The organism is Streptomyces albiflavescens (genome assembly GCF_014645835.1).
Taxonomy (GTDB): Bacteria; Actinomycetota; Actinomycetes; order Streptomycetales; family Streptomycetaceae; genus Streptomyces; species Streptomyces albiflavescens.
In genome coordinates this window covers 56,243-113,913 of record NZ_BMMM01000028.1, presented here as the reverse complement: position 1 = coordinate 113,913, position 57,671 = coordinate 56,243, and the positions used below count along the sequence as shown (strand labels likewise).

Sequence of the window (57,671 nt, the reverse complement as noted above, 5' to 3'; positions counted from 1 at the left end):
GCGTACGGGAAACCCGTGTGCCGACAGGGCGCACGTGGGGTCGGAGAAACGGCGCGCGGACGAGCGCGAGGTGCTCAGTTGTCCGGCGAGCGCAGCACCCGCAGATGGCCGCGGCGCGCGACCTCCATCGGGTCCGCCGAGCGAGCGCCGCCGCCACCGGCCTCCGCGGTGCGCTGCTGCGGCCGGGCCGCCTCACGCACCGCGTTGGCGAGCGCTTCCAGATCGTCACCGCTGGGGCGGGAGGGAGCCGAGGCGTCGGCGAGCCGGACGACCTCCCAGCCGCGCGGCGCGGTGAGGCGCTCGGAGTGCTCCGCGCACAGGTCGTAGCAGTGGGGTTCGGCGTAGGTGGCGAGCGGGCCGAGGACCGCGGTCGAGTCGGCGTAGACGTACGTCAGCGTCGCGACAGCGGGACGGCCGCAAGCGGTGCGCGAACAGCGACGTACAGGGCTCACGACGTTGGACGGTACCGCACTCTTGAGCGGGCCGCGACGACTCTCCCCCAGGTCACCCCACCGTGTCGTGCTGCGAGACCGCCCACACAGGGTTCCGAACATACCGCCCTGACCTGGGGCGACATCACGTTCCGAGATCCCGAACAGACCTGAATCCGGTCACCACTTGGCGCAAACCACGTCAATTGCCATGTGAGAGGCGGTCTTGGAGGGATACGAAATCGAGCCCAACCTTGGCCGGAATGGTCATCGAGCGACATCGCGCGTGATCACCGGACTTCGTATCGCAGGCGTGATCACGGGGGACTTCCCGCTGCCGACGTGACCACCGCACCGTGTGCCGTCGGCATGATCACCGCAACGTGTTCCGTCTGTGCGCGGGCGGACGCGTGGGGGCCGGGCACCCGGACCTCGCGGGGACTACTCTTCGTCAGTGATGGACAACCCCGTACAGCCCCGCGCCGCCGCACCCGGGCCCCGCCGTCGTGACCGTCATGGCAGGGGCATGCGCGGCCCCGTCGCGCCACCCCAGGTGCCGCTCTCCGCGAGCCGCGCCGAGGTGTTCGCGGACCTGGTCCAAGACTCCGTGGAACGGCTGGAGCGGCGCTGGCCACAGCTCGCCGACATCGACTTCCTGGTGCTCGAAGTGCCCCGCCTGAAGCGCTCGGGCGAGAGCTGGAGCGACGAGGCGGTGCCCCTGGGCGGCACGATCCCCGCGCGAGAGGGCCACCCCGCGCGCGTGGTCGTCTACCGCCGCCCGGTCGAGATTCGCACCAAGGGCCGTGACGAGCGCGCCGCCCTGGTGCACGAGGTCGTCGTGGAGCAGGTCGCGGAGCTGCTGGGGCTGACACCGGAGACGGTGGATCCCCGGTACGGCGAGGACTGAACCACCGGGTCCTCGTGAAGAACCCGGCGGATCACCGGCCGGCGGTCCTCGTCATACACCTGGCGGATCACCACCAGGGAATCCTCGTCCAGGACCTGGTGAACCACCACCGGTGGCTCGCTATTTCAGCAGCACCGAGAGATCCTGCTTCGCCTCCGGCACCGCCACCGTTCCGCGGTCGTCCGGGAGGGTCTGGATCGTGAAGCCGGGCACGCCCTCTTCGGTGGCCGCGAGCATCCGGGAGGCGTAGACGGGGCCCCCGGAGACGGGCTCGACGGTGAGCGCGTACGTCCCCTTGAGGCCGCTCGGGACCGGTGCCTCGACGTTCTGCGTCGTCCCGCCCTTGATCGTGAACGTCTTCGTCACAGCCGTACCGCCCTCGCTGCCCGCGGACGCGGTGACCTTGACCTGGGCGGTGCGGCCGGGGGTGGTCAGGGCGAGCGTGGAGCCCTTGGAGCTGTTGTCCGCGACCGTCGCGCGCGCGCCGACCGGGCTGGTGGCGGGGATGAACGCGGTCTCCTGCTTGTCGCCCTTGCCGCGCACGACGCGCAGGGCGGCGACGACCGGCACCGGCGTGCCGGTGGGCGTGAGCACCACAGAGCCCGCTTCGCCCCGGGTGACGTCGCCGAGGTCGATCGCCGACGTCATGCCGGACTTCACGTGCAGGGTCTCGTTCCCCGCGGGAGTGATCGGCCCGGAGGGCGAGGCGAGGCGCACCTTCAGGTCGGCGTCGGTGTCGCCGGGCACGAAGGCGACCAGACGCACGGACGTGGCGTCCTTCGGGACGCCCGGCAGGACGAGGCTGCCCGCGGGGTCGGCGGAGGCGGCCAGCCAGTCGCCGCCGAGCTTGTCGTCCAGTGCCTGCACGGCGGCTCCGACGCGGCCGCTGCGGACCGTCACATGCACGGTGAGGTTGGTCTGCGGGTCGTCCGTGAGGGTGTTCAGCAGGATCGGCTCGCTGGAGTGCGGCTGGACCGTGATCCCGTCGCCCACCGTCGACTTGAGGGTGCCGTCCTTGCCGTACAGCTCGATGTCGACGACCGCGGCGGAGTCGTCGGGGTTGGTCAGGTGCACGTAGTCGGTGCGCTCGGCGGCGGTGCTGGCGCCCGGGAACCAGAACTCGGTGTCCGGGGCGGTGCAGTTGACGCCGAGCAGACCGCGCCCGGTGCCCGCGGCGACCTCGGTGGTCTCCTGGACGGTCCAGCCGGGCGCGAACTTGCCCTCGGCGGTGCCGACGAGGGCGGGCGCCTCGGCGCCCGCGCTGTCGCCGGTGGCCGGCTTGCCGGGCTCCTTGGGTTCCACGACGGGCTGGGCGGCCTTCTTGCCGCTCTTCTGGTCGGCCGCCCCGTCCCCCGACTCCTCGGTCGCCGCCTGCAGTTCGGCCTTGCCGTCGGCGCTCGTGCCCTCCGAGACGGGCGTGAACGACGTGTACGCGGTGTCCGCGATGTCGGAGGTGCTCGGCTGCGGGCAGAGCAGGCTGGTGCGCTCCACGGGCAGCTGTGCGGCCGCCTTGGCGCTGTGCCCGTCGGAGGCGGACGGCGTGGAGAGCGTGGCGAATCCCGTGACGGCGGCGAGCGCGGTCGCGCCGGCGATCAGGGACAGGGTGGTGCGGTTCACTGCTGGCTCCCGTCGGGGCGCTCATTGTCGGTGCCGTGCGGCGGCTGCTCGGGCATCTGGGGCTGCGCCGGGTCGTAGCCCTGGCCGGTCGGGTCGTAGCCCTGGCCGTACGTCTGGTCGTACGGGGTCGTGCCCCCGTACGCGTACGGGTCGTACTGGCCGCCCTGGTAGGGGTCCGCCTGGTACGGCTGCTCGTAGGTGCCCGCCGGGTACTGCTGCCGGCCCTGGTACTGCTCGCCGTCGTAGGTGCCGTACTCGGCGCCCGCGTAGCTGGACGTGTCCCACTCGCCGTACGCCTGCTGCTGCGGGACGGCGACGGGGACGGCCGGGACTTCCTCCTCCTCAGGAGCAAAGGTGTCCGCGTCCTCGGCGGTCTGCTCGGCCTCGGCCTCGGCCTGGGCGCGCAGGCGGCGGGCCCGGCGGCCCTCGCCCGTGACGTCCTGGGCGGGCACGGCCTGCTCCTCGGGGAGGTCGTCGTCGACGTCCCGGCGCCGCCCGGGCAGGGCGAGCACCACGAGGACTACGGCGAGCGCGCCCTGTGCCCACAGCCAGGCGGTGTGGCTCACCGGCGCCTCGAAGGTGACGTCCAACTTGCCGCCGGTGCTGGGCAGTTCGAAGCCCTGTGCCCAGCCGTCGACCGTGGTGCGGGTGAGCGGCTTGCCGTCCAGGGTCGCCGTCCATCCCTCGTTGGCCGTGTCGGCGAGGCGCAGGACGCGGCCTTCGGCTCCGGTGGGGATGGTGGTGTGCACCTCGACGGGTCCGGCGGCGATGGACAGCGAGTCGCCGGACTTGGGGACGATCGCGGCGCGCGAGACCTGCTGGTCCACACGCCACAGGGCGCTGCCGTCCTGCTGGCTGAGCCGGGTCAGGCCCGGCGTGGCGTCCAGGACGCGGCTCACCTCGCGCGGCGCGCCCTTGCGGACGAGGACGTAGCGCACGGCGAAGCCGCCGAGTTCGTCGGCCTGGTCGGCGCCGGAGCCTGCCACGAGATTGGCGACGACCTTGTCGAGCTTCTTGTTCGCTCCGTCCGCCGCCGCGAGTTCGGCGTCGCCGAGGCGGGCGCCGGAGCCGCGGACGAGGGTGTAGCCGACCGTGGCGGCCGAGCGGCTGTCGAGCACGAGGGTGCGGGCCTGGTCGCGGGTACCGCTCTCCTCGGCGACGAACGCGGGCACCTGCACCGGGTCGCGGCGCTCCACCGGCCCGTCGGCGCCCCGGATCATCCATCCGGCGGCGACGAGCAGCGGTCCGGCCGCGCAGGCGAAGGCGATGAGTGCGGCCACCGGCTGGCGCCAGCCGAAGCTCTGCTCGGCCACGCGCGCACGTGCCCCGTCGGCGCCCATCGCGGCGGCGGCGAGCAGTCCGAGGCCGTAGACGAGGGTGGCGGGGCCGGCCCACGTCGAGCTGTTCGACAGGACGGCGAAGACGAGTGCCACGAGGGCGACCGCCCAGGCCGTCCAGATCCCCGCCTGGCGCTGCGTGCGCATCAGGGCGGCCAGCGCGGCCAGCACGATGCCGAACAGCATCAGCCCGCTGACGGTCCCGGGGCCGCCGGGGCTGGCGCCGAGCAGATCGAGCGCCGAGGCCGCGCTGTCGCCGTACTCCAGACCGGCTTCCTTGAAGAAGCCGAACGGGAGCAGCGTCAGCGACCAGGGCGCGAGGATCAGCAGCGGGGTGCCCAACTGGGCCAGGAAACGCAGCCCATAGGCGGTGATCTCGTTCCGGCGCACTGCGAGGAGTGCGATCCCGAGGACCAGGGCGATGGGCCACACGATCGGGGTGAACGCCGTAATGAACGCGAGCAGCAGGGCGTACGCCCAGGTGGCGCGCCAGCTGCCGCGCGCTCCGGAGGAGTGGGTCAGGCCGCTCGCGGCGATGCCCGCGCGCGCGAGGAGCGGCAGCAGGATCGCGAGGACGGCGGTGCCGATGCGGCCGCCCGCGAGCGCGCCGGTGGCGGCGGGCAGGAAGGCATACGCGACCGACGCCCAGGCGCGCAGCAGGCGCGACTCGACGAGGGGCCGCGAGGCGAAGTACGCGGCGAAGCCGGCCAGCGGCACGGAGGCCACCAGGAGCACGGTGACCGCGAGCCCGGTGGAGCCGAGGAGCAGCGAGGCCAGCAGCGCGACGAGCGCGAGGTAGGGCGGCGCGGCCTGGGTGCCGCCCGCGCCCACCGGATGCCAGCCGTCGAGGTAGTGCGACCACAGCTCGGAGGAGTCCGCGGGCGCGGGCAGCAGCGCGCCGCCCGCGAGCGCCCCGCCGCCGAGCAGCTCACGGCAGGCGAGCAGCGAGACGAACAGCAGCACCAGGAAGAGCATCGGACCGGGGTTGCGGGCGAGCCGCTTGAGCCGCGCGAACTGCTCGATCTCCAGGAACTCGGCGTCGTCGCCGCCCGGTCCGGACTCGACCGCGCTGCCGTGTCGTCCGGCACCGGCGGCGACCTCGGGGTCGGAGCGGCCCACCAGGTTGCTCGCGACCTGTTCGACCGTGGCCCGCACGGTCGCGCCGCGCGGCGGGAACAGCGCGCGCAGCTCGCCCTTGTCGACCTGTGGTCGGCCGCGTCTGCGCCGGCCCGCGATGATCCGCTCGGGGCGCAGCAGGGTGCCCAGGAGGCCGCGGATCTCGTCGACGGCCTGTCCGGGGACCTTGCCGACGAGATACGCGACCGTGCGCAGCAGGGTGCCGAGCACCAGTCGGATCAGGATCCAAGGCAGCTGCGCCGTCCGGGCGTTGACGAGGAGGGTGTAGACGGCGCCCGCCTTGTCGACCTTGTGCGGGGACGCGGAGGTGCGGCCCACGCAGTCGACGGTGCGGCGCTCGCGGGAGGCCGCCTCGGCGTGCCGTACGACCGCTTCGGGGGCGACGAGGACGCGGTGGCCGGCGGCCTGGGCACGCCAGCACAGGTCGACGTCGTCGCGCATCAGGGGCAGTCTGCGGTCGAATCCGCCGAGCTGCTCGAAGACGTCGCGCCGGATCAGCATGCCGGCGGTGGAGACGGACAGCACGGGGTGGACGTGGTCGTGCTGGCCCTGGTCCTGCTCTCGCCGGTCCAGGCCCGTCCAGCGGCGGCCGGAGTTGGCGATGGTGACGCCGACTTCGAGGAGCTGACGGCGGTCGTACCAGCCGCGGAGCTTGGGGCCCACGACGGCGACTTCCCTGCCGAGCTCCAGCTCGTTCTCCACGACCCGCAGCAGCTGGGCCAGGGCGTCCGGCTCGGGGGCGCTGTCGTCGTGCAGCAGCCACAGCCACTGCTCGGGCTCGCCGTGCGGGAGGTCCGGCATGTCGTACGCGTCGTCGCGCCAGGTGCGGGTGGCGGGGTCCCAGCCACTGGGGCGCTTCAGGTAGGGCAGGTCGTCCGGAGTGAGCACGGCGGCGCTGCGGGTGGCCTCCTCGACGGCCTGGCCGAAGCCGGTGCGCCGGGCGAGGTGCAGCACGCGATCGGCGCTGAGCGCGTCGGTCAGCAGCTGGGCGGAGTCGTCCGCGCTGCCGGTGTCGGCCGCCACCGCGTTCTGCACGCGGCGCTCCTGGCCGAGCAGCCCGGCGAGCGCCTTGGGCAGCCAGCGGGCGCCGTCGTGGGAGACGAGCACCGCGGTCACCACATGGCGCGGAAACTCGGGCGGGTGGGCCGGGTCGAACGGCGCGGTGGCAGCGGCGTCGTGATGGGCTGCCGAATGACTGTGCACGGACATCGAGGTACGGGCCCCGGTTCGATGGACTGCGGTGGACGTCTGTGTCCGGCGGGGACAGCGGGACGTCTCGGACGAGGGCCCACACTAACGGCTGGGCAACACAGCGGCCCGCCGCCTGTGGATAACCCACCTGCGACGGGCCGTTCGTTACGTATCGGTACGGAGGGGTGTGCGCCGTTCGGTCGGACGGCGGCCTTCTTCGGGCAGCGGCGGTCACGCTCAGACGGCGGCCTTCTTCAGCCTTCGTCGCTCACGCTCGGACAGACCGCCCCAGATGCCGAACCGCTCGTCGTTGGCGAGTGCGTATTCGAGGCACTCGGAGCGGACCTCACAGGCGAGGCAGACCTTCTTGGCCTCGCGGGTGGAGCCGCCCTTCTCGGGGAAGAAGGACTCGGGGTCGGTCTGGGCGCACAGCGCGCGCTCCTGCCAGCCGAGTTCCTCGTCCGCGTCGTCGACCAGCAGTTGCTGCACCAGCTCGGTCATGTGCGCCCCTCGTCTGTCTTTCGCGTCCCCGTGATGCTGCCGTTACCGATTTCGGCTGAACGACACGAGTGAAATTACAAGTGTGCCGATCCGGGCCAGTCAAGCCGAGATCTGCTATTGGGCCCCTTATTCACTCTGCGGAACCAAGGCTATGCGGAAAGTGTTCAAATCGGCATAAACCCTGACAGCCCAAGGGGTCCAGGTCAGGCGCCCGACCCTTCACAAGGAAGGACGCCCGAGAGTTCGATCTCGTTCCGAACGTTTCGAACACGAACATCGAAGCGAGCCGGATCACAGTTGGATCACGGGATCGCATCGAGGTTTGTGCGCCCGGTTGTGCGCCATGTGTCCGGGGCGACTCCTGCACAAACCTTTCGCCTGCCAGATGAACCGGATGAGGTGAAACATTGCCCACATACCGGACATGAAGTTGACAGCCGGGGTGTGAACCGATGTCCTTGTGGGCATGCTCGCGAACTTGGCACTCACCTCGACCCGCACCGCCGGGTCCCACGGTGCTGCCCGCGCTCGCTGTAGCTGTTGTTGCTGTTCCAGCTGTTGAGCCGTACCGCGCTCCGGCTGCCCTCCGCCCGCTGAGGCACCACTGAGGCACCCCACCGCCCCTATCCGGGCGGCTCCTCCCGCTCGTGACCCGGGCGGAACGACCTGCGACACCCCAGCACTCTCCCGCCGAGGAACCACCGCACCCCATGAACAGCGACAGCGACCTCCAGATCGCCGGCGACATCCTCGAAGTACCGCACCTCCTCCAGCCGCCGCGCGAGCACCCCGCCACCGTGGCCGAGTTCGTCGGCCTCGCCCGCTCCATCGCCGCCGACCGCTCCCAGTGGGAGCACCTCGTCCAGTACGACGCGACCTCGCGCTGGTACCACCGGCTGCGCACCGGGCCCGGCTACGAGGTGTGGCTCCTTTCCTGGGTGCCCGGACAGGGCAGCGGGCTGCACGACCACGGCCCCTCGTCCGGCGTACTGACGGTCCTCGGGGGCGAGTTGACGGAGCGGACCGAACGCGGCACGCGCGCGTTGGGCGCGGGTTCTCAGCGGGTCTTCGCGCCGGGCTACGTCCACGAAGTCGTCAACGACTCGCTCGAACCGGCCGTGAGCCTGCACGTCTACTACCCGGGTCTCACCGAGATGCCGATGCACGCGGCCCAGTGCGCCACGGCCGCCGTCACCGCCTGAGAACCGCCCGAGGTCTCGTAACCGCCTGACGCTTTGTCGTACCCGCCTGCAAGACTGAACCCCATGCGCATTGTGGTTCTGGCAGGCGGTATCGGTGGTGCCCGGTTCCTGCGTGGTCTCCAGCGGGCCGTGCCGAACGCGGACATCACGGTCATCGGCAACACCGGCGACGACATCCATCTCTTCGGGCTGAAGGTCTGCCCGGACCTCGACACGGTGATGTACACGCTCGGCGGCGGCATCAACGAGGAGCAGGGCTGGGGTCGGGCCGACGAGACCTTCCACCTCAAGGAGGAACTCGCGGCGTACGGGGTCGGACCCGAGTGGTTCGGGCTCGGCGACCGCGACTTCGCGACGCACATCGTGCGGACGCAGATGCTCGGCGCGGGCTATCCGCTCAGCGCCGTCACCGAGGCCCTGTGCGACCGGTGGAAGCCGGGCGTGCGCCTCATCCCCATGTCCGACGACCGCGTGGAGACCCATGTCGCCGTCGAGGTGGACGGCGAGCGCAAGGCCGTCCACTTCCAGGAGTACTGGGTGCGGCTGCGGGCCTCCGTGCCGGCCGAGGCCGTCGTGCCGGTCGGCGCCGAGCAGGCCAAGCCCGCGCCCGGGGTGCTCGAAGCCATCGCCGAGGCGGACGTCATCCTCTTCCCGCCGTCCAACCCCGTCGTGTCCGTCGGCACGATCCTCGCCGTGCCCGGCATTCGGGAGGCCATCGCCGACGCGGGGGTTCCCGTGGTCGGGCTCTCCCCCATCGTCGGGGACGCGCCCGTGCGCGGCATGGCCGACAAGGTGCTGGCCGCGGTGGGCGTCGAGTCCACGGCCGCGGCGGTCGCCGAGCACTACGGCTCCGGGCTCCTCGACGGCTGGCTTGTCGACACGGTGGACGCGTCCGCCGCGGAGCGCGTGGAGGCGGCCGGCATCCGGTGCCGGGCGGTGCCGCTGATGATGTCCGACCTCGAGGCGACGGCGCAGATGGCGCGTGAAGCGCTGAAGCTGGCGGAGGAGGTACGGACGTCTTGAGCAGAGCGCAGCCTCCGCAGGAGGGGCTTGGGAACGGCGGAGAGTCGACCGGCTATCGGGTCTGGGCTCTGGACGGGCTTCCCGAGGTCCGTCAGGGGGACGACCTCGCGAAGCTGATCGCCGCGGTCGAGCCCGGGCTCGTCGACGGGGACGTGCTCCTCGTCACCTCCAAGATCGTGTCCAAGGCGGAGGGGCGGATCGTCGAGGCCGTCGACCGTGAGTCCGCCATCGACGCCGAGACCGTACGGGTCGTGGCGCGGCGCGGGGCCCTGCGGATCGTCGAGAACCGGCAGGGGCTCGTGATGGCCGCCGCCGGGGTCGACGCCTCCAACACCCCCGCCGGGACCGTCCTCCTGCTCCCCGAGGACCCCGACGCCTCGGCGCGGGCCATCCGGGACGGGCTGCGCGACACTCTCGGCGTGACCGTCGGTGTCGTCGTCACCGACACCTTCGGGCGACCGTGGCGCACCGGGCTCACCGATGTCGCCATCGGCGTCGCGGGCGTACGCGTGCTCGACGATCTGCGGGGCGGCACGGACGCGTACGGCAATCCGCTGAGCGCGACCGTCGTCGCCACCGCCGACGAGCTCGCCTCCGCCGGCGACCTGGTCAAGGGCAAGGCCTCCGGGCTGCCCGTCGCCGTCGTGCGCGGACTGCCGCACATGGTGGCCGAGGACGACGGCGAGGGGGCGCGGGCGATGGTGCGCGGCGCGCGCGACGACATGTTCCGCCTCGGCACGTCGGAGGCCGTACGGGAGGCGGTGACCCAGCGACGTACCGTACGGGCCTTCACCAACGAGCCCGTCGACCCCGGTGCCGTACGGCGCGCGGTCGCCGCGGCCGTGACCGCTCCGGCGCCGCATCACACCACTCCCTGGCGGTTCGTCCTCCTGGAGTCCGAGGAGTCCCGGACACGGCTGCTCGACGCCATGCGGGACGCTTGGATCGCCGATCTGCGGGGCGACGGGAAGAGCGAGGAGTCCATCGCCAAGCGAGTACGACGGGGAGACGTGCTGCGCAACGCGCCGTACCTCGTGGTGCCGTGCCTCGTGATGGACGGGTCCCACACGTACGGGGACGCACGACGGGACGGCGCCGAGCGCGAGATGTTCGTGGTCGCCGCCGGGGCGGGTGTGCAGAACTTCCTGGTCGCGCTGGCCGGGGAGCGGCTCGGGTCCGCGTGGGTGTCGTCGACGATGTTCTGCCGCGATGTCGTACGGGAGGTGCTGGGGCTGCCGGAGGAGTGGGATCCGATGGGGGCCGTGGCCGTGGGGCACGCGGCCGAGGAGCCGAGGGCTCGGCCGGAGCGGGATGCGGGAGCGTTCATCGAGGTGCGTTGAGGCGGCGCCGCGCGGGAGGGCGGCTGAGGTGGGAACCCTTGCGGAGCGCCTCGCGGGGCGCTGCTGTCTTGTGCGGGGCGCCGCACAGTGCGTTGTGCGCTGCCTTGTGTGTGGCGACTCGTGCGTGTCGGGTGAGTGGAGTGCCTACTCTCGTAGGGCATCCCTGGCGCCTCTAGGAGCTCATTCATGGCTGGACGTTTCGCTCCTCGGCCGACGCGTACGACCGTGCGCGGCGGGCATGTCGTCGTGCCTGGTGGTGGGGTGCCCCGGCAGGCGCCCGTGGCCGGGCGCACTCGTACATGGACGCCCTCGGGGCCGCTCGACCTCGGGCTCGTGCTCGGGCCGCTACGGCGCGGGCCCGGCGATCCGACGTTCCGCGCGACGCCGGACGGCGCCGTGTGGCGGACCAGCCGTACGCCCGCCGGGCCCGGGATCCTGCGGGTCGTGCTGCGGGCCGGGGTGGCTCGGGGCGAGGCGTGGGGGCCGGGGGCCGAGTGGCTACTCCATCAGCTTCCCGAACTGCTCGGGGCGTCCGACGATCCCGACGCCTTCGAACCGCGGCACCGACTTGTCGCTCACACCCGGCATCGGCGGCCGGGGTTGCGGCTGACCCGGACCGGGCTCGTGCTGGAGTCGCTGATTCCGTCGGTGCTGGAGCAGAAGGTCACCACGGATGAGGCGTATCGGGCGTGGCGGTTGCTCGTACGGAAGTACGGGGAACCGGCGCCTGGACCCGCTCCGGATCGGATGTACGTCATGCCGGCGCCGCGGACGTGGGCGTTGATCCCGTCCTGGGAGTGGCATCGGGCCGGGGTCGACAACAAGCGGGCTTCGACGATTCTTCGGGCCGTGCGGGTTGCCGCGCGGCTCGAGGAGGCGGTGGGGCTCGATCCCGTGCGGGCACAGGCTCGGCTCGAGGTGGTGTCCGGGATCGGGCCCTGGACCTCTGCGGAGGTTGTGCAGCGCAGTCATGGGGCGGCGGATTCGGTGACCGTGGGGGATCTTCATCTGCCCGGCATCGTGGGGTACGCCCTGGCCGGGGACCGGGATGCGGATGACGCGGTGATGCTTTCGCTGCTGGAGCCGTATGCGGGGCAGCGGCATCGGGCGGCTCGGTTGATTCTGCTGTCCGGGCGCACGCCACCGCGGCGGGTGCCGAAGATGCCTCGGGGGGATATCGGGCGGCTGTAGCCGGGCTGTTGCGTCGGGCCGAGGCCCGAGCGGTTTTCGCCCCCTCCGCCCCTGCCCTCCCCCAAGACTGCCGGCCGGGGCTGACTTCTCAGCCCCGGCGACAGTCGCCGCGCAGCCTCACCTACTGGTCCGAAGAGAAGCGGATCGCGCCGCCGGGGATGCGGGCGTCGCACCACACACGTACACCGGCGCGGAGTTCGTTGTCGGGGCCGATCGTCGCGCCGTCTCCGATGACCGCGCCGGTGAGGATGGAACGCTCGCCGATGCGGGCACGGGCGCCGACGAGGGAGTCGGTGACGACGGCGCCGGGTTCGACGACGGCGCCCTTGAGGATCGTGCTGCCCGAGATGCGGGCGCCCTCGCCCACGAAGGCGCCCTCGCCGACCACCGTGCCGCCGGTGAGTTTGGCGTCCGGGGCGACCGTGGCGGTGGGCAGGATCAGGCGGTCGCCGCAGCGGCCGGGGACGGCCGGGGAGGGGACACGGCCGAGGACGAGGTCCGCGGAGCCGCGCACGAAGGCCTGAGGGGTGCCCAGGTCCAGCCAGTAGGTGGAGTCCACCATGCCCTGAAGATGGGCGCCGGTGGCGAGCAGGTCGGGGAAGGTCTCGCGTTCCACCGAGACCGGGCGGCCCTCGGGGATCGTGTCGATGACCGCGCGGCGGAAGACGTACGCGCCCGCGTTGATCTGGTCGGTGACGATCTCCTCGGGGGTCTGGGGCTTCTCCAGGAAGGCCGTGACGCGGCCGGTCGCGTCCGTGGGGACCAGGCCGAACGCGCGCGGGTCCTCGACACGCGTGAGGTGGAGGGAGACGTCCGCGCCCGTCGTCTCGTGGGTCGCCACCAGCGCCCGGATGTCCAGGCCGGTGAGAATGTCGCCGTTGAAGATCAGTACCGGATCGTCCGCGCCCGAGTGGAGTCGCGACGCCACATTGCGGATCGCGCCGCCCGTGCCGAGGGGTTCCTCCTCGGTGACGTATTCGATGTGGAGGCCCAGCGAGGAGCCGTCGCCGAAGTAGGGCTCGAAGACCTCGGCCAGGTAGGAGGTCGCCAGGACGATGTGCTCTACGCCCGCCGCCCTCGCTCGCGCCAGCTGGTGGGTGAGGAACGGGACCCCGGCCGCCGGGACCATGGGCTTGGGAGTGTGCACCGTGAGGGGGCGCAGCCGGGTGCCTCTGCCGCCGACCAGGAGGATCGCTTCTGTCACCTGTCGTCTCTGCTTCCTGCCGGGACCGGCCGAACTGTGTTTCGGCCGGCCAGTGTATGCAGACCGTTCGATGGCGCCTTCGATGGCCGTGCGATGTCCCTCGATGGCCCTCGGTCGACTTCAGGTGATCTCTGCTGTCCCCGGTCGGATCCACCCGCCCCTACCTGCCCTGGTAGCGGGCCGCCTCCCGACGGGCCGTGCCGAGCTTGCCGTACAGGCGCTTTCCTGGGCACTCCGTGGAGTACCCGTCCCGATGACCGGAGATCACATTCAGTCGTACGTTCTTTCCTTTTCGGTAGAGATTGCCACCGGCGGACTTCAGGTATGTCTTGCCACGCGGATTGGCTCCGTAGAGGCCGAGTTTCCATGCGGTGAGCCGCGCGATGGCTGTGAGTGCGGCGCCGGACGGCTTCGTCTTGCCGAAGCTGCCGAGGACGGCGATCCCCATGCTGTTGCTGTTGAAACCGAGGGTGTGGGCGCCCTTGACGGGCTTCGCCACACCACCGGCGCGGCCTTCGTAGATGTTTCCGCACTTGTCGACGAGGAAGTTGTAGCCGATGTCGCGCCAGCCGCTGCTCACCACGTGGTAGCGGTAGATACTGCGGATGACCGAAGGGGCTTGCGAGCAGCTGTATTTGTTGCCCGACGCCGTGTGGTGCACGAAGGCCGCCTTGACCTTCTTCGTGTAGACGAAGCCGTGTTCGCGCAGGCTCTCGTTCGCGCCCCAACCGTGGCGCGTGATGATGCGTGGACGTGGGCCGATGTACGGCTTCGCGCGCTCGTCGCCCCCGTGCGCGGTGACGAATTCGCGTTCCGTCTCCTGCTGGGAGAGCGCGGGGATCTCCCTCGCACCGAGGGGCGCGAGATCGGCGTTGGCGGAGGACGCGGCGGTGTCCTCGGCGGACAGTGCGCCGGCGTGCGGTTCGTCCTCGGGAGCGTCCCTGTCGTCCCTGGGCGCGTTCGCGAGCGGGTCGTCTACGGAAGTCTCCGCGATCGGGGTTTCCACGGTCGGGGTGCCCGCGGTCGAGGTGCCCGCGGTCGGGGTACCCGCGGTCGAGGTGCCCGCGGTCGAGGTGCCCGCAAAGACGTCCGTGATCAGGGAGCCCGCGGCAGCGACCGCGGACGACACGGCCATGGAAGCAACCGCGGGCAGATCGCCCACGGGCGTGACCGGGCTCGGATCCGCCGGCGGCACACCCGCGCGTGCGCTGCCCGTCGGTGCGCTCCCGCGTACGCCGCTCATCCGCACGCCCTCACGCGGGGAATCCGCGCCGGGATCGACGAGTTCGAGGTGGAGCCCCCTGGGGAGCGGCGAGTCGCCGGGGGCCGTCGCCCGTGCGTCGCCCTCGGCCTTGACGCGCACCTCGACGCCGTCCGAGTTCCCCACCCACAGCGGCGCCGTGGAGCCGTGCACCCGGCCCGATTCGCCCTCGGCTGTGTCCGGGTCGGCCGCGTGCTCGCGATTGTGCGTCTCGACGTCCTGCCAGTGGGACCAGTGGCCGGTCCCGACCGCACGGGTGCGGACCTGGACACGGCCGTGCAGCTCTCTGCTCGGGTTGTCCCAGATGACACCGACGAGCGAGAACGGCCGTACGTCGCGTGGGGTGAGCCCCTGTTCGGGCGCGTCGGGGCCGAGGGCGCGCTCGTCGCCGAGCGGGGCGAGCAGCAGGGACTGGGTACTGCCCGGGACGGCCGGTTCGGACATCGTCGCCAATGGCTCGGCCTGAGCCGGTGTGGGCAGGGCCAACGGAAGGGCGAGTGCGGCCGCGCAGGTGACGCCGACCGAGGAAGCGAGAAATCCATGCATGCCCCCGATCGTGGACATATCCATACATATATGTCTATCGGGGATTTGACGGGCTGTCGGGCACGCTCGTCCGAACCGGTGGCGCGGGCAGACCGCCCCGCACGGCGCCCACGCGTACGCTTGCGCGCGTGAATGCCACCGACCGCACCCCTGCCGACCTGCTGCGATCCGCGCTCGCCGCGGACCCCGCGCGCCCCCTGGTGACCTTCTACGACGACGCCACGGGCGAGCGGGTCGAATTGTCCGTGGCCACCTTCGCCAATTGGGTGGCCAAGACCGCCAATCTGCTCCAGGGCGAGCTGTCCGCCGAGCCCGGCGAACGGGTCGCGTTGCTGCTGCCCGCTCACTGGCAGACGGCGGTGTGGCTGCTCGCGTGTTCCTCGGTCGGCGTCGTCGCGGATGTCGGGGGCGACCCGGGCGCGGCGGACCACGTCGTCGCCGGGCCCGGTCAGTTCGAGGCCGGGCTCGCCTGCTCCGGGGAGCGCGTCGCCCTCTCGCTCGCGCCGCTGGGGCGTCGCTTCCCGACGCCGCCCGCCGGGTACGCCGACTACGCCGTCGAGGTGCCGTCCCAGGGAGACCACTTCATGCCGTACGGGCCGGTGGACCCGGAGGCGCCCGCGCTGATCGTCGCCGGGGCCGAATACACGAGCGCGGAGGTCGTCGAAATGGCCCGCTCGGAGGCGCCCGCGCTCGACCTGACCGGGCCGGGCTCACGGATTCTGTCGGCGCTTCCGTACGACACGTGGGAAGGGCTCAGCGCCGGGTTGTACGCACCGCTCGCGACCGGAGGGTCCGTGGTGCTGTGCCGCCATCTGGAGCAGCTCGGCGAGGACGCGGTCGCCAAGCGGATCGAGAGTGAGCGGGTGACGGCTACGGCTCGCTGACGCTCGCGGGAGCGTTGGCGAGCAGGTCCCCTGCGCCGGGGGCGCCGTCGAGGTGGGGCGCCGTCGAGATGGGGCACCCTCGAGGTGGGTGTTGCCGGCGCTCACGGGGGCTGCCCCTTGGGCAGGGCCCCCTTGGAGGGGAGCCGCCCCAACGGCTCGATGGTCCGCAGCCGTGCACAGCTACCCCGTGGCAGCCCTACGCCCGCAACCGTGCACAGCTACGCCGTGGCGGCCGTATGCCCGCAGCTGCAGCGGCGACTCCCGCGGCATCCCCCATTCGGCCCATCACCGCCCGCCCCCCTCCCCCGCCCCGAGCCATGGTCGTAAGAGCACCGCAGCGCGACATGTTCGTACGCCATGAGGGGTGGATCCACTCGTGACCGACACCGCAGGCACGCCCCCCGGAGGCCCGGCGGGGCCGAGGCTGGGAGCGTCGCCCACCGGGGCCGGTCTCATACGCCGGCGACGGCGCTGGCTGCGCTACACGGCGGCAGGCGTCGCGGGCGTGGTGCTCGGCGTCGTGGGGGTGGGCTGGGCGGCGTACGAGAAGCTGAGCGGGAACATCACGTCGGACGAGCGCGCCGCCGCCGAGCTGGCCGAGTACGAGAAGGAGCGGCCCACCTCGCTGGTGCGCGACGCGCAGAACATCCTGCTGATCGGATCGGACTCGCGCGCGGGGGACGGGAACCGGAAATACGGGCGGGACTCCGGGACCGAGCGGTCCGACACCACGATCCTGCTGCACCTCGCGGCGGACCGGCGCAGCGCGACCGCTGTCTCGCTGCCCCGCGACCTGATGGTGAACGTGCCGAGCTGCCGGCGCCCGGACGGCACACGCACCCGGCCGACGTTCGCGATGCTCAACTCCGCCTTCGAGACGGGCGGTTCGGCCTGCACGATCCGGACCGTCGAGAAGCTCACGAACATCCGCGTCGACCACCACATGGTCGTCGACTTCCATGGCTTCAAGGGCATGGTCGATGCCGTGGACGGCGTCGAGGTGTGCCTGAAGGAACCCATCAACGACAAGGCCGCCAAGCTGAAGCTGCCCGCGGGCAGGGTCATGCTCAACGGCGAGCAGGCCCTCGGCTACGTGCGCGCCCGCAAGAGCATCGGCAACGGCAGCGACACCGACCGGATGGACCGTCAGCAACGGTTTCTCGGCGCGCTTGTCAACAAGGTGCAGAGCAACAACGTCCTGCTCAACCCGACGAAGCTCTATCCCGTGCTCGACGCGGCCACCTCGTCGCTCACCACGGACCCGGATCTGGCGAGCCTGCACGGGCTGTACGACCTGGTGCGCGGCATGCGCGACATCCCCACGGAAGATGTGCAGTTCCTGACGGTGCCCCGGACGTCGTACGCCCACAACGCCAATCGCGACCAGCTCGTGGAGCCCGCGGCGACACAACTCTTCGCGCGGCTGCGTTCGGACGAGCCGGTGGCGGTCTCGAAGGACCTTCCCGAGGATTCCACTGCAAAACCGAAGGATTCCACCGTTAAGGGCACCTCCGAGTCCCCTTCGTACGGCTACGGAGAGGAGTCGCCCAGGGACGGAAAGTCGAGCGGAATACGGCTCGATCTCCTGGCTGACACCCCCGATCCGGCACCGACTTTCCGAGGGAGCACAGCGGCCGAGGACGCCTGCGAGTAAAGCGCACACCAAGGCGGGGAACTGCTGCGCTAAGAAGTCTCTGAGAAATGGGGCGGATTGCCCAGTTGTAGGGACGTTGAATTTGTCACGGCCGTCGCTCGACGCTGAACTGGGCGGATAGTGTGAGCGATCCGGTGCACCCGGCCACGAGGTCCGTCCTGGGGGTCGCGCACTGCTTGACCGAGACCCGAGCGCCTTTTGAGGGGGAAAGGCGCCGCGTGGCCCCGACGGAGGATTCAGACAACCGTGGACGCGCAAGGCCGTGGGCGGGCGGACAACATCGACCCCGCAGACCAGTGGGTGCTCAACCCGAACACCGGCGAATACGAACTGCGACTGACCCCTTCCGCACCGCAGTCGGGGGTGCCCAGGCCGCGAAGAGGCTCCGGTGCTTCCGCGGGAGCGCGTGCCCGCACCGCGCCGGGCCGGGACCGTGAGGCACCCGGCACCACCGGTGTGCCGGGACCGCGCCGGCGCCGCCCGGAACCGCCGGAGCCCGTTCCCGGGCGGCGGCGGGGGCGTACGAAGCCGAAGAAGTCGAAGGCGAAGAAGATACTGCTGTGGACCGGCGGCACCATGGCCTTCCTGCTGGTGGCCGTCTCGGCCGCCGGGTACGCCTACCTCAAGCACCTCGAGGGCAACGTCAATACGACGGACATCGGCAGCTCGGGCAAGAACGGCTTCAGCAAGGACGATGCCTTCAACATCCTGATCATCGGTACGGACAAGCGCACCGGTAAGGGCAACGAGGGCTACGGCGACAAGAACAGCGTCGGGCACGCCGACACCAACATCCTGCTGCACGTCTCCAAGGACCGGACGAACGCGACCGCGATGAGCATTCCGCGCGACCTGATCGTGAACGTCCCGAACTGCAAAGGGACGAAGCGGTCCGACGGCACCTACGACACCATCAAGGGCACGGAGAACGTCCGTTTCAACACCAGCCTCGGCCAGGCCGGGCGCAACCCGGGCTGCACGATGGACACGGTCAAGGCCGTCACCGGCATCACGGTCGACCACTTCATGATGGCCGACTTCAACGCGGTGAAGACACTGACCAGCGCGGTGGGCGGAGTCAATGTCTGTCTCGCCAAGGACGTCAACGACCCCGACTCGCACCTCAAGCTCTCGAAGGGCAAGCACACGATCGAGGGCGAGCAGGCGCTGGCCTTCGTGCGCACCCGGCACAGCTTCGGCAACCAGGGCGACCTGGACCGCATCAAGGTGCAGCAGCAGTTCATGGGCTCCCTGATGCGCAAGATGAGCTCCAGCGACACCCTCACCAGCCCCAGGAAGCTGATCAAGCTGGCCGAGGCCGCCACCAAGGCGCTGACCGTGGACACCGGCATCGGCAACGTCAGCACGCTCAAGGACATCGCCCTGGAGCTGAAGAAGGTGCCGCCGAAGAACATCACCTTCACCACGGTGCCGGTCATCGACAACCCCGCCGAGAAGGTCCACGCGACGGTCGTCGTCAACCCGACGACGTCCCAGGCGGTCTTCGACGCGATCAAGAACGACGTCTCCTTCACCGCGGTGAAGCAGAAGGAGAAGAAGGAGAAGGCCGCGGTGGCCGCCCGGCTCAAGGGCTCGCGTTCCGCCGCCTCCGAGATCCGCGTCGACATCTACAACGGCGGCGCCGCCGCCGGCTCCGCACAGGAAACTCTTAACTGGCTGCAGAATGATGAGGGCGTGCTCAAATCCAGCCAGCTCGGAAACGCTGACGAAACACTCAGCAAGACGACCCTGGAGTACTCTCCCGACCAGGCCGATCAGGCACGCAAACTGGCGGACCTCATGGGGCTGTCCGCTTCCGCGATGAAGCCTGGCACGAGCGAGAAGAACTCACAGGGTCTGCCCGCGATCGTGCTGACCCTGGGCAAGGACTTCAAGGGCGCCGGGGTGCCGATGAGCACTCCGACGAAGGCGCCGGACGTCGACAAGTCCACGGCGGACAAGACGGTGTGCGCCAGCTGATGACCTAACGGGTCCGTCAGACGTCTAACAGGGCGTGAGGTGCGTGCGGTTCGGACGCGCGAAGCGTCCGGTTCGGACGCGCGACGGACCCGTTTGTCAGGCGCAGGGTGGGGAGGGGCAGGGAGATGACGCAAAGCAGTGTGCGTGGGGAGGGAGCACGACCACGCGTCCGGCGGGCCGGCGATGCCGGTGGAGCCGGTGAACCGGGCTGGGACAACAGTCTGTACGACGAGAACGGCGATCCTGTTCACCGGATCGACGACGGTTCCGTTCGTACGGCCGGCGACGGCGTGCGTACGGCCGACGACACGATGCCGATCAAGCCGCAGGGCCAGGGCCGGCACGGCGGCGGCGGTGGGCGCCGGCACGGGGGCGGGGGGCGCCCGCGTCGCAGACGCCGCATACTGCGCTGGTCGGCGACGGTCCTGGCGGTCCTGATACTCGGCACCGCCGGTGCCGGTTATCTCTACTACCAGCACCTGAACGGCAACCTCAAAAAGAAGGACCTGAACATCGGCGACGAGAAGGACCGCGCCGCCGAGTCCAAGCCGAACGCGGCGGGTCAGACCCCGCTGAACATCCTGCTGATCGGTTCGGACGCCCGCGACTCCGAGGAGAACCAGAAACTCGGCGGCGCCAAGGACACGTTCAACACCGCGCCCCGCGCGGACGTCCAGATGCTGCTGCACGTCTCGGCGGACCGCAGCAACATGTCGGTGGTCAGCATGCCGCGCGACACGCTGCTGCAGATACCCAAGTGCACGGACCCGGACACGGGGAAGACGTACGCGGCGAGCACCTCGCTCACGATCACCAACGACTCGCTGGGCCGCGGCGGCCCCGGCTGCACGGTCGCCACCTGGGAGAAGCTCACCGACATCCACATCGACCACTTCATCATGGTCGACTTCGCGGGCGTGGTGTCCATGGCGGACGCCATCGGCGGCGTCCCGGTCTGCGTGGACGCCAACATCTACTCGCACACCTCCTCCGGCCACGGCTCCGGGCTGAAGCTCGAGGAGGGCACGACGTCCATCAAGGGCAAGCAGGCCCTGCAGTGGCTGCGGACGCGGTACGGCTTCGAGGACGACACCGACATCGCCCGGACCAAGGCCCAGCACCAGTACATGAACTCGATGGTCCGCCAGTTGCGGGAGAACGCCACGCTCAGCAGCCCCAACAAGCTGCGCAAGCTCGCCGAGACGGCCACCAGCGCGCTGACCGTCGACGACGGCCTCGGGTCGGTGACGAAGCTGTACGACCTGAGCAACGAGCTGAAGAAGGTCCCGAGCAAGCGGATCACCATGACGACGATGCCGTGGCAGTACTCGTCCACCAGCAGCGGCCGGGTGGTGCCCAAGCCCGGTGACGCGGCGAAGCTCTTCCGGCTGGTCCGCGAGGACATCGCGCTGGACGGCAAGGACAAGAAGAAGACCACCGCGGAGAAGACGTCGTCCGATCCGGCCGCCGCCGACGACAAGATCGGCGTGATCGTGCAGAACGGCACACGGACATCCACGCTGGCCCCGGTCGGCGGGCGCGCGAGCGAGGTGACCCAGCTGCTGGTCGGCAAGGGCTTCACCCGGACGACGGCCGATCAGACGACGGCGACCACCGAGGCCACGACGGTGATCCGCTACCCCAGCGCCGATCTGGAGGGCGACGCCCAGCGGGTCGCCAAGGCCCTCGGGATTCCGACGAGTGCGGTGGAGAAGTCGACGGACGTCTCCGGGGTCACGCTGGTCGTCGGCGCCGACTGGCGTCAGGGAACGACGTACAAGGCGCCCGCGAAGGACGACAAGACGCCGGAGTCGGCGGACGCCCTCAACGGCTCGGACACCTCGGCGTGCATGCACGTGGACCCGGACTACACCTGGTAGTCCGTCCGGACGAGTCCCTGTCGGACGAGTGGGGCCCCTCTCGAAGTCGAGAGGGGCCCCACTCATGTGCGTGGAGGCTCAGTCGGCGCTGAGCACCGCGGGACGCCGGGACGCGATGACCTTCTTGGCCAGCGCCTTCGGGCTGGTGAGGAAGCCGAAGCCCCACGACATGTGCATCGTGGCGAGGGCGACGGGGATCTGGAGGCGCGCCTTCAGCGGCAGCCCCTTGCCGGCGGGCAGTGAGCCGAGTGCGATGGCCGCGAGGTAGCCGCCGGGGATCAGGAATCCCCAGGGCGTCAGCGCCGCGCCCACGACCACGCCCGCCGCGATCGCGCAGACCGCGGTCGGGGGTGCGAGGTAGCGCAGGTTGATGGAGCCCTCGTGGTAGCGGGCGACGACGTGCCGCCAGCGCCCGTAGTTCTTGTACTGCTTGGCGAGCGCCTTGACGGAGGGCCGCGGCCGGTACGACACCCGCAGCTCGGGCGAGAACCAGATGAGCCCGCCGGCCTCCCGGATCCGGAAGTTCAGCTCCCAGTCCTGGGCGCGGATGAACTCCTCGTTGTAGCCGCCCTGCCGCTCCAGTGCTTCGCGCCGGAAGACACCGAGGTAGACGGTCTCGGCGGGCCCGGCCTCGCCGCCCGTGTGGAACGCGGCGTTCCCGACCCCGATCTTCGAGGTCATGGCGGCCGCGACCGCGTGCTCCCAGTCGTTCTCGCCCTCGGCGTGCATGATGCCGCCGACGTTCTGCGCGCCGGTCTCCTCCAGGAGGCGTACGGCGGTCGCGATGTAGTTCGGCGACAGCATGCCGTGCCCGTCGACGCGTACGACGACGGGGTGCCGGGACGCCTTGATCGCGGCGTTCAGCGCGGCGGGGGTGCGGCCTGTCGGGTTCGGGACGGTGTGCACGCGCGGGTCTTCGCGGACGAGCTCGGCGGCGATCTCGTCCGTACGGTCCGTGGAGGGACCGATGGCGATCACGACCTCCATCTCGCCGTCGTACTGCTGCGCCAGGATCGCTTGGACGGCCCCGCGCAGATGCCGCTCCTCGTCGAGGACGGGCATGATCACAGAAACGGCGGGGGGCTGCACGTCAGACTTCTCGCTCATCGGACGTCACGTTACCGCGAATGGGGGACACGGGCGCGCGCCGCCCGGCCTACGGCTCGGGCCGCAGATCGTATCGGCCTACGGTGCTCACGGATCCCCACGCCCGGCCTACGCGGAGGTGTCCCCTTGCCCAGCCCGCCCCGCTCCCCGGCGCGCCCTCAGCGCCACCCGCAGCCGTCCCGCTCGCGGCGGCCCCCCGTACGGCCGCCGGTACGGCGCAAGAAGCCGCGCTGGGCCATGCGGATGGTGACGACCATCTCCGTGGTGGTCCTCGCCTCGGCGGGCATCGGGCACGCGGTCGTCACCAGCCTGGACGCGGACATCGCCCGGGTCGACCCCTTCAAGGACATGAAGAACCGTCCCGAGGCCGGCCACGGCATGAACGTACTGCTGGTCGGCACCGACGGCCGGGACAAGATCACGGAGGCGGAGCGGCAGAAGTTCCGGCTGGGTGGCGCGCCCTGCCACTGCACCGACACGATCATGATCGTGCACATCTCGGAGAACCGGGAACGGGCCAGCATCGTCAGCCTGCCGCGCGACTCGTACGCGGAGACGCCCGCGCACACCGACGAGACCACCGGCACGCGGCACGGCGCCCACCCGATCAAGCTCAACGCGGCATACGCGGAGGGCGGCCCGAACCTGACCGTGCGCACCGTCGAGAACATGACCCACGTCAAGATCGACCACTATCTGGAGGTCGACTTCACCAGCTTCATGAAGACGGTGGACGTGCTCGGCGGCGTGGAGATCTGCACCACAACGCCCCTGAAGGACTCGTACAGCGGTCTCGATCTGGCGGCGGGCTCGCACCTGCTGGGCGGTGGGCAGGCGCTCCAGTACGTACGTGCCCGGCACGTCGACGGGGCCTCCGACCTCGGCCGGATGCAGCGCCAGCAGCGCTTCCTGGCGGCACTGGTCGAGCGGGCCACCTCGTCCGGGGTGCTGATGAACCCGCTGAAGTTCCGCGACGTGACCCGGGCCGTGCTCGGCTCGGTCCGCGCGGACCAGGGGTTCGGCACGGACGAGCTGCTGGACCTGGGGCGGGCCATGCGGAACTTCTCACCCTCCTCGTCCGAGTTCGCGACCGTGCCGATCGGGCAGATGGGATACGTCGTGAAGGGCATCGGTTCGACGCTGAAGTGGGACCCTGCCAAGTCGGCGAAGCTCTTCCAGGCCCTGCGCGACGACAAGCCGATCGCGGTACACGCGGTACACAAGGCGCGGCCCAGGTCCGTGAGCGTCGACGTGGCCCCGCAGCAGATCAAGGTCCAGGTCGAGAACGGGACGGGCACGGCAGGCCTCGGCAAGCGCATCGACGGTGCACTGGCCGCTGCCGGATTCCGTACGACGCGCCAACCCACCAGTGCGCCGGCCACGACCGTCCGGCGCACCGTCATCTCGTACGACCCCCGCTGGGACCGCTCGGCGAAGTCCCTCGCGGCCGCGCTGCCCGGCGCGGAGCTGCGCGAGGCCAAGGGCCGGGGCCCGCTGCTGAAGGTGACCGCCGGGGCGGACTTCAAGCAGGTCGAGCGAGTGCGGGTGGAGGATCCGCATCAGGGGGAGTTCGGGGCGGTGACGGGGGACCAGGTGGTGTGTCCGTAGGGCACCAAGCCTTGGCCCCGAGCGCTCCGAATGGTCAGTCGTCGAGACCTTCCGCCGCGCGCTTCTCGCGCAGGTCCATGATCGCGCGGCGGCGGGCCAGCCGGTGGGTGCGGCGGATCTGGGCCTCCTGGTAGCGGCGCTTGTCACGCTCGGTCTCCGGTATGACCGGCGGGACGCGACGGGGCTTGCCGTCGGCGTCGACGGCGGCGAAGACGAGATAGGCCGAGCCGACCTGCTGGGGTGGTGTGGACTCGTTCCAACGCTCGGCGAGGACGCGGACGCCGACTTCCATGGAGGTACGTCCGGTCCAGTTGACCTGAGACTTCACATGGACGAGGTCGCCTACGCGGACGGGTTCCAGGAAGACCATCTCGTCCATCGAGGCGGTGACGGCGGGCCCGCCGGAGTGGCGCCCGGCCACCGCGCCCGCCGCGTCGTCGACGAGCTTCATGATCACTCCACCGTGCACCGTTCCCAGAAGGTTGGTGTCGTTGTGGGTCATGATGTGGCTGAGGGTGGTCCGGGACGCGGAGGTCGGCTTGCCCGGAATATCGGATTCCGGGTTGGGGGCCTGGTCTGTCATGGCGTCCACCATATGCCGGGCCGCGCAAGGCCCGCTTTGCATCAGCTCTGCAACAGGCGTGACCCAGATCTCCCGACTCTCTTGTAAGACACACGGTGGGGCCCTGCACACTGGTCCGCATGAACGATTGGCCCGACGCGTGGTCCGACGACAACCGCAACAACGGCGGCAACCGCTACGGACGCGGCAGCGCAGGCGCACAGCCTGAGAGTGCCCGCGTGATGCGGCAGGTGCGGCGCGGGCCGACGACGCCCGGCCCGGGCGCGCCGCCGTACCGCGGGGTGCCCCGGCAGCCGACGTACGACGACGGTCGGGGGTACGACGACGGCTACGGCCCGGGCCAGGACTACGACAGCGGGTACAACACCGGCCAGGTCTACGGCGGTGGCGGCCGGGACGGCTTCGTACCGAACGACAACGACCCGGACCCGGACTACCAGGGCTACCGTCCGCGCCCGAACTGGCGCCGCCGGATCAAGTGGACCGCGATAACCCTGGTCACACTGCTGGTCGTGGTCTCCGTCGGCACGTACTTCTGGGCCGACTCCAAGCTCCACCGTGACGTGGATCTCTCCAAGGTCATCGACCGCCCCGAGACGGGCGAAGGCACGAACTACCTGATCGTCGGTTCCGACAGCCGCGCCGGCATGTCCGCCGAGGAGAAGAAGAAGCTGCACACCGGGTCCGCCGAGGGCAAGCGCACGGACTCGATGATGATCCTGCACACCGGGGACAACGGCCCCACGCTGATATCACTGCCGCGTGACTCGAACGTCACCATTCCCACGTTCCGCGGGTCCGAGTCCGGCAAGATCAAGGGCCCTCTGGGCACGAACAAGCTGAACGCGGCCTACGCGTTCGACGGCCCAACGCTTCTCGTGCGCACCATCGAGTACAACACCGGCCTCCACATCGACCACTACGTGGAGATAGGTTTCGGGGGCTTCGCGAAGATCGTCGACTCGGTCGGCGGGGTCGAGATGACCCTCGACCAGGGCTTCAAGGACAAGTACTCCGGCGCGGACTTCAAGAAGGGCAAGCAGACCCTCAACGGCGAGCAGGCCCTCGCGTTCGTCCGCACGCGGCACGCCTTCGCGGCCTCGGACCTCCAGCGCACCAAGAACCAGCAGAAGTTCCTGTCGGCGCTGGCTCACCAGGTCGCGACCCCCTCGACCGTCCTGAACCCCTTCAAGTTCTACCCGACCATGGGCGCGGGCCTCGACAGTCTCGTCGTCGACAAGGACATGAGCCTGTGGGACCTTGCCCAGATGTTCTGGGCGATGAAGGGCGTCACCGGCGGCGACGGCAAGTCCATGAACATGCCGATCTCCGGTTCATCGGGCGGCAACCTCGTCTGGGACAAGGCGAAGGTCAAGACGCTGGTGGACGAGCTGAAGAACGACGAGACGGTGACGGTGAGCGGCAACTGACGCCTGTCGCCTCCTGGAACACGACAACAGCCCCCGGAACTCTTCCGGGGGCTGTTGTCGTGCTGACCGCTCGACGGGGTCGGCCGGGTCGGGCAGAGTCACATCCTTGCGGCCGCCATCGTGCGACACATGTCCGCACAGCGGCGACAGGACTCGGCGCAGCGCATCATCTGGGGGTCGTCCGGCATGGACATGCACGCCTCGGCGCACATGTCGCACGCCTTGGCGCACAGAGCGCACATCTCGGCCGACATGGGTGACCTGCGCATCATCATGTCAGCGCACATGCGGGTCACCTCGGCGCAGTCCATGAGCGTGCGCATGATCTGCATCTGAGCCTGGCCGCCCATGTGCATGCACGAGCTCATGGTCTCCTCGCACATGGTGTGGCACGACATGCACGCCTCGACGCAGTCCTGCATCTCCTTGCTCATCGCGGTCATGGTTCCGGCCTGGGTCATGGCTCCTCCTCGGGGTGGTGGGGCCCGGGACGGGCCCCGTGTACGTGTCCTTCCGTGGTACGCCCCTCGGCCGCGCCGCGCCATCGAGCGGAGGTGAGCAATCCGCTCCCTCTGCCTCGCCGCCGAGGCGACAAAAGGACCCGAATCCCTCCGGGGGTCCGTGTCGCCGATACTCCGATCGGTGAGCCCCTGCCCGATGACCCGGTGCGGGCGGGTGTCAGGGTGTTCCCCATGACGCTCTCCCCGCAGCCGGCATCCGGCAGACCGCCCTTCGACGCGGTGCTCTGCGACATCGACAACGTGATCCGGATCTACGACCCGACCCCCGTGACCGCGCTGGAACGCGCCGCCGGACTGGCCGAGGGCACCGTCATGAAGGTGGCGTTCGCGCCGGAGACGGTTCTGCCGCTGCTGGTCGGCCGGATCACGCCGAGCGAATGGGCGGAGTCGGTCGCGGGCGGCCTGACCGGGCTCGTACCCGAGGTCACGGCCTTCGAGCTGGCCAACGCTCTTGTCGACTCCCCCTTCCACGCCGACGAGACGGTCGTGGCCCTGTTGCGCGGGGCCCGCGCCCGGAACATCCGCCTGATCCTCGTCTCCAACGCGTCCGTCCAACTGGAGGCGGACTTGGAGGTGTTGGGACTGACCGACCTCGCCGACGCCGTCGTCAGCAGCGCACGGGTCGGAATCGCCAAGCCCGACCCGCGCATCTTCGGCATCGCCGTCGAAGCGGCCGGCGTCCCCGCCGAACGGTGTCTGTTCGTGGACGACACCCTGGAGAACGTGGAGGCGGCGACCGCGCTCGGCATACGAGCGATCCACTTCCGCGAACCGGAGGACCTGCGGCGCGCGCTGGGCGGCGTGTGACCACGCCGGGCGCCGCGACCGGTGATCCGCGTCGTCATCCCGCCGTCAGGGGTGTGCAAGGGAAAGGGGCACTCCGGAGAGTGCCCCTCAAGTGCCCCGCCCGGGTGGTGAGTTACGGGAGGTTGCGGGCCATCACTATGCGCTGGACCTGGTTCGTGCCCTCGTAGATCTGGGTGATCTTGGCGTCGCGCATCATGCGCTCGACCGGGTAGTCGCGGGTGTAGCCGTAGCCGCCGAGGAGCTGGACCGCGTCCGTCGTGACCTCCATGGCCACGTCCGAGGCGAAGCACTTGGCCGCCGCGCCCTGGAAGGTGAGGTCGGCGTCACCGCGCTCGGACTTGGCCGCCGCCGCGTACGTCAGCTGGCGGGCCGCCTCGATCTTCATCGCCATGTCGGCGAGCATGAACTGGATGCCCTGGAAGTCGGCGATCGGCTTGCCGAACTGCTTGCGCTCCTGGACGTAGCCCTTGGCGTAGTCGAGGGCGCCCTGCGCGATGCCGAGGGCCTGGGCGGCGATCGTGATGCGGGTGTGGTCCAGGGTCTTCATCGCGGTGGCGAAGCCCGTGCCCTCCTCGCCGATCATGCGGTCCGCGGGGATGCGGACGTTGTCCAGGTAGACCTCGCGCGTCGGGCTGCCCTTGATGCCGAGCTTCTTCTCCGGGGCGCCGAAGGAGACACCCTCGTCCGACTTCTCGACGACGAACGCCGAGATGCCCTTCGAACGCTTCGTCGGGTCCGTCACGGCCATGACGGTGTAGTAATCGGAGACGCCCGCGTTCGTGATCCAGCGCTTCACGCCGTTCAGGACGTAGGAGTCGCCGTCGCGGACCGCCTTCGTCTTCATGCCCGCCGCGTCGGAGCCCGCGTCCGGCTCGGAGAGGCAGTACGAGAACATCCCGTCGCCCTTGGCCAGGGGCGTCATGTACTTCTTCTTCAGGTCCTCGGAGCCCGAGAGGATCACGGGGAGCGAACCCAGCTTGTTCACCGCGGGGATCAGGGAGGAGGACGCGCAGACCCGCGCCACCTCCTCGATCACGATCACCGTGGCCAGCGCGTCGGCGCCGGCGCCGCCGTACGTCTCCGGTACGTGCACCGCGTGCAGGTCGGAGGAGACCAGGGCGTCCAGGGCCTCCTGGGGGAAACGGGCTTCCTCGTCCACCTCAGCGGCGTACGGCGCGATTTTCGCCTCGGCCAGCGAGCGGATCGCGTCCCGGAGCATGTCGTGCTCCTCGGACGGGCGGTACAGGTCGAAATCAGCCGATCCGGCCAAGGTCTCTCACGCTCCAAGGATGCTGTGATGGTGGCGCTAACTACCGTTAAGTAACCCAAATTTTAGGGGTCCCCCCACCCCGAGTGATACGTGAGTTTGGCGACAGCGGGAAAAGCACGGGAAGGACACGGCGGGATCTGCCCCCTGAGGGGGCCCGGCAGGCCCCGACTATGCTCGGGCACCGCACCCACGGCCGTAAACCCCAGGAGCACCCCATGGCCCTCAAGATCACCGTGATCGGCACCGGCTACCTCGGCGCCACGCACGCCGCCGCCATGGCCGAGCTCGGTTTCGAGGTGCTGGGGCTCGATGTCGTCCCCGAAAAGATCGAGATGCTCCAGCGGGGCGAGGTTCCGATGTACGAGCCAGGGCTCGAGGAGCTGCTGAGCAGACATGTCGCGGGGATCGAGGGGTCCACCGGACGGCTTCGGTTCACCATGGACTGGGCCGAGGTCGGGGAATTCGGCGACGTCCACTTCGTCTGCGTGAATACGCCGCAGAAGCACGGCGAGTACGCCTGCGACATGTCGTACGTCGATGCGGCCTTCGAGTCGCTCGCGCCGCATCTGAAGGGGCCCGCCCTCGTCGTCGGCAAGTCCACCGTGCCCGTCGGCTCGGCGGACCGGCTGGCCAGGACGCTCGTCGAGCTGTCGCCCGCCGGCGAGGACGCCGAGCTGGCCTGGAACCCCGAGTTCCTGCGTGAGGGCTTCGCCGTGAACGACACGCTGCACCCCGACCGGATCGTCGTGGGCGTGCGCAGCGAGCGCGCCGAGAAGCTGCTGCGCGAGGTGTACACGACGCCGGTCGCCGAGGGCTCGCCCTTCGTGGTGACCGACTTCCCGACCGCCGAGTTGGTGAAGACCTCCGCGAACTCCTTCCTCGCCACCAAGATCTCCTTCATCAATGCCATGGCCGAGGTCTGCGAGGCAGCCGACGGCGATGTGGCCAAGCTGGCCGAGGCGATCGGGCACGACGAGCGGATCGGGAAGAAGTTCCTGCGGGCCGGGATCGGGTTCGGTGGCGGGTGTCTGCCCAAGGACATCCGTGCGTTCATGGCCCGTGCCGGTGAGCTCGGTGCCGACCAGGCGCTCACCTTCCTGCGGGAGATCGACTCCATCAACATGCGGCGCCGCGGCCAGATGGTGGAGATGGCGCGCGAGGCGCTCGGCGGCGGTTCCTTCCTCGGCAAGCGGGTCGCCGTGCTCGGCGCGACCTTCAAGCCGGACTCGGACGACGTACGGGACTCGCCGGCGCTGAACGTCGCCGGACAGATCCACCTCCAGGGCGGCCAGGTCACCGTCTACGACCCGAAGGGCATGGCGAACGCGCGGCGCCTGTTCCCGACGCTCGGGTACGCCGACTCCGCCGTCGAGGCCGTGCGCGGCGCCGACGTCGTACTGCACCTGACGGAGTGGCGCGAGTTCCGTGAACTGGACCCGGCGGTGCTCGGCGAGGCGGCCTCGTCCCGGGTGCTCCTGGACGGACGCAACGCCCTCGACCCCGAAGCGTGGCGCCGGGCCGGGTGGACCTACCGGGCGATGGGGCGACCCACCGCGTAGGCGCCGGCTTCACCAGACGCCGGCCCCACTACGCAGTCACCGGCCCCAGCGGCTCATCGGGCCGGTGACCGTCCCGCAACCCCGCGCTCCCACCGTCCCCGTCTCCGTCTCCGTCGCCGATCGGCGTCCCGTCACCGATCGGCCGACTCCAGGGGGCCGGATGGCGTACGGCCGGGCGTCCCCGGCTCGCCCGACTCCTCGTACCGCCCCACGCTGTCCCTGACGCCCCTTGTGTTCGAAGGTGCCCCTTCGGGAACGCGTAGCAGCGTGGTCCCGCCGACGGGAGGCGGTGACACACAGGTGAGCGACGGATCGCGTCGTTCGCGCCGAAGGCCGGACTCGCCCGGCGCGGGTTCCGGCGCGGGTCCTGTCGCGGGTTCCGGCGCGGGTCCCCGCGCGGATGCAGGCTCCGGTCGCGGCGGACGGCGGATGCGGTTCATCGTGCTGGGGAGCCGGCCCGCCCGTGGGGTGGGGGCGGTGGCACGGGCACGTACGGCCGGGGCAGCGATGCGGCATGCCCGGGACCGCGAAGGCGTCGCGACGGCCGTGGGCCACGGGCTCCGGGTGGCCGCGGCGTACGCATGGCGGCTGCTGGTGCTCGGGGCGGCCGTGTACGCGGGCTTCACGATTCTGGGGCGGCTGCAACTAGTCGCCGTGGCGCTGTTCCTCGCGCTGGTGGTGACCTCGGTGCTGCGTCCGCTCGCCAACGTGCTGGCGCGATGGCTGCCGAGGGCCGCGGCGGTCGCGGTGAGCGTCGTGGGGAGCCTGGTGGTGGTGCTGGGGCTGCTGACGTTGGTCGGCAGTCTGGTGGCGGGTGAATCGGGCAAGCTGGGAGAGGAGTTCTCCGGGGGCATCGGGCGGATCGAGCGATGGCTGGAGGGCCCCCCCTTCCACGTGAGCCATGCGGTGGTGTCGGATCTCCAGGGGAAGCTGGCCAAGTACCTTTCGGAGCACCGTTCGCTGCTGATCAGCAGTGCGCTCACCGGCGCCGGGCGGTTGGTGGAGGTGCTCACCACGGCGGTGCTCGCGCTGTTCTGCTCCCTGTTCTTCATTCATTCCGGGAACAAGTTCTGGTACTGGTTCCAGGAGTTGCTGCCGGAGGGCGCGCGGGACCCGTGGGCGCGCGCGGGACGGGCGGCATGGCGCACGTTCGCCGGGTACACGCGGGGCATCATCATCGTGGCGGCCACCAATGCCGCACTGGTCGGGATCGCGCTGTTCGCGCTGCAGGTGCCGCTGGCCCTGCCGCTGACGCTGCTGGAGTTCTTCCTCGCCTTCATCCCGCTGGTGGGCTCGCCCATCGCGCTGGCCGTGGCCACGGTGGTCGCCCTGGCCTCGCGGGGGCCGGTCGTCGCGCTCGTGGTGCTCGCGCTGATCGTCGTCATCGGCCAGCTCGAAGGCCATGTGCTGCACCCGCTGGTGCTGAGCTGGGCGGTCCGGCTGCACCCCGTGGTGGTGGCCGTCTCCGTCATCGCCGGCGGCATCCTGGCCGGAGTGATCGGCGCGGTCGTGGCCGTCCCGATGGTGTCGGTCGCCTGGTCCGTGATCGGCGAGTTGCGCGCGCCAGCCGAGCCGGAGGCGCCCGGGCTGCCGCCGGGCTGACCGACACAGCAGAGCTCAGTCGGCCGAAACCGCACGGACGACGCCGGTCCGGCCGAGGCTCAGTCGGCCGGACCGGCGCCAGTTGCATTCTGCCCCACTTCGCTGTGCGTCGAGCGGTGACCGCCCGACTCCCGCTGCCCTACGACTCCTTGGCGCGGTACCGCCGCATCTTCGCGCGCGCGCCGCACACCGACATCGAGCACCAGCGACCCCGGCCGGCCGGGCTGCGGTCGTAGTACACCCAATGGCACTCGGGCAGTTCGCAGGCCTTGAGGCGGAGCCAGGTGCCCGCCGTGAGCGCCTCCGCCACGGCCGCCGCGACGCGGGAGAGCAGCGGGCCCGCGTCGGCCGGGGCGAGGGCCGCCGAGCCGTCCCGCTCGTCGACCGCCACGTACAGCGGCGCCCGCGCGAGCAGCTCGCCCAGGGGAGTCACCTCGCGATGCGGGGCGTGACCGGCGTGCGCCAGACACACGGCCCGCAGGGACTCGCGCAGCTCTCGTACGTCGGCCACGTCCCTCTCCGCGACACCGAACGCGGCGCGTCCCTCGGCCGTGTCCATCGTGTCGGCGCCCGACTCCAGGTCCACGGTGTTCACCAGGGCCTCCACGAGGGCCAGTCCCCCGGGCGCGGGCGATCTCTCATTCATGCTTGCGACGTTACCTCCAATGCGGGAGCATGCAGTAACCCTGGTTACCGCTTGAGGTGGTCTACAGGTAACAAGTGTCACTAGGAGTAGGAGGAAGTCATGGCTCTCGCCGAACTGGGCGTCGTCGTCCTGGACTGTCCCGACCCCCGCGCGCTCGCCGGGTTCTACGCCGAGGTGCTGGGCGGCACCGTCGAGGGCGACGGGGACTGGGTGGACCTGAAGGTGCCCGGCGGGCGGTCGCTGGCCTTCCAGGCGGCGCCGGGGCACGTACCGCCGAAGTGGCCGGCGCCCGCCGCATCGCAGCAGTTCCATCTGGACCTGACCGTCGACGACCTGGACACGGCGGAGCAGGGCGTGCTCTCGCTCGGCGCGACGCCTCTGGACGCCGACGACCGGTCGCGCTCCTGGCGTGTGTACGCCGACCCGGCGGGGCACCCGTTCTGTCTCTGCGCCTGCTGACCCTGGAGGACTCATGCCGCCTGTGGCACGTTTTCGTTCCGTCGTGATCGACTGCCCCGACCCGCGCGCGCTCGCCGACTTCTACGCCCGGGTGGGCGGCGGCACACCCCGGGCCGAGGACGACGACTGGGTCGTACTCCGGATTCCGGACGGGCCGCGTCTGGCTTTCCAGCGGGCGGACGGCCATACCCCGCCGGAGTGGCCGCGGGCCGACCGGAACTCGCAGCAGTTCCACATCGACTTCGACGCCGGGTCCACCTGGGCCGAGGTCGACGCGTCCCACGAGAAGGTGCTGGCGCTGGGGGCCCGGCCGCTGGACCTGGAGGACCGGGAGAAGAAGGACTTCCAGGTGTACGCCGATCCGGCCGGGCATCCGTTCTGCCTCTGCAGGATCGAGCACGCCTGATCGAGCACCCCTGATCGACCAGCCCTGATCGACCACCTGTCATGGACCACCCGTGATCGAACACCCGTGACGGACCACCGGTGACGGACCACCGGTGACGATCGGCTATCCGTCCAGCTCTGCGATCTTCGCAGTCGACGGCTCGCGGCGCTGCTGGGCGGCGCGGGCCGTGAAGTCCGCACTGCGCAGCACCCGTTGGACATTGCCCGAGGTGAGCAGTGCGAGATCGGTCTCGGGCCAGCCCCGGGAGAACAGCTCGGCGATCAGGTACGGGTAGCAGGACGCGTCGGCCAGGTCCTGCGGGTGGGCAGCCCCGGAGTCGTACGTCCCCGAGAGGCCGACGCACTCCGCTCCGGCGAGGGCGCGGACGTGGTCGAGGTGGTCGGCGACGTCCCGTACGGACGGGCCGGCCTGCTCGGCCGTGAGCGGGACGAGGCACAGGCCCTTGGCGGCGCCCAGTTCGACGAGGACGTGGTCGGGGAGGTTGGCCGGGTGGGGACGCAGTGCCCAGGCCGCGGAGCGGGTGAACAGGACCGGGGCCTTGGAGGCCGCGAGGGCACGGCTGATCGTGGCTTCCGAGGTGCCGGAGAGGTCGGCGAGCACGCCGAGGCGGTTCATCTCCCGGAGCACCTCCTCGCCGAACCGGGTCAGGCCCGCCTCGCTCGCCCAGGAGGCACCCGACAGTGTGAGGACGCGCAGGCCGAGCGTGTGCAGGGCGCGCAGGATGCCGAGAGAGTCGCCGAGCGCGTCGGCGCCGGCGGGGCCGAGCAGGACGGCGACGCGGCCGCAGTACTGGGCGTCGGTGATCTCGGCGGCACTGTGCGCCATGCGCAGGCCCTCGGGGTGCGCATGGACCACCGTCTTCACCAGGTCCAGCTGCTCCAGGGTGGCGCCTACGGCCCGATCCCCGGCGAGCCCCTCGGGCAGGTGCAGCGACCAGAACAGCGAGCCCACGTGGCCTTCCCGCATCCGCGGCACATCCGTGTCCACGGCGCTCTCCCCCAGCTCCAGGTCGAACCACGGCAGGTGGCGCAGAGCCCAGGGCAGACCGCTGTACCCGTCGGCGACGGGGTGGCCGGCGAGGAAGGCGTGGGCCTGCTCCAGCGGGTCCGTCCCCAGGTCGGTCTCCACGGCGTCCAGGGACTCCGCCTCCGGCCAGGCGACGGGCCGGTCGAGCTCTCCCACCTCGGCGGTGGCGTGCAGTTCGTCCTGCAGTTCTGCCATGACGGGCTCCGTGGGGTGGACGGTGATCGCAGTACCGCCACCGTTGCACGGAGCCCGCGGGCCTTCCTGGTGGGCGGGGCGTTTGGGGGTACGTCCCACCCACCGGGCAAGCTGCCCTGGGGCGCTCAGCCGTCCAGTTGCTCCAGCGTCGCGTTCGACGGGCCCCGCTTCGCCCGGAGATCGCGGGCCACGTCCTCGGCCGCGCCCAGCACCCGTACGGCGTTCTGCCAGGTCAGCTTGGCCACATCGGTGGACGACCAGCCGCGGTCCAGCAGCTCGGCGATCAGGTTCGGATAGCCGGAGACGTCGTCCAGGCCGTCCGGGGTGAACGCCGTGCCGTCGTAGTCGCCGCCGATGCCGACGTGGTCGATCCCGGCGGCCTCGCGCATGTGGTCGAGGTGGTCGGCGACCGTCGCCACCGTGGCGACCGGGCGCGGGTTCGACTCCTCGAAGGCGCGGTGGACCTTCATGGCCTCGGGGGTGGTGTCGAGGTGGTGGAAGCCGTTCGCGCGCATGTTCTCGTCGGCCGCGGCCGTCCAGTCGACCGCCGCCTGGAGGACGAACTTCGGGACGAACGTCACCATCGCGACTCCCCCGTTGGCGGGCAGCCGCTCCAGGACGTCGTCCGGGATGTTGCGCGGGTGGTCGCACACCGCGCGCGAGGAGGAGTGGGAGAAGACGACCGGCGCGACGGAGGTGTCCAGCGCGTCGCGCATCGTCGTCGCGGCCACGTGCGAGAGGTCCACGAGCATGCCCTCGCGGTTCATCTCCCGTACGACCTCACGGCCGAAGGCCGACAGACCGCCCACGGCGGGAACGTCGGTGGCCGAGTCCGCCCACGCGATGTTGTCGTTGTGAGTGAGGGTCATGTAGCGGACACCGAGCGCGTACAGCCTCCGCAGTGCGCCGAGGGAGTTGTCTATGGAGTGCCCGCCCTCCGCGCCCATCAGCGAGGCGATACGGCCCTCCGCGCGCGCCGCCTCCATGTCGGCGGCCGTCAGTGCGGCGCGCAGGTCCGACGGGTGGCGGTCGATCAACTGCCGTACGCAGTCGATCTGTTCGAGCGTGGCCGTGAGCGCGCCGGGCAGGTCCGAGCGGACGTACACCGACCAGTACTGGGCGCCCACGCCGCCCGCGCGCAGGCGCGCCAGGTCCGTGTGCAGGTGGGCGCTCTGGTCGGCGGCGATGTCACGGGCGTCGAGGTCGTAGCGGACCTGCTCGCGCAGGGCCCAGGGGAGGTCGTTGTGACCGTCGACGACGGGAAAGTCGGCGAGAAGTGCGCGGGCCTCATCGAGGAACGACATCCGCGTCACTTCCCGAAGCCGAAGCCGCTGCCCATGCCCTCGACCTTGGAGCGCAGTCGCTTGCCCTTCTCGGTGGCCTGGTCGTTCAGTTCCTGCTGGAACTCCCGCATACGAACGAGGAGCTCCTCGTCGTGTGCGGCGAGCATCCGGGCGGCCAGCAGGCCCGCGTTGCGCGCGCCGCCGACGGAGACGGTCGCGACCGGGACACCGGCCGGCATCTGCACGATCGACAGCAGGCTGTCCATGCCGTCGAGGTACTTCAGCGGGACGGGCACGCCGATGACGGGCAGCGGAGTGACCGAGGCGAGCATGCCGGGCAGGTGGGCGGCGCCGCCCGCGCCGGCGATGATCGCCTTGAGTCCGCGCTCGGCGGCCTGCTCGCCGTACGCGATCATCTCGTGCGGCATGCGGTGCGCGGAGACGACGTCGACCTCGTACGGGATCTCGAACTCGTCGAGGGCCTGCGCGGCGGCTTCCATGACGGGCCAGTCGGAGTCCGACCCCATGACGATGCCGACCAGTGGAGAGGGGGGCGCGTCAGCGCTCGTCGCGGGGTGGTCGGCCGACGGGTGGGCAGGGCTCATTCTGTGATCGTGCCTCTCAGGTAACCGGCTGCGTGGCGGGCACGCTCAAGGACGTCTTCCAGGTCGTCGCCGTAGGTGTTGACGTGGCCGACCTTACGGCCGGGCTTCACGTCCTTGCCGTACATGTGGATCTTCAGCTGGGGGTCACGGGCCATGCAGTGCAGGTACGCGGAGTACATGTCCGGGTAGTCGCCGCCGAGGACGTTCGCCATGACCGTCCACTTGGCGCGCGGGCGCGGGTCGCCGAGCGGGAGGTCGAGGACCGCGCGGACGTGGTTGGCGAACTGGGAGGTGATCGCGCCGTCCTGGGTCCAGTGGCCCGAGTTGTGCGGGCGCATGGCCAGCTCGTTGACGAGGATGCGGCGCGTGCCGTCGGCGGAAACGGACTCGAAGAGCTCGACGGCAAGGTGGCCGACCACGCCGAGCTCCTTGGCGATGCGCAGGGCCAGTTCCTCGGCCTGGAGGGCGAGCTCCTCCGGTATGCCGGGGGCGGGGGCGATCACCGTGTCGCAGACGCCGTCGACCTGCTGGGACTCGACGACGGGGTACGCGACCGCCTGGCCGTGCGGGGAGCGGACGACGTTCGCCGCGAGTTCCCGCACGAAGTCGACCTTCTCCTCGGCGAGGACGGGGACGCCGGCGCGGAAGGGCTCGTGCGCTTCCTCGACGGAGCGGACGAACCACACGCCCTTGCCGTCGTAGCCGCCGCGGACGGTCTTCAGGATGACCGGGAAGCCGTCGCCCTCCTCGCCTTCCGCGAGGCCCTCCGCCGCGAACGCGGCGACGTCGTCGACGTCGCTCACGATGCGGTGCCGTGGGCACGGCACACCGATCTCGTCGAGCTTCGCGCGCATCACGCCCTTGTCCTGGGCGTGCACGAGCGCGTCGGGTCCCGGCCGGACGGGGATGCCGTCCGCCTCCAGGGCTCGTAGGTGCTCGGTGGGTACGTGTTCGTGATCGAAGGTGATCACGTCGCAGCCCCGCGCGAAGTCACGCAGCGTGTCGAGGTCGCGATAGTCGCCGATGACGACATCGCCGACGACCTGCGCCGCGGAATCCTGAGGGGTGTCACTGAGGAGCTTGAACTTGATGCCGAGCGGGATGCCCGCCTCGTGTGTCATACGAGCGAGCTGCCCCCCGCCGACCATGCCGACTACCGGGAACGTCACGCTCCAAGAGTATCGGCCGCGCCATAGTGGCCGATTTCCGCGCCCGTACTCCGTGATTTCCGAGCCGGTGACCGCCTGTTTTCTTACCTGTGAGCCCGTCCACAGGCGTCGGAGAGGGGCGCTGGTTAGCATGGCGGGGTTGACGTATTCGACCGACGTATCCACCGACGGGGGCTGGCGACACCATGGGCAGTGCTTCTTCGGGGTCTCATGCGAGGCCTCGCAGCGCGGTTCGCCGCCGGTTCGACCTGCTCTTCCGGGAGATCGCCAAGTTCGGCGCGGTCGGTGGGGCGGGGCTGCTCGTCAACCTTCTCGTGTTCAACCTCGTACGCAATGTCACCGGGCTGCAGGTCGTGCGGGCCAGTGTCATCGCCACCGTCGTCTCGATCGTCTTCAACTACATCGGGTTCCGCTACTTCACGTACCGGGACCGCGACAAGGGTGGCCGCACCAAGGAGCTGACGCTCTTCCTGCTGTTCAGCGTGGTGGGGCTGGTCATCGAGAACGGCGTGCTGTACGCGGCGACGTACGGGTTCGGCTGGGACACCCCGCTGCAGAGCAACGTCTTCAAGTTCCTCGGCATCGGGGTCGCGACGCTGTTCCGGTTCTGGTCGTACCGCACGTGGGTGTTCCGGGCGCTGCCGGCGCGGGAGGCCGTGGCCAGTGCGGAATCGTTCCTCGACGCGGGGGCGAAGCCTCGGCCGCGGGCCAAGGTGAACTGAGGCGATTCGCCCGCTCCGCGGCCGCCGGCCCCTTCGCCGCTCCGCGGCCCACTTCCCGGCGCACCGCGCCGCTTCTTCGCCGCTCCGCTTCTTCGCCGCTCCGCTTCTTCGCCGCGCCGCGGCGGGCTTCCACCCACCCACCCGTACGGGGCGGTCATGGGGTTGGGCCTCGGGGAGCGGCGGCGGGAGCTGGGCTTGAACGGAGCGAGAGGGACTCCGGCGGACGAGCCCTGGCGTTGGCAGTTTGTCCGGGCTGGTCGAGGCCGGGGCTCGTTCGAGGATTGAGCCGGGTCGAGTCACCCGACCGTGGGCTCGGTCGAGTCACCCGACCGTGGGCTCGGTCGAGTCACCTGACCGTGGGCCCGTCCTCCTCTGTTGTCGGGGGCCTCTTCAGCGGGGTGCGGGAGAGGAACAGGCCGAAGACCGGCGGCTGGCCCTGGAGCATCTCCAGGCGGCCCCCGTCGGCCTCCGCCAGGTCGCGAGCGACGGCGAGCCCGATCCCCGTGGAGTTGCGGCCGCTGATCGTGCGCTCGAAGATCCGGGCGCCCAGGTCGGTGGGGACGCCGGGGCCCTCGTCCGTGACCTCGACGACGGCCTGGTTGCCGGTCACGCGGGTGCGCAGGGCGACGGTGCCGCCGCCGTGCATGAGGGAGTTCTCGATCAGCGCCGCCAGGACCTGCGCGACCGCGCCCGGCGTGCCGACCGCCCGCAGGTGCCGCTTGCCCGAGCTGACGATGGCGCGGCCCGCGCTGCGGTAGGCCGGGCGCCACTCCTCCAGCTGCTGCTTGATGACCTCGTCGAGGTCGAAGGAGACGGCGGAGCCGGTACGCGGGTCGCGGGCATTGGTGAGCAGGCGTTCGACCACGTCCGTGAGGCGCTCCACCTGCGTCAACGCGATCGTCGCCTCCTCCTTCACGGTGTCCGGGTCGTCGGTGAGCGTGATCTCCTCCAGGCGCATGGAGAGCGCCGTGAGGGGCGTACGAAGCTGGTGGGAGGCGTCGGCGGCGAGGCGGCGCTCAGCGGTGAGCATGCGCGCGATGCGCTCCGCGCTGCCGTCCAGGACGTCTGCGACGCGGTCCAGCTCCGGGACGCCGTACCGCTTGTGGCGCGGGCGGGGGTCGCCGGAGCCCAGCCGTTCCGCGGTCTCGGCGAGGTCGGTGAGCGGGGAGGCCAGGCGGTTGGCCTGGCGCACCGCGAGCAGGACGGCGGCGACGATCGCGAGCAGGGCGACGGCGCCGATGATCAGGAGCGTACGGCCGACTTCACGGGTCACCGACGAGCGCGGCTCCTCGACGGTGACCGTCTCGCCCTCCTCGCCCTTGGCGGTGGAGTGGATGACGTCGCCGGTGGGCTCCGTGCCGACCTCGATGGGCGCGCGGCCGGGGATCCTGATCACGGCGTAGCGCTGGTCCGCGACCTGGTTCTTGAAGACCGCCGCGGTGATGTTCTCGTCGCCGAGGATGCGGCTGTCCACGATGCTGGCCAGGCGCAGGGCCTCGGAGTCCACCCGCTCCTGGGCACTGTTGCTGATCGTGCGGGTCTCGACGATGACGAGGGATACACCGAAGACGGCGATCACGACGAGCACGACGGCGAGCGTGGACTGGATGAGACGGCGACGCACGGGGTCCTCCGGGCGGGTTGCTTACGCGGACCAGTGTGCCTTGACCTTGCGCTGAGGCGTTTCTTCGCCTCCTCCGCCCCCGCCTCCCGCACCGGGGCTGCCGCCCCCGGGCCCCCGCTTCGGCCCGAGCGGCCTCGTCCTCGCACGCCGGACGGGCCGAGGACCCACCCGCCGGGGCTGAGAGGCCGGCCTCAGCTCTTCTCGAAGCGGAAGCCCACGCCCCGTACCGTCGCGATGTAGCGAGGATTCGCCGCGTCGTCGCCCAGCTTCTTGCGGAGCCAGGAGATGTGCATGTCGAGGGTCTTGGTGGACGACCACCACGTGGTGTCCCAGACCTCGCGCATGAGCTGGTCACGGGTGACGACACGTCCGGCGTCCCGGACGAGGACCCGCAGCAGGTCGAACTCCTTTGCCGTGAGCTGGAGTTCCTCGTCGCCCATCCAGGCGCGGTGCGACTCGACGTCGATGCGCACCCCGTGCGTGGCGGGCGGCTGCTGCGGCTCGGCGGCGCCGCGCCGGAGCAGCGCCCGTACCCGGGCGAGGAGTTCGGCGAGCCGGAACGGCTTGGTGACGTAGTCGTCGGCGCCCGCGTCGAGGCCGACGACGGTGTCCACCTCGTCGGCGCGGGCGGTCAGGATGAGGATCGGGACGGTGTGGCCCTCGGCGCGCAGCCGACGGGCCACCTCCAGGCCGTCCATGCCGGGCAGGCCCAGGTCCAGAACGACCAGGTCGACGCCGCCCTGCATTCCGGCGTCGAGCGCGGTGGGTCCGTCCTCGCGCACCTCGACCTCGTAACCTTCCCGGCGCAGTGCGCGGGCCAGCGGCTCCGAGATGGACGCGTCGTCCTCGGCGAGCAGTACACGGGTCATGGGGTGATGGTAGTCCGCCGCGGACGACTGCTGTGGGGTGATCGGCCTCCGTGATTCACACCCACCACCAGTGTGATTCTTACCTGCGGCTGTGGGATGTGATCCTGTTGTCCACCTTCGAATGGACGTCCACAGTTCCACAATTGCCTGTGATCCATATCTCAAGTCCTTCCATATGCGGCATTGAGATGTCGTATGGTGACCAGACGCCTGTAGCACCACACCGTGACCTTTGGCGAGCGTTCGATGCTGAAGGTCTCTTTTGTGTGCGGGCTGGTGTTCGCCAGCCTTGAAAGGAATGACCTGTGGCCGGGCCCGAGCGCGCTGACGCGTGAAGGGCGTGGATCCCGGTGGTCGCCGTCCGCCGCTTCGCAATCCGGAGCGGATTCCCCGTGGGCGTGGGGGTGGACGGTCGTTCCCCGCCGGTGCCGGCCGCCCCCCCACCGGGCGCGCGATGCTCAAGCAGCGCGTCCCGACGAGCAAGGAACGACCATGGCGTCCAGCCTGACGAAGGACTCGGTCACCCCGGGCACCCCCGGTTCCGAGAAGACCTTCTTCGGCCACCCCCGCGGACTGGCCACTCTCTTCATGACCGAGATGTGGGAGCGTTTCTCCTACTACGGCATGAAGGCACTGCTCCCGCTGTACCTGGTGGCACCGGGCGGCCTGCACCTGAGCGCGGCCACCGCGACCGCGATCTACTCGGTGTACCTCTCGCTCGTGTACCTGCTCGCCCTGCCGGGCGGCTGGTTCGCCGACCGTGTCCTCGGCCCCCGCAAGACGGTCGCCGTCGCGGGCGTGATCATCATGCTGGGCCACCTCACGCTGGCTCTGCCCTCGTCCGGCACCTTCTACGGCGGCCTCGGCCTCGTCGCGATCGGTTCCGGTCTGCTGAAGGCCAACATCTCCACCATGGTCGGCCACCTCTACGACGGCCCGGACGACCCGCGCCGTGACGGTGGCTTCACGCTCTTCTACATCGGCATCAACCTGGGTGCCTTCGCCGCGCCGCTGATCATCGGCACCGTCGGTGAGAACGTGAACTGGCACCTGGGCTTCGCGCTCGCCGCGCTCGGCATGGCCCTCGGCCTCGCCCAGTACCTGCTCGGCGGCCGTCACCTCAGCGCCCGCTCGCACGAGGTCCCCACGCCTCTGTCCGCCGAGGAGAAGGCCGCGACGCTGCGCAAGTCCGCGCTGTGGGCCGCCGTCGCCGTCGTCTTCTACGCGATCGTCGGCTTCTCCGGTCACTACACGCTGAACTGGCTGCTGGTCCCGATCACGCTCGCCGGTCTGATCATCCCCGTCATGGTCATCGGCCGTATCAAGCGGGACAAGGACCTGAACCGCGCCGAGCAGTCGAAGATGTCCGCGTACATCTGGTTCTTCGTCGCCGCGGCCGTCTTCTGGATGATCTACGACCAGGGCGGCTCGACCCTGTCGATCTTCGCCGACTCGTCCGCCGAGAACACCATCTTCGGCTGGGAGTTCCCGGTCTCCTGGTACCAGTCGGTCAACCCGGTCATGATCATGGCGCTCGCCCCGGTCTTCGCCTGGGCGTGGCTGGCGCTGAACAAGCGGGGCAAGGAGCCGAGCACGGCCACGAAGTTCGCGTCGGGTCTGATCCTGATCGGCGCCTCCTTCTTCCTCTTCCTGGCTCCGCTGACGATCGCCCAGGACGGTCACAAGGCCGCCGCGATGTGGCTGGTCGCGATCTACTTCGTGCAGACCGTCGGTGAGCTGACGCTCTCTCCGGTCGGACTCTCCGTCACCACGAAGATGGCGCCCGCGAAGTACGCCTCCCAGATGATGGGTGTCTGGTTCCTGGCCGTCACCGCCGGTGACGCCACGACCGGGCTGCTCTCCATCGCCGAGGTCGACCTCAACAAGACGGGCATCGTCGCCCTGGAGGCCACGCTCGCCGTGATCGCCGGTGTCGCGGTGTGGATGTACCGCAAGAAGGTCAAGCAGATGATGGGCGACGTCCACTGACGTACGCGTAACGCCTCTCCTTGCGAAGGGCCCCGCACCGAGTGGTGCGGGGCCCTTCGGTGTGCGGGTGAGGGTTGTCTCGCCCCTGCCGCCCCCACCCTCGGAGGGGGCGAAGAGACCCCCACGCTCAGCGCAGGCGTCGTCCCGGCAGGAACGTGAAGACCGCTCCGCCGAGCAGGATCACCGTGCCCGCGACCAGCCCGAGCGCCTTGAGCGCGCCGTGGCTGTCGGAGCCCGTCTCGGCGAGACCCCCGCTGGACGACGTATCGCCGGAGCCGGACGAGCCGCCCCCTGACGCGCCGCTCGCCTGTTCCGTGGTGTCCAGGGTCAGGGAGACCTCCGTCTTGGAGGGCGTGCACGTCGTGGTCGTGCCCAGGGCCTGCACGGTCAGGACGCCCGGGGAGAGGGTCGAACTGCCGCTCGCGCCGGGCTTGTAGGTGCCCGTGAGGTCGGGGATCTCGATCGGGTCGCCCGACTTGATCTCCTTGGCGTTGGTCGGGCCCTCGACATGGACCGTGCCCTTGTCGGAGCCGCCCAGCACGACCTCCATCGACGGCTTGACCGAGTCCGCGGGGATGTCGGCCGGGCTGTCCATCACGGACTTCTTGAACTGGACGATGAGGTCGAAACTCCCGCCGTTCTTCTTGGCGTTGATCTGCACGGGGGATGTGGCGCTCTTGTCGCCGATGGGCGTCTTGCACTCGTAGGGGATGGAGACTTCCTTGCCGGTGAAGTCCGTCTGACCGCCGCTGTCGCCCCCGGTGGAGTCGCCGCCCGTGTCGCTTCCGCCGGTGCCCCCGGTGTCGCTCGCGCTCGGCGACGGTGTCGCGGAGCCCGTGGGCAGCTCCGTCGGCAGGGTCGGCAGCCCCGTCGGAAGTCCGCCCGTCGTACCGCCCGAACTCCCTCCGCTCCCCGTCACCTTGATCGTCGCCGCGGACTGCACCGTCTCCTTGGGGGTGCACTTCGTGTCGGTGGACACCGGCTTGCTGACGTTGATGTTGTACGCGTCCGGGGTCAGCGTGACGTCACCCGCCGCCGTCAGCTTCAGCTTGCCCGTCATGTCGGACAGCTTCATGTCGCTGTTCTTGGGGATCGCCGGGTTCGACCGGGGCCCTTCCATGGCGATGTCCGCCGTCTGCGCACCGCCGGCCTTCAGGGTGCCGGTCGGCTTGACCGTGTCCTTCTCCAGGTCGATGACGTCGGGATTCTTCGACGCCGCCTGGACGAACTTCCACGTGATGGTGACCTCGTCGCCCACCTTCGCCTCGGCGGGCGCGGTGATCTCCACCTTCGTCGTGCCCTCGACCGGGGGCAGCCCGGAGATCGAGGGCGGAACGCACTCCGTCTTGTACGACACCTCGGCGGCCTGCGCCGGGGCCGCGGCCACACCCAGCAGGATGCCCGCGCCGCCGAGCATCAGCGCGACCCCGGCCGCGCTCACTCTCCGTCCGGCCGCCGGTGCCACTCTCCGTTGCGTGCTCACGTATGTCCCTTCGTCGTCGGGCTGTTCTCTTGCGGTGCGGAGAGCTGACCGTTCGCCGTGGTGCCCGGATCGCTGTCCGGCGTGAACCACGGCAGGGTCGGGGGTGTGGAGGTCTTCGACGACACCGGCGTGGAGGCCGGTGACGGGTTGAACTTCGGTATGCGGAGGGCGATTTCGGGCAGGCGCAGGTCCCGGTGACGGCCCCCGCGCCCGTTCGACCTGCGCGGCCGCACCCGGTCCACCACGGCCATCCCGATGCGGAACACCGCGCCCGGCACGACCACGCAGAGCAGGATCCAGAAGAGGGTCACGCCCCAGGGGCGGCCCACGCCCCACGGCTGCTCGGCGAGCACCTTGCCGCCGTACTTCAGGGAGACCGTGTAGTCGCCGTGCGCACCGGCCGACAGTTCGACCGGGAGTTTGATCTGCGCCTTCTTGCCGGGCGCGATCGTGCCGCGCCACTGCTGTTCCTCCCACTGCGGGGCGAACACCCCGTGGGAGGTGCCGACCTGGAAGACGGGGTTCTTCACGGGGGCGGTGCCGACATTGCCGACGGTGAAGACGAGCTTGCGGGAGGGGGGCGAGCCGAACCAGGTGAGCAGGCCGCTCGATCCGTCGAGCCGGGTGTCCGTCAGCACCGAGAGCCGGCCGCCGCTCTCCTCCTTCGGCAGCGGTTCGACCGAGTGCCCGGCCACCATGAAGATGGCGTCGGCCTCGGCCTTCTCCCCCGTGACCGTGGCGACGTGCACCACGCACGGACAGGGCTTGGGCGGCTCGGCGACCGGCAGCTGCTTGCCGAAATTGCCCTTCGCGTCGGTGGTGACGGCCCGGCCGTCCGCGTTGGCACAGGAGTTGGTGCCGCCGATCACGCCCCGGGACGGCACGGACTGCCCGCAGATCAGCATCATCAGCAAGGTCTTGGGCCGCCATCCGCTGCCGGTAACCGTGATCGAACCGCCCGTCCCCGCCTGGGACTTGGACAGCTTCACACTCGGCTTCCCGTCGGCGGACGCAGCGGCCGTCCCCGTCAGCGGGACCAGGACGAGCGCGAGCACCGCCCCCAGCGCCGCCATCCGCACCTTGACGCTCACGACACCGCTCACGACACCGCTCCCGTCAACTCGACTTCCGTACGCGGCTCTTCCTCAAGTGCTGCGCCGTCCGGCCCACGGCGCCCGTGTCGCCGTAGGACCAGCCAGGCACCCATCACCGCCGCGAGTCCGCCCCCGGCGCCCGCGACCGCGCCCCACGGCACGAACCGTGCCGACGCGGACGCCGTGTCGTGCGCCCCGCCCGCCGCCGTCACCGTCAGCCGTACGTCGACCGCGTCCAGCGCCGGGGTGTCGTGCCACGGTTCGCTGAGCGTGACGCGGCGGCCCGGCAGGAGTTCGAGGGGCAGCGCGCGCGGGGCGCGGTCGAGGAGCTCGCCGAAGACACCGTCGGCGTGCACCGCGAGCCTCGGGGTGAGGACCGTGGTGCCGCGGTTGACCAGCTCGTAGGAGATCCGGCCGGCGTGCACGGCGACATGTTCGACGGTGAGTGCCGACAACGTCGGTCCGCTCACCCGTAGTTGGACATGGACGGCCGAGGAACGGCCGCCGCCGCTCGCGACGATCGCGCCGGGGTGGTCGCCGGGCGCCGCGCCCGCCGGAACGCTCAGGGTGAACGGCACGTCGGCGCGGGTGTGCGCGGGAACCCGTACGGACACCTCGCGCACCGCCGTCCGGCGGCCGTCCGTCTCCCGCGCGAAGCCGATCCACGCGCCGGTGTCCGTCGACTTCTCCCGTACGGTGAAGCCGCCGCCCTCGGTGTTGTCGGCGTCCGCGCCGCGCAGCCGGACGGTGAGTGCCTTCGCACCCGGGTTGAGCACGGACACGGCGTCCTGCAGGACCGTGCCGGGCGCGCCCTCCGCGTAGACGTAGGGCCGACCGTCCGCCGTGTCCGCCGTACTCGCGGACGGCACGACGGACCAGCCGTCGTCGGCCAGGGCCGTGGGCACCGGTGCCGCGATCGAGAACACCAAGGTCAGGCCCAGCACGCGGGCAGCGGAGAGTGCGTACGGCATCGGCGGCTCCTGGTTGTCGTACGACGTGCGAGACATACGCGTCGTACGAAGACGTACGAGGTGTCTCAGCGGCGTACCGCCTGATGCCTGCGGGTCAGCCACAGCGCGCCCGCCGCGCCCGCGAGCAGCACCGTGCCACCGAGCGTGCCCAGGGCGATCGCCGAGTCCTCGGGACCGGTCTGCGGGAGCTGGCCGCCGGAGTCGGAGCCGCTCTGGCTCTGGCCGGAACTCGACGATTCCGAACCGCCGCCCGCGGCCGTGACGTCGAGGGTCAGCGAGGGCTTCGGGTTGTTCGAGGGCGTGCAGGTGGTCGTCGTGCCGAGCGCCTTGATGGTGAGCACGCCCGCGGTGAAGGTGACCTTGCCGGTCTTCTTCGGCGTGTACGTGCCGCTCAAGTCACTGATCTTGATGGGGGTGTTGGCGGGGATCGCGGCGGCGTTGGCCGGGCCGCTCACGGGCACCGTGCCGCTGTCCGCGCCGCCCACCTTGATCACGGCGCTCGGCTTCATCGCGCCCTTGCCCAGCTCCACCGGGCTGGAGGAGACGCCCTTCTGCCAGGACATGGTGAGCTTGTAGCCGCTGCCGCTCTTGACGCTCTTGATGTCGATGGGCGAGACGGCGCTCTTGTCGCCGATCGGCGTCTTGCACTGGTAGTTGACGTCCACCACGTCGGCCTGGGCGGCGGGGGCGGCCATCAGCACCGCCGAGCCGGCCAGGGCCGCGGCGAACGCGAGCGCGGCGGTTCGTTTCTGGTACGTCCGGTACGACACCTCGAAGTCCCCTCGTCGCCGAAATTTACTGACGGCACATCAGATTGGGCGCTCAAAGTACGCCCGGGGACTTGTGGAGGGAAGACAAAGTGCGCGCCGGATCTGAGGAGATCCGGCGCGTATACGGCGACGTACGAAGGAGGGTTCGAACCCTGGGTAACCCCAGATGACGGTTACGCGGGCGCCCCGAGCTCCGCCCACACGGTCTTGCCCGCGACCCCCGGAGTCCGCACGACTCCCCAGTCGAGACACAGCCGCTGCACGATGAACATCCCGTGGCCGCCGGGGCGTCCGGCGCGGTGCGGGGTGCGCGGGGCGGGCTGGCCGGTGCCCCGGTCGGAGACCTCGATGCGCAGCACCTTGCTGTCGCAGGCGATCCAGAGTTCGTCCGGACCCTCGGCGTGCAGACAGGCGTTCGTGACGAGCTCGGAGACGACCAGCAGAACATCCTCGGCGGCTGCCCGCCGGTCGGCGCTCCCGGCGGGCAGCCAGCCCCAGGCGTACAACGCCTGACGGGTGAAGTCGCGGGCGAGTGGCACGACCCCGCTCGCACCGTCGAAGTTCAGCCTGCGGGCCTGACGGCCGGCGGAGGGGACGGCCACGCCGCCCCGGGACAGGCCGTCTCCGGGCGTCACGCCGTCTCCGGACGCCCCGGAAGCGCCGCCGTCGCCCGACTCCGGGCCGCGGTCGCCCGGCGAGTAAGGCCGGGTGGTGCTCATCAGCGCTTCACCTCACCGATTCACCGGTTCACGATTCAACACTCAGTACTCAGTACGTACGGATCAGCGGCGCGTTCGCCGCTCGGGCTGCCGACATATGCGGTGTCGACGTGTTCAGGATGTCTCCTGCCCGACCGAACCGTCCGAACACCCACTTATTCGACACGGAAGATGTGACGCAAGTAACGGGGCGATCACTCAGGGGCGACCGAGCCACCACTTCGACGTCGTCGGGCCAGGCCGGCCGGTCAGTCGGCCAGGGCCGCGTCGAGCGTCTCGTGGACGGTGAAGACGGCCTCCGCCCCGGTGATCTCGAAGACCCGGGCCACCACCGGCTGCATCCCCGCCAGATGGACCCCGCCGCCCGCGGCCTCGGCCTTCAGCCGGGCGCCGAGCAGCACATTGAGCCCGGTGGAATCACAGAATTCGAGGCGTGAACAGTCGACCACCAGGCGGGCGTACCCCTTTTCGAGGCAGTCCTCGAGTGGCTCACGCAACACATCGGCCGTGTGGTGATCCAACTCACCCGCGGGGGTCACGACGGCGCTTGAGCCCTCTTCCCGCACCTCGACAAGAAGCCGGCCCGACTGTGCGCTGCCGACCGTCCCGCGGTCCATGCCGTCTCTCTCCCCAGCGTCGCGACTGCTGATGTACGCACTCGAACACTACGCCTTCCTCACGTCCCCTGACACCCGAACAACCCCATGAAAACGGACATTTAGCAATGAAACGCACTTGCGGCCAGCTCACGAAAGCGGGTAGGGCTAGTAGAGACACCTATTCGACACGGCCGGCTTTGGAGGCGCCGCACACCGCAGTGCACGAATTGGCATCGGCGGCCATATGCCGAGAACGATGGAGGACACCATGTCACCCCGGCTCGACGCATCGCAGACCCAGACGGCGACGTCGGCACCCTCTCTGGAACGCCCGGAGCACCTCGACGAAGCCGATGGAACCAGCGGATTCGACGGACTGGACGGACTCCCGGAGATCCCCCCTTACGACGAGGTGGGGCCGGTAGACGCACGAGCCCTGTCCAAGACCCTCTTCGAGCGGCTGGAGTCCCTCGAAGAAGGCACGCACGAATACGCGTACGTCCGCAACACACTCGTCGAACTCAACCTCGCGCTGGTGAAGTTCGCCGCCTCCCGCTTCCGCTCCCGCAGCGAGCCGATGGAGGACATCATCCAGGTCGGCACCATCGGCCTGATCAAGGCGATCGACCGCTTCGAACTGAGCCGAGGCGTCGAGTTCCCCACCTTCGCGATGCCGACCATCATCGGCGAGATCAAGCGCTTCTTCCGCGACACCTCGTGGTCCGTACGCGTACCGCGGAGGCTGCAGGAACTCCGCCTGGACCTGGCCAAGGCCGGCGACGAGCTCGCCCAGCAACTCGATCGCGCTCCGACGGTGGGAGAGCTGGCGGAGCGCCTCGGCCTCAGCAACGACGAGGTCGTCGAGGGCATGGCGGCCTCGAACGCCTACACGGCCAGTTCGCTCGACGCCCAGCCCGAGGAGGACGACTCCGAGGGCGCGCTCGCGGACCGTATCGGCTACGAGGACCACGGACTCGAAGGCATCGAGTACGTGGAGTCCTTGAAGCCGTTGATCGCCGAACTCCCGGCGCGTGACCGCCAGATCCTCTCACTGCGCTTCGTCGCCAATATGACCCAGTCCGAGATCGGCGACGAACTCGGCATCTCCCAGATGCATGTCTCCCGGCTGCTGTCGCGCACGTTGGTGCGGCTGCGGAAGGGATTGACGGTCGAGGACTGACGTACCGCAGCCATCCTGTGCCCGGTGCCCCCAAACGAGGGGACACCGGGCGCAGTTACAGCTTGGCATCGGGCGCGGTTACCCACGGGAACCCCTTTCCCCAAAGGTTTGCCTCCACCACTATGGGCACCCCCATACTCGCCGGTAGGTCAGGGCTGCGGCGGGCAGAGCACCGGGGATGCGAGGAGGCACGGGAATGGCTGGGGCCGGCCGGACCGACGCTGAGGACGACGAGGGCGAGTACGAAGGCGGGTACGAAGGTGGTGCCGAGGGCGGCGGCATGTTCGCCGCCGTCTCGGACGCGCGGCTCACCGAACTGCTGCGCGCCGAGACCGCGACCGCGTATCCGGCGCTGCGCGAACTGCGCCTGCGGCACCGGCCCGCGGTCCTCTCCTACGCCCGGCTGTGCACGGTGGGCGAGTCGGCCGCCCGGCAGCTCACGGCCCAGGCGTTCGCCCTCGCGGCCCGCGACACCGCGCGCGGCATCGATCCCCCGGGGCCCTGGCGCCACCAACTGCTGCTCCTGGCAGGGCAGGTGGCCGAGTCCTGGGCCATGGACGAGCGCGGGAGCCGCATCGACCCCGGCCTGCTCGTCCACCTCCGCGAGGCGGGCCCGGACGGCCCCGTGCCGCCGATGCTCGACGCGTTCCAGGCGCTGCCGACCCGCGTCCAGGGACTGGTCTGGTACGGCGTCGTCGACGAGGAGCCCGACGCCAGGACCGCGATGTTCCTCGGAGCCACGCCCCCGGACGTGACGTACGGCAAGGGGCCCGCGTTCCAGGCGCTGCGCCAGGCCTGCCTCAAGACCCGCCTCGCCCGCTCCGTCAACCCCCGCTGCCAGGACTTCCGCCGGCTGATCGAGGAGGCCGCGCACCCCGAGAACCCGCGCTACAGCGTCGACCTGCAGGCGCACATGGCGCACTGCGCGCACTGCTCCGCCGGGTACGAGGAGCTGGGCGCCCTGCGGGACACCCCGCGCGAGGCGCTGGCGGAGGGGCTGCTGCCGTGGGGCGGGGCGGCGTACGTGACGGGTGGTACGGGCGGGACGCCAACTCGCCAGAAGGCGAAGGCCGGTGGGGCCTGGCTGCCCTCACGGCGCGTCGTCCTCGCCTCGGCCGCGCTCGGCGTCGCGGTGGCGCCGCTGCTGCTGTTCCTGCTGATGTCGGGCGGATCGGATTCCGCGGAGACGGCCGGTTCGGTACGGACTCCTCAGGCACCGCCTCCGGTGACGGTGACCGCGACGGTCACGCCGACTCCGTCGCCGTCTCCCACGCGCAGGACCACGTCCCCTTCGCCCAGGGCGACTTCGCGGCCCCCGAAGGCACCTTCGCCGACCCCTTCGTCCCCCAAGCCCTCTCCCACACGGATCGCGTCCCACCCCCCGAACGGCACCTTCGCCCAGGTGGTGAACGCCGACTCGGGCCTCTGCCTGGACATCCGCGACGGCGACATCGACCTCGGCACCGACGTCATCACGGCCCGCTGCACCTCGTCCCGCACCCAGATGTGGCGCGTCGACACCGACCGCGGTGTCCTCCAGTCGTACGCCGACCCCGACTTCTGCCTCGACAGCCGCGGCTCAACGGACAGGGGTGTCGGCATCTGGGAGTGCCGGTCGGTCTACGGCCGCAACGGCATGAACCTCCGGTTCACGGTCGACGGCGACGGCGTGATCCGCCCGGGCATCGCCCCGGACCACGCGGTCACTCCGGACGGCGACGATCTGGTGCTGTCCCCGGATCAGGGGGACGACGACCAGCGGTGGCGGGCGGGTTCCGCCGCCGCGTGACCGGGAGCCCGACCGTCATGCGACGGGAGTCCCGCGCCGCCAGACCTCCGACACGAGCGGTACGCCCGGGCGGTACGCCAGGTGCACGTGGCTCGGGGCGTCGAGGAAGGCCAGGTCGGCGTAGGCGCCGGGCGTCAGCCGGCCGATGTCGTCACGGCGCAGAGCCGCGGCACCGCCTGCCGTGGCCGACCACAGGGCCTCGTCGGGCGTCATCCTCATGTCCCGCACCGCCAGCGCGATGCAGAACGGGACGGACGAGGTGAAGGACGAGCCCGGGTTGCAGTCGGTGGAGAGGGCGACGGTGACACCCGCGTCCAGCAGGCGACGGGCGTCCGGCCACTCGGCGCGGGTGGAGAACTCCGCGCCGGGAAGCAGCGTCGCGACGGTGTTGCCGCTCGCCAGCGCGTCCACGTCCGCGTCCGTCAGGTGGGTGCAGTGGTCGGCGCTGGCCGCGTCCAGTTCGACGGCGAGCTGGACGCCGGGGCCGTAAGAGAGCTGGTTGGCGTGAACCCGCGGGTGCAGGCCCTTCGCCTTGCCCGCCGTGAGGATCGCGCGGGCCTGGTCGCCGTCGAAGGCGCCCTTCTCGCAGAAGACGTCGACCCAACGGGCGTACGGGGCACAGGCGTCGAGCATCTCGCCGGTCACCAGGGCCACGTACGCCGCCGGGTCGTCGGCGTAGTCCGGCGAGACGATGTGCGCGCCGAGGTAGGTGACCTCGTCGGTGTGCGCGGCCGCGATGCGCAGGGCCCGTGCCTCGTCCTCGACGGTGAGTCCGTAGCCCGACTTCGTCTCGAAGGTGGTGGTGCCCTGGCGCAGGGCCTCGCCGAGATAGTGCGTGAGGTTCCGCTCCAGGTCCGCGTCGCTCGCGGCGCGGGTCGCGGCCACCGTGGTGCGGATGCCGCCCGCGCTGTAGCTGCGGCCCGACATGCGGGCGTTGAACTCCTGGGTGCGGTCGCCCGCGAAGACCAGGTGCGAGTGGGAGTCGACGAAGCCCGGGATCACCGCGCGGCCACCGGCGTCGACTCGGTTGTCAGTGGCGGGTGCTTTGCTTGATTCACCGGTCCACGCGACGCGGTCGCCGTCGATGACGACGGCCGCGTCCTGGATCAGACCGAGGGGGGATTCGTCACCGAGGGAGGGATCGTTGGTGACCAGGCTGGCGATGTTGGTGATGACCGTCGTGCTGCTCATGGTGTCCTCATGGGTGGCGGGACCGGGGTCGGCCGGACTGCGGGGGGCAGGACCGGCGAGGGGCGTCAGGCGCGCAGGGCGTCGATGGCGTCGGCGAGGGCTGTCGGCACATGGGGGACGAGCGTGTGCGCACCGTCCCGTACGACGTGCCGGCCGCCCACGACCGTGTGGCGTACGTCGGCCGCCGTCGCGGCGAATACGGCCGTCTCGGCACCGAGGCGCGGCAGCGGTCCCGCTGTTCTGACCGAGTCGAGGGCGATCGTCGTGAAGTCGGCGAGCGCGCCCGCCTCCAGGATGCCCGCGCCGTCCCAGCCCAGGGCCGCGTGGCCGTCCGCGGAGGCGGCGCGCAGCAGGGCGGCCGCCGTCCAGTGACCGCGGGTGCGGGTGCGCAGGCGCTCGTTCAGCTCCATCGCGCGAGCCTCTTCGAGGAGGTCGATCACGGCGTGGCTGTCGGAGCCCAGGGAGAGCGGTGAGCCCGCCCGCTGGAGGGCGACGGCGGGTCCGATGCCGTCGGCGAGGTCGCGCTCGGTGGTGGGGCACATGCAGGTGCCGGTCGCGGAACCGCCGAGCAGGGCGATGTCCTCGTCCGTGAGGTGCGTGTTGTGGACGCCGGTGGTGCGCGGGCCGAGGACACCGTGGTCGGCGAGCAGCCGGGTGGGTGTGCAGCCGTGCGCCTGCTGGCAGGCGTCGTTCTCCGCCGTCTGCTCGGACAGGTGCACATGCAGCGGGGCCCGCCGCTCCTCCGCCCAGCGTGCGACCGTCGCCAACTGCCCGGCAGGCACGGCCCGTACGGAGTGAATGGCCGCACCGATCCGTGCGTGATCCCGGTCCTTGAGAACTGAACAGCGTTCCGCCCAGGCGTCGGCCGTGCCGTCGGAGAAGCGGAGTTGGTGCTGGTTCGGGGCTTGTCCGAACCCGGAGGAGAGGTAGGCGGTGTCGAGGAGGGTGATCCGGATCCCGGCTTCGGCGGCGGCGGCGATGAGCGCCTCGCCCATCGCGTTCGGGTCGGCGTACGGGGTGCCGCCCGGAGCGTGGTGCACGTAATGGAACTCGCCGACGGCCGTGACACCCGCGAGCGCCATCTCCGCGTACACCGCGCGGGCCAGCGCGAAGTAGGTGTCCGGCGTCAGCCGGTCAGCGAAGGAGTACATGATCTCGCGCCACGTCCAGAAGGTGCCGGAGCCGACCTGGACGGTGCCGCGCAGGGCGCGGTGGAAGGCGTGCGAGTGGGCATTGGCGAGCCCGGGGAGGGTGAGTCCGCGGAGGATCTCGGCGCCGGGGGGCGGGCTGTCGAGCCCCGTACGGACGGCGGTGATGCGGCCGTCCTCCCCCGCGGCGGAGCCGCTTGTCGACACGGTCAGGGCCACACCCGGCTCGACGTGGGTGTCGAGCCAGGCGTGCTCCAGCCAGTACGTCTCCGTCGTCACCTGCAGGCCAGCCCTTCGAGTACGTCGGCGAGTGCGGTCACCCCGGCCACGCAGTCGTCCTCGGCGGCGTACTCGGCCGGGGAGTGCGAGACACCCGTGGGGTTGCGTACGAACAGCATGGCGGTCGGGACGGTGCCGGAGAGGATTCCGGCGTCGTGTCCCGCACCGGTACCCAGGACGGGGACCGTGAGTCCCGCGTGCTTGTCCCTGCCCAGGATGCGGGCGAGCTCGTCGCGCAGGGCGTGCTCGAACTCCACGACGGGGGTGAACGACTCGCGGACGACGTCGAGTTCCACACCGTGCGCCTCCGCGTACTCGCGGGCCGCCTTCTCGACGCCGGTGACGACCGTGTCGAGGGTCGCCTGGTCGGCGGCGCGGGAGTCGAGCCAGCCGCGGACGAGGGAGGGGATGGCGTTCACGCCGTTCGGCTCGACCGAGATCTTGCCGAAGGTCGCCACGGCGCCCGCGAGTTGGGCCTCGCGGCGGGCGGCGAGCACGGTCTCGGCGTAGGACAGCATCGGGTCCCGGCGGTCCACGAGTCGGGTGGTGCCCGCGTGGTTGGCCTCGCCCCGGAAGTCGAACCGCCAGCGGCCGTGCGGCCAGATGGCACTGGCGATGCCGACCCGGTCGCCGCTGAGGTCGAGGGCGCGCCCCTGCTCGACATGCAACTCGACGAACGCACCGATGCGGGAGAGCCGCTCGGGGTCCGGCCCGATGGTGTCGGGGTCGTACCCGGCCCGCTCCATGGCCTGCGGCAGCGTGATCCCGTCCGCGTCCGTCAGCCGGTGCGCCTGCTCGACGGTGAGCTGCCCCGCGGCGAGCCGCGACCCGACGCACGCCAGCCCGAACCGGGCGCCCTCCTCGTCACCGAAGTTCACGATGGCGACGGGCCGGGTGAACTTCACATGGCGGGCGCGCAGCTCGTCCAGCGCGGCGAAGGACGACACGACCCCGAGGGGTCCGTCGAACGCCCCGCCGTCCGGCACGGAGTCCAGATGCGACCCGGTGACGACGGCGTCCCCCTCGGCGGGGTCCCCGAGCCAGGCCCACTGATTCCCGTTCCGGTCCACCTCGTAGGTCAGGCCCCGAGCCTCGGCCTGCGCCCGGAACCAGTCCCGGCAGTCGGCGTCGGCCCCGGTCCAGGCGAACCGGCGGTATCCCCCGGAGGCGGAGCTGCGGCCGACCGGCAGCAGCTCCGCCCACATGCTGTGGAAGGTCACGCCTCGCCACCCTCGCGCATCGGCACCCGCACGCCGCGCTCGTCGGCGACGGACTCGGCGATGTCGTACCCGGCGTCCACGTGGCGGATGACACCCATGCCGGGGTCGTTCGTGAGCACGCGACGGATCTTCTCGCCGGCGAGCTTGGTTCCGTCGGCGACGGACACCTGACCCGCGTGGATGGACCGGCCCATGCCGACGCCGCCGCCGTGGTGGATGGAGACCCAGGACGCGCCCGAGGCCACGTTCACCATGGCGTTCAGCAGCGGCCAGTCGGCGATCGCGTCGGACCCGTCGAGCATGGCCTCCGTCTCGCGGTACGGCGAGGCGACGGACCCGCAGTCGAGGTGGTCGCGACCGATGGCGAGGGGGGCCGCCAGCTCGCCGGAGGCCACCATGTCGTTGAAGCGCTCGCCGGCCTTGTCGCGCTCGCCGTAGCCGAGCCAGCAGATACGGGCGGGCAGGCCCTGGAAGTGGACGCGCTCACCCGCCATCTTCATCCAGCGGTGCAGGGACTCGTTCTCCGGGAAGAGGTCGAGGATCGCCTTGTCGGTCTTGGCGATGTCGGAGGCCTCACCGGACAGCGCCGCCCAGCGGAAGGGGCCCTTGCCCTCGCAGAAGAGGGGGCGGATGTAGGCGGGGACGAAGCCGGGGAAGGCGAACGCCCGCTCGTACCCGGCGAGCTGGGCCTCACCGCGGATCGAGTTGCCGTAGTCGAAGACCTCGGCACCGGCGTCCATGAAGCCGACCATGGCCTCGACGTGCTTGGCCATGGACTCACGGGCACGGGTGGTGAAGCCGGCGGGGTCCTTGGCCGCGTAGGAGGCCATGTCGTCGAAGTCGACGCCGACGGGGAGGTACGACAGCGGGTCGTGGGCGGAGGTCTGGTCCGTCACGATGTCGATGGGGGCGCCCTCGGCGAGCATGCGGGGCAGCAGCTCCGCCGCGTTGCCGAGCAGGCCGATGGAGAGCGGCTTGCGCTGGTCGCGGGCCTCGGTGGCCAGCTGGAGCGCGTGCTCCAGGGAGTCGGCCTTCACGTCGAGGTAGCGGTGCTCGATGCGGCGCTCGATGGCGCGCGGGTCGCAGTCGATGCAGATCGCGACGCCGTCGTTCATCGTCACGGCGAGCGGCTGGGCGCCACCCATGCCACCGAGACCGGCGGTCAGGGTGATCGTGCCCGCGAGCGTGCCGTTGAACTTCTTCGCGGCGACGGCGGCGAAGGTCTCGTACGTGCCCTGGAGGATGCCCTGGGTGCCGATGTAGATCCAGGAACCGGCCGTCATCTGGCCGTACATGGTCAGGCCCAGCTGCTCGAGGCGCCGGAACTCCTCCCAGTTCGCCCAGTCGCCGACGAGGTTGGAGTTGGCGATGAGGACGCGCGGGGCCCACTCGTGGGTCTGCATGACGCCGACGGGGCGGCCGGACTGGACGAGCATCGTCTCGTCCTGCTTCAGGGTCTGCAGCGTGCGGACCATGGCGTCGAAGGAGCGCCAGTCACGGGCGGCCTTGCCGGTGCCGCCGTAGACGACGAGCTTGTCGGGGTGCTCGGCGACCTCGGGGTCGAGGTTGTTCTGCAGCATCCGCAGGGCGGCTTCCTGCTGCCATCCCAGGGCACTCAGTTCCGTACCGCGCGGCGCTCGTACGGGGCGGGGTCCTGACATGGTCTGCCTCCTATGCGGACTGTTCCGGCTCTGCGGACTGCTCCAGCGGACTGCTCCAGCGGGCTGTTGCAGTAGATATTCACATCCTGACTTCTTGAATAGAGCTAGTCAATAGGTGCATAGGCCAGCGCGGGCACGTCGTGGATGTTTGGCTGGGATGTATGGGTGCAGACAGGGACAGGACCGGGGATCCGGTGGGCGACGGGACGGACGGGATTGCGGCGTTTCCCGGCGGTGGAGTCGGCCATGGATCCGGCAGAGAGTCCGACGGTGGCGGCGAGCGGGACTCCCACGGCGGTGAGCCGGACTCCCACCCTGATGAGCTGGACTCCCACCGCGGTGAGCCGGACTCCCACCGCGTCGTCCGGCGCGACGAAGCCGTCCGGGCCGCCGTGGAACAGGGACTCCTCGGGCCCGGAACCCCCATCGTCGCGCTCCTGGACGTCCCCGGCATCCGGACCTCGGCGAGAGCGCTGCGGGCCGCCTTCGACGCGGTGACCGCTCCTGGCACCCCCGTGCTGCACGCCTTCGCGGTGAAGGCGACCCCGCTCGTGCCCGTACTGCGACTGCTGCACGAGCAGGGCATCGGCGCGGAGGTGGCGAGCCCCGGAGAGCTGGCGCTCGCGCGGGTGGCGGGAGTACCGCCGGCGCGCACCGTGCTCGACTCCCCCGCCAAGACGTCCGCCGAGCTGCGCGAGGCGCTGGCGCTGGGCATCGCGGTCAACGCGGACAATCCGCAGGAGCTGGACCGCATCGATGCGCTGATGCGGTCCGCGAGCACCGGCTCCCCCATCGGAA

General features: G+C 70.6%; 48 protein-coding genes (1 of these 48 cut by a window edge). 21 read left to right on the top strand and 27 right to left on the bottom strand.

The genetic code is table 11. From position 1 onward, the window contains the following. Positions 1 to 74: 74 nt before the first annotated feature. Positions 75 to 554, bottom strand: coding sequence for a DUF3499 domain-containing protein (locus IEY95_RS45230; RefSeq protein WP_189192140.1), 480 nt, complete (start codon positions 552 to 554; stop codon positions 75 to 77). A 334-nt stretch (positions 555 to 888) separates the two neighbouring features. On the opposite strand from IEY95_RS45230, the gene IEY95_RS45225 reads away from it, so the two are divergent. Then, the gene (locus IEY95_RS45225; protein ID WP_189192163.1) at positions 889 to 1,338 is read left to right on the top strand and encodes a metallopeptidase family protein; all 450 of its coding nucleotides are present in this window, start codon (positions 889 to 891) and stop codon (positions 1,336 to 1,338) included. Positions 1,339 to 1,458: 120 nt separating this feature from the next. Here IEY95_RS45225 and IEY95_RS45220 read toward each other — a convergent pair whose 3' ends face one another. The 3 genes from IEY95_RS45220 to IEY95_RS45210 form a co-directional block, all read right to left on the bottom strand. Further along, positions 1,459 to 2,955, bottom strand: coding sequence for a DUF5719 family protein (locus IEY95_RS45220; RefSeq protein ID WP_189192139.1), 1,497 nt, complete (start codon positions 2,953 to 2,955; stop codon positions 1,459 to 1,461). Beyond that, positions 2,952 to 6,638 (bottom strand): glycosyltransferase family 2 protein, encoded by a 3,687-nt coding sequence (locus tag IEY95_RS45215; RefSeq protein WP_189192138.1) that lies wholly within the window; start codon positions 6,636 to 6,638, stop codon positions 2,952 to 2,954. Before IEY95_RS45215 ends, IEY95_RS45220 begins: the two co-directional genes overlap by 4 nt. A 219-nt stretch (positions 6,639 to 6,857) precedes the next feature. Beyond that, positions 6,858 to 7,121, bottom strand: a complete 264-nt coding sequence (locus IEY95_RS45210; protein ID WP_003975777.1) for a WhiB family transcriptional regulator — start codon at positions 7,119 to 7,121, stop codon at positions 6,858 to 6,860. A 710-nt stretch (positions 7,122 to 7,831) separates the two neighbouring features. Between IEY95_RS45210 and IEY95_RS45205 the strand changes: the two genes are divergently transcribed. The 4 genes from IEY95_RS45205 (at position 7,832) to IEY95_RS45190 (ending at position 11,877) form a co-directional block, all read left to right on the top strand. Further along, positions 7,832 to 8,323, top strand: a complete 492-nt coding sequence (locus tag IEY95_RS45205; RefSeq protein ID WP_189192137.1) for a cysteine dioxygenase — start codon at positions 7,832 to 7,834, stop codon at positions 8,321 to 8,323. Positions 8,324 to 8,386: 63 nt separating this feature from the next. Next, the gene (cofD, locus tag IEY95_RS45200) at positions 8,387 to 9,346 is read left to right on the top strand and encodes a 2-phospho-L-lactate transferase (protein ID WP_189192136.1); all 960 of its coding nucleotides are present in this window, start codon (positions 8,387 to 8,389) and stop codon (positions 9,344 to 9,346) included. After that, positions 9,343 to 10,686: a coenzyme F420-0:L-glutamate ligase gene (locus IEY95_RS45195; RefSeq protein ID WP_189192135.1), complete on the top strand. Its 1,344-nt coding sequence runs from the start codon at positions 9,343 to 9,345 to the stop codon at positions 10,684 to 10,686. The genes cofD and IEY95_RS45195 overlap by 4 nt, the downstream gene beginning before the upstream one ends. A 186-nt stretch (positions 10,687 to 10,872) precedes the next feature. Next, on the top strand, positions 10,873 to 11,877 hold the full coding sequence (locus IEY95_RS45190; protein WP_189192134.1) for a DNA-3-methyladenine glycosylase family protein: 1,005 nt from the start codon (positions 10,873 to 10,875) through the stop codon (positions 11,875 to 11,877). A gap of 121 nt (positions 11,878 to 11,998) precedes the next feature. Here the strand turns inward: IEY95_RS45190 and manB are convergent, their stop codons facing one another. Continuing rightward, on the bottom strand, positions 11,999 to 13,081 hold the full coding sequence (manB, locus tag IEY95_RS45185) for a mannose-1-phosphate guanylyltransferase (protein WP_189192133.1): 1,083 nt from the start codon (positions 13,079 to 13,081) through the stop codon (positions 11,999 to 12,001). Positions 13,082 to 13,241: 160 nt separating this feature from the next. Continuing rightward, positions 13,242 to 14,888, bottom strand: a complete 1,647-nt coding sequence (locus IEY95_RS45180; RefSeq protein WP_189192132.1) for a peptidoglycan recognition protein family protein — start codon at positions 14,886 to 14,888, stop codon at positions 13,242 to 13,244. A gap of 128 nt (positions 14,889 to 15,016) precedes the next feature. Between IEY95_RS45180 and IEY95_RS45175 the strand changes: the two genes are divergently transcribed. The 4 genes from IEY95_RS45175 (at position 15,017) to IEY95_RS45160 (ending at position 21,286) form a co-directional block, all read left to right on the top strand. Continuing rightward, the gene (locus IEY95_RS45175; protein WP_189192131.1) at positions 15,017 to 15,772 is read left to right on the top strand and encodes a TIGR03089 family protein; all 756 of its coding nucleotides are present in this window, start codon (positions 15,017 to 15,019) and stop codon (positions 15,770 to 15,772) included. A gap of 376 nt (positions 15,773 to 16,148) precedes the next feature. Further along, the gene (locus IEY95_RS45170; RefSeq protein WP_189192130.1) at positions 16,149 to 17,426 is read left to right on the top strand and encodes an LCP family protein; all 1,278 of its coding nucleotides are present in this window, start codon (positions 16,149 to 16,151) and stop codon (positions 17,424 to 17,426) included. Between the two features lie 246 nt (positions 17,427 to 17,672). Then, positions 17,673 to 19,406, top strand: a complete 1,734-nt coding sequence (locus tag IEY95_RS45165) for an LCP family protein (RefSeq protein ID WP_189192129.1) — start codon at positions 17,673 to 17,675, stop codon at positions 19,404 to 19,406. 125 nt (positions 19,407 to 19,531) lie between these two features. Next, positions 19,532 to 21,286, top strand: coding sequence for an LCP family protein (locus IEY95_RS45160; RefSeq protein ID WP_189192128.1), 1,755 nt, complete (start codon positions 19,532 to 19,534; stop codon positions 21,284 to 21,286). Between the two features lie 78 nt (positions 21,287 to 21,364). On the opposite strand, the gene IEY95_RS45155 is transcribed toward IEY95_RS45160, so the two are convergent. Next, positions 21,365 to 22,393: a glycosyltransferase family 2 protein gene (locus tag IEY95_RS45155; protein ID WP_189192127.1), complete on the bottom strand. Its 1,029-nt coding sequence runs from the start codon at positions 22,391 to 22,393 to the stop codon at positions 21,365 to 21,367. A gap of 126 nt (positions 22,394 to 22,519) precedes the next feature. Here IEY95_RS45155 and IEY95_RS45150 point away from each other — a divergent pair, with 126 nt between their 5' ends. Further along, positions 22,520 to 24,001: an LCP family protein gene (locus tag IEY95_RS45150; protein WP_229703802.1), complete on the top strand. Its 1,482-nt coding sequence runs from the start codon at positions 22,520 to 22,522 to the stop codon at positions 23,999 to 24,001. Between the two features lie 34 nt (positions 24,002 to 24,035). On the opposite strand, the gene IEY95_RS45145 is transcribed toward IEY95_RS45150, so the two are convergent. Beyond that, the gene (locus IEY95_RS45145) at positions 24,036 to 24,584 is read right to left on the bottom strand and encodes an acyl-CoA thioesterase (protein ID WP_189192126.1); all 549 of its coding nucleotides are present in this window, start codon (positions 24,582 to 24,584) and stop codon (positions 24,036 to 24,038) included. Positions 24,585 to 24,703: 119 nt separating this feature from the next. On the opposite strand from IEY95_RS45145, the gene IEY95_RS45140 reads away from it, so the two are divergent. Further along, entirely contained in the window at positions 24,704 to 26,014 is a 1,311-nt protein-coding gene (locus IEY95_RS45140) for an LCP family protein (protein ID WP_189192125.1), read from the top strand. A 98-nt stretch (positions 26,015 to 26,112) separates the two neighbouring features. On the opposite strand, the gene IEY95_RS45135 is transcribed toward IEY95_RS45140, so the two are convergent. Further along, positions 26,113 to 26,475 (bottom strand): four-helix bundle copper-binding protein, encoded by a 363-nt coding sequence (locus IEY95_RS45135; RefSeq protein ID WP_189192124.1) that lies wholly within the window; start codon positions 26,473 to 26,475, stop codon positions 26,113 to 26,115. Between the two features lie 231 nt (positions 26,476 to 26,706). Between IEY95_RS45135 and IEY95_RS45130 the strand changes: the two genes are divergently transcribed. After that, on the top strand, positions 26,707 to 27,342 hold the full coding sequence (locus IEY95_RS45130; RefSeq protein WP_189192123.1) for an HAD family hydrolase: 636 nt from the start codon (positions 26,707 to 26,709) through the stop codon (positions 27,340 to 27,342). A gap of 112 nt (positions 27,343 to 27,454) precedes the next feature. Here IEY95_RS45130 and IEY95_RS45125 read toward each other — a convergent pair whose 3' ends face one another. Beyond that, on the bottom strand, positions 27,455 to 28,612 hold the full coding sequence (locus IEY95_RS45125; RefSeq protein WP_268240555.1) for an acyl-CoA dehydrogenase: 1,158 nt from the start codon (positions 28,610 to 28,612) through the stop codon (positions 27,455 to 27,457). Positions 28,613 to 28,827: 215 nt separating this feature from the next. On the opposite strand from IEY95_RS45125, the gene IEY95_RS45120 reads away from it, so the two are divergent. Beyond that, positions 28,828 to 30,171 (top strand): UDP-glucose dehydrogenase family protein, encoded by a 1,344-nt coding sequence (locus tag IEY95_RS45120; protein WP_189192121.1) that lies wholly within the window; start codon positions 28,828 to 28,830, stop codon positions 30,169 to 30,171. 477 nt (positions 30,172 to 30,648) lie between these two features. Continuing rightward, a complete protein-coding gene (locus IEY95_RS45115; protein WP_229703801.1) occupies positions 30,649 to 31,773 on the top strand; it encodes an AI-2E family transporter in 1,125 nt (374 codons plus the stop codon). A 139-nt stretch (positions 31,774 to 31,912) separates the two neighbouring features. On the opposite strand, the gene IEY95_RS45110 is transcribed toward IEY95_RS45115, so the two are convergent. Further along, a complete protein-coding gene (locus tag IEY95_RS45110; RefSeq protein WP_189192119.1) occupies positions 31,913 to 32,419 on the bottom strand; it encodes a CGNR zinc finger domain-containing protein in 507 nt (168 codons plus the stop codon). A gap of 99 nt (positions 32,420 to 32,518) precedes the next feature. Between IEY95_RS45110 and IEY95_RS45105 the strand changes: the two genes are divergently transcribed. Together IEY95_RS45105 and IEY95_RS45100 are read left to right on the top strand one after the other, a co-directional pair. Beyond that, positions 32,519 to 32,878, top strand: a complete 360-nt coding sequence (locus IEY95_RS45105) for a VOC family protein (RefSeq protein WP_189192118.1) — start codon at positions 32,519 to 32,521, stop codon at positions 32,876 to 32,878. A gap of 13 nt (positions 32,879 to 32,891) precedes the next feature. Then, the gene (locus IEY95_RS45100) at positions 32,892 to 33,284 is read left to right on the top strand and encodes a VOC family protein (protein WP_189192117.1); all 393 of its coding nucleotides are present in this window, start codon (positions 32,892 to 32,894) and stop codon (positions 33,282 to 33,284) included. Positions 33,285 to 33,389: 105 nt separating this feature from the next. Here the strand turns inward: IEY95_RS45100 and IEY95_RS45095 are convergent, their stop codons facing one another. The 4 genes from IEY95_RS45095 to IEY95_RS45080 form a co-directional block, all read right to left on the bottom strand. Next, positions 33,390 to 34,508 carry a dipeptidase gene (locus IEY95_RS45095; protein WP_189192116.1) on the bottom strand — a complete coding sequence of 373 codons (1,119 nt, stop codon included), beginning with the start codon at positions 34,506 to 34,508 and terminating at the stop codon, positions 33,390 to 33,392. Between the two features lie 125 nt (positions 34,509 to 34,633). Then, entirely contained in the window at positions 34,634 to 35,812 is a 1,179-nt protein-coding gene (locus IEY95_RS45090) for a dipeptidase (protein ID WP_189192115.1), read from the bottom strand. A 5-nt stretch (positions 35,813 to 35,817) separates the two neighbouring features. Continuing rightward, positions 35,818 to 36,396: a 5-(carboxyamino)imidazole ribonucleotide mutase gene (purE, locus tag IEY95_RS45085; RefSeq protein ID WP_189192114.1), complete on the bottom strand. Its 579-nt coding sequence runs from the start codon at positions 36,394 to 36,396 to the stop codon at positions 35,818 to 35,820. Then, positions 36,393 to 37,565, bottom strand: a complete 1,173-nt coding sequence (locus IEY95_RS45080) for a 5-(carboxyamino)imidazole ribonucleotide synthase (protein WP_189192113.1) — start codon at positions 37,563 to 37,565, stop codon at positions 36,393 to 36,395. The genes purE and IEY95_RS45080 overlap by 4 nt, the downstream gene beginning before the upstream one ends. A gap of 185 nt (positions 37,566 to 37,750) precedes the next feature. Between IEY95_RS45080 and IEY95_RS45075 the strand changes: the two genes are divergently transcribed. After that, entirely contained in the window at positions 37,751 to 38,287 is a 537-nt protein-coding gene (locus IEY95_RS45075) for a GtrA family protein (RefSeq protein WP_189192112.1), read from the top strand. 346 nt (positions 38,288 to 38,633) lie between these two features. Here IEY95_RS45075 and IEY95_RS45070 read toward each other — a convergent pair whose 3' ends face one another. Together IEY95_RS45070 and IEY95_RS45065 are read right to left on the bottom strand one after the other, a co-directional pair. Beyond that, positions 38,634 to 39,911: a sensor histidine kinase gene (locus tag IEY95_RS45070; protein WP_189192111.1), complete on the bottom strand. Its 1,278-nt coding sequence runs from the start codon at positions 39,909 to 39,911 to the stop codon at positions 38,634 to 38,636. 191 nt (positions 39,912 to 40,102) lie between these two features. Then, on the bottom strand, positions 40,103 to 40,780 hold the full coding sequence (locus IEY95_RS45065) for a response regulator transcription factor (RefSeq protein ID WP_018566970.1): 678 nt from the start codon (positions 40,778 to 40,780) through the stop codon (positions 40,103 to 40,105). A 492-nt stretch (positions 40,781 to 41,272) separates the two neighbouring features. Between IEY95_RS45065 and IEY95_RS45060 the strand changes: the two genes are divergently transcribed. Beyond that, positions 41,273 to 42,769: an oligopeptide:H+ symporter gene (locus IEY95_RS45060; protein WP_189192110.1), complete on the top strand. Its 1,497-nt coding sequence runs from the start codon at positions 41,273 to 41,275 to the stop codon at positions 42,767 to 42,769. Positions 42,770 to 42,896: 127 nt separating this feature from the next. Here IEY95_RS45060 and IEY95_RS45055 read toward each other — a convergent pair whose 3' ends face one another. The 6 genes from IEY95_RS45055 to IEY95_RS45030 all read right to left on the bottom strand — a co-directional run bounded on the left by IEY95_RS45055 (position 42,897) and on the right by IEY95_RS45030 (position 48,423). Then, a complete protein-coding gene (locus IEY95_RS45055; RefSeq protein WP_189192161.1) occupies positions 42,897 to 44,186 on the bottom strand; it encodes a hypothetical protein in 1,290 nt (429 codons plus the stop codon). 62 nt (positions 44,187 to 44,248) lie between these two features. Then, positions 44,249 to 45,325, bottom strand: a complete 1,077-nt coding sequence (locus IEY95_RS45050) for a hypothetical protein (RefSeq protein WP_189192160.1) — start codon at positions 45,323 to 45,325, stop codon at positions 44,249 to 44,251. Between the two features lie 26 nt (positions 45,326 to 45,351). Next, a complete protein-coding gene (locus tag IEY95_RS45045) occupies positions 45,352 to 46,353 on the bottom strand; it encodes a COG1470 family protein (RefSeq protein ID WP_189192109.1) in 1,002 nt (333 codons plus the stop codon). Positions 46,354 to 46,382: 29 nt separating this feature from the next. Next, positions 46,383 to 47,087, bottom strand: a complete 705-nt coding sequence (locus IEY95_RS45040; protein WP_189192108.1) for an LPXTG cell wall anchor domain-containing protein — start codon at positions 47,085 to 47,087, stop codon at positions 46,383 to 46,385. Positions 47,088 to 47,260: 173 nt separating this feature from the next. Continuing rightward, on the bottom strand, positions 47,261 to 47,806 hold the full coding sequence (locus tag IEY95_RS45035) for an ATP-binding protein (RefSeq protein WP_189192107.1): 546 nt from the start codon (positions 47,804 to 47,806) through the stop codon (positions 47,261 to 47,263). Between the two features lie 248 nt (positions 47,807 to 48,054). Next, positions 48,055 to 48,423, bottom strand: coding sequence for an STAS domain-containing protein (locus tag IEY95_RS45030; protein ID WP_189192106.1), 369 nt, complete (start codon positions 48,421 to 48,423; stop codon positions 48,055 to 48,057). 250 nt (positions 48,424 to 48,673) lie between these two features. On the opposite strand from IEY95_RS45030, the gene IEY95_RS45025 reads away from it, so the two are divergent. Then, the gene (locus tag IEY95_RS45025) at positions 48,674 to 49,585 is read left to right on the top strand and encodes an RNA polymerase sigma factor SigF (RefSeq protein ID WP_229703800.1); all 912 of its coding nucleotides are present in this window, start codon (positions 48,674 to 48,676) and stop codon (positions 49,583 to 49,585) included. Between the two features lie 196 nt (positions 49,586 to 49,781). Then, positions 49,782 to 51,374, top strand: a complete 1,593-nt coding sequence (locus tag IEY95_RS45020; RefSeq protein ID WP_308429419.1) for an RICIN domain-containing protein — start codon at positions 49,782 to 49,784, stop codon at positions 51,372 to 51,374. Between the two features lie 15 nt (positions 51,375 to 51,389). On the opposite strand, the gene hutI is transcribed toward IEY95_RS45020, so the two are convergent. The 4 genes from hutI to hutU form a co-directional block, all read right to left on the bottom strand. Beyond that, entirely contained in the window at positions 51,390 to 52,565 is a 1,176-nt protein-coding gene (gene hutI, locus IEY95_RS45015) for an imidazolonepropionase (protein ID WP_189192104.1), read from the bottom strand. A gap of 65 nt (positions 52,566 to 52,630) precedes the next feature. After that, entirely contained in the window at positions 52,631 to 53,992 is a 1,362-nt protein-coding gene (locus IEY95_RS45010; protein ID WP_189192103.1) for a formimidoylglutamate deiminase, read from the bottom strand. Continuing rightward, positions 53,989 to 55,212: an allantoate amidohydrolase gene (locus tag IEY95_RS45005; protein ID WP_189192102.1), complete on the bottom strand. Its 1,224-nt coding sequence runs from the start codon at positions 55,210 to 55,212 to the stop codon at positions 53,989 to 53,991. The genes IEY95_RS45010 and IEY95_RS45005 overlap by 4 nt, the downstream gene beginning before the upstream one ends. Further along, a complete protein-coding gene (gene hutU / locus IEY95_RS45000) occupies positions 55,209 to 56,873 on the bottom strand; it encodes a urocanate hydratase (protein WP_189192101.1) in 1,665 nt (554 codons plus the stop codon). The genes IEY95_RS45005 and hutU overlap by 4 nt, the downstream gene beginning before the upstream one ends. A 161-nt stretch (positions 56,874 to 57,034) precedes the next feature. Between hutU and IEY95_RS44995 the strand changes: the two genes are divergently transcribed. Then, positions 57,035 to 57,671: the 5' end (the start) of a type III PLP-dependent enzyme domain-containing protein gene (locus IEY95_RS44995; RefSeq protein ID WP_229703799.1), read on the top strand. The gene runs 881 nt beyond the window's last position; only the first 637 of its 1,518 coding nucleotides appear in the window; it begins with the start codon at positions 57,035 to 57,037; the stop codon falls past the right edge of the window.

Bases quoted from the DNA above. Each gene is read 5' to 3' on its own strand.
- IEY95_RS45110 (WP_189192119.1), bottom strand. From the start codon at position 32,419: ATGAATGAGAGATCGCCCGCGCCCGGGGGACTGGCCCTCGTGGAGGCC.
- IEY95_RS45190 (WP_189192134.1), top strand. From the start codon at position 10,873: ATGGCTGGACGTTTCGCTCCTCGGCCGACGCGTACGACCGTGCGCGGC.
- IEY95_RS45210 (WP_003975777.1), bottom strand. From the start codon at position 7,121: ATGACCGAGCTGGTGCAGCAACTGCTGGTCGACGACGCGGACGAGGAA.
- IEY95_RS45035 (WP_189192107.1), bottom strand. From the start codon at position 47,806: ATGAGCACCACCCGGCCTTACTCGCCGGGCGACCGCGGCCCGGAGTCG.
- IEY95_RS45155 (WP_189192127.1), bottom strand. From the start codon at position 22,393: ATGAGCGAGAAGTCTGACGTGCAGCCCCCCGCCGTTTCTGTGATCATG.
- hutU (WP_189192101.1), bottom strand. From the start codon at position 56,873: ATGTCAGGACCCCGCCCCGTACGAGCGCCGCGCGGTACGGAACTGAGT.
- cofD (WP_189192136.1), top strand. From the start codon at position 8,387: ATGCGCATTGTGGTTCTGGCAGGCGGTATCGGTGGTGCCCGGTTCCTG.
- IEY95_RS45020 (WP_308429419.1), top strand. From the start codon at position 49,782: ATGGCTGGGGCCGGCCGGACCGACGCTGAGGACGACGAGGGCGAGTAC.
- IEY95_RS45230 (WP_189192140.1), bottom strand. From the start codon at position 554: ATGTTCGGAACCCTGTGTGGGCGGTCTCGCAGCACGACACGGTGGGGT.
- IEY95_RS45100 (WP_189192117.1), top strand. From the start codon at position 32,892: ATGCCGCCTGTGGCACGTTTTCGTTCCGTCGTGATCGACTGCCCCGAC.
- IEY95_RS45215 (WP_189192138.1), bottom strand. From the start codon at position 6,638: ATGTCCGTGCACAGTCATTCGGCAGCCCATCACGACGCCGCTGCCACC.
- IEY95_RS45145 (WP_189192126.1), bottom strand. From the start codon at position 24,584: ATGACAGACCAGGCCCCCAACCCGGAATCCGATATTCCGGGCAAGCCG.
- IEY95_RS45045 (WP_189192109.1), bottom strand. From the start codon at position 46,353: ATGTCTCGCACGTCGTACGACAACCAGGAGCCGCCGATGCCGTACGCA.
- IEY95_RS45065 (WP_018566970.1), bottom strand. From the start codon at position 40,780: ATGACCCGTGTACTGCTCGCCGAGGACGACGCGTCCATCTCGGAGCCG.
- IEY95_RS45055 (WP_189192161.1), bottom strand. From the start codon at position 44,186: ATGCTCGGCGGCGCGGGCATCCTGCTGGGTGTGGCCGCGGCCCCGGCG.
- IEY95_RS45205 (WP_189192137.1), top strand. From the start codon at position 7,832: ATGAACAGCGACAGCGACCTCCAGATCGCCGGCGACATCCTCGAAGTA.
- IEY95_RS45025 (WP_229703800.1), top strand. From the start codon at position 48,674: ATGTCACCCCGGCTCGACGCATCGCAGACCCAGACGGCGACGTCGGCA.
- IEY95_RS45225 (WP_189192163.1), top strand. From the start codon at position 889: ATGGACAACCCCGTACAGCCCCGCGCCGCCGCACCCGGGCCCCGCCGT.
- IEY95_RS45090 (WP_189192115.1), bottom strand. From the start codon at position 35,812: ATGTCGTTCCTCGATGAGGCCCGCGCACTTCTCGCCGACTTTCCCGTC.
- IEY95_RS45180 (WP_189192132.1), bottom strand. From the start codon at position 14,888: ATGCATGGATTTCTCGCTTCCTCGGTCGGCGTCACCTGCGCGGCCGCA.
- purE (WP_189192114.1), bottom strand. From the start codon at position 36,396: ATGAGCCCTGCCCACCCGTCGGCCGACCACCCCGCGACGAGCGCTGAC.
- IEY95_RS45105 (WP_189192118.1), top strand. From the start codon at position 32,519: ATGGCTCTCGCCGAACTGGGCGTCGTCGTCCTGGACTGTCCCGACCCC.
- hutI (WP_189192104.1), bottom strand. From the start codon at position 52,565: ATGAGCAGCACGACGGTCATCACCAACATCGCCAGCCTGGTCACCAAC.
- IEY95_RS45095 (WP_189192116.1), bottom strand. From the start codon at position 34,508: ATGGCAGAACTGCAGGACGAACTGCACGCCACCGCCGAGGTGGGAGAG.
- IEY95_RS45050 (WP_189192160.1), bottom strand. From the start codon at position 45,325: ATGGCGGCGCTGGGGGCGGTGCTCGCGCTCGTCCTGGTCCCGCTGACG.
- IEY95_RS45120 (WP_189192121.1), top strand. From the start codon at position 28,828: ATGGCCCTCAAGATCACCGTGATCGGCACCGGCTACCTCGGCGCCACG.
- IEY95_RS45160 (WP_189192128.1), top strand. From the start codon at position 19,532: ATGACGCAAAGCAGTGTGCGTGGGGAGGGAGCACGACCACGCGTCCGG.
- IEY95_RS45130 (WP_189192123.1), top strand. From the start codon at position 26,707: ATGACGCTCTCCCCGCAGCCGGCATCCGGCAGACCGCCCTTCGACGCG.
- IEY95_RS45030 (WP_189192106.1), bottom strand. From the start codon at position 48,423: ATGGACCGCGGGACGGTCGGCAGCGCACAGTCGGGCCGGCTTCTTGTC.
- IEY95_RS45135 (WP_189192124.1), bottom strand. From the start codon at position 26,475: ATGACCCAGGCCGGAACCATGACCGCGATGAGCAAGGAGATGCAGGAC.
- IEY95_RS45140 (WP_189192125.1), top strand. From the start codon at position 24,704: ATGAACGATTGGCCCGACGCGTGGTCCGACGACAACCGCAACAACGGC.
- IEY95_RS45060 (WP_189192110.1), top strand. From the start codon at position 41,273: ATGGCGTCCAGCCTGACGAAGGACTCGGTCACCCCGGGCACCCCCGGT.
- IEY95_RS45075 (WP_189192112.1), top strand. From the start codon at position 37,751: ATGGGCAGTGCTTCTTCGGGGTCTCATGCGAGGCCTCGCAGCGCGGTT.